Here is a 55,006-nt window from a genome sequence, read left to right as displayed (position 1 = left end):
GTCTCCATCGCGCGGAAGCCGTCGACGCTCTCGCACGTCGAAGCGGCCGGCGTCCCGCTCGCGGCGCTCACCGCCTGGGGCATGGTCGTCGAGCTCGCCAAGGCGCACGAGGGCCAGCGGATCCTCATCCACGCCGGGTCGGGCGGAGTCGGCCACTTCGCGGTGCAGTTCGCCGCCTACTTCGGCGCCTCGGTGATCGCGACCGGCTCGACCCGCAACCTCCAGTGGCTGCACGAGCTCGGCGCCGCGCAGGTGATCGACCACACCGCCGAGCGCTTCGACGAGCTGCTGTCCGGCGTCGACGTGGTCATCGATCTGGTCGGCAACGTCCACGACGACACGGGCTCGCGCTCGCTGAGGGTCCTCCGCCCCGGGGGCCTGATCGTGAACGCGCCCACCGGGAGCTGGCCCGGGTTCTTCGAGGAGGCGGCCGCTGCGGGCGTGCGCGCCTCCACCTACCGCGTCGCTCCCGACGGGGCGACCCTCGGCGTGGTCTCGCGCCTGCTCGAGTCGGGCGACGTCCGCGTCTTCATCGACGGCATCTTCCCCCTGGCCCGCGCCTGCGAGGCGCACGAGCAGCTCGAGACGGGCCACACCCGCGGCAAGATCGTCCTCACCGTCTCCGAGGGCTGACCTCGGCGAGATGCCGCTCCGGTACGCCACGCGGAGCGTGTCGCGTACCCGGGCGGCGTCTCGCGGGGAGGGTCAGGCGAGAGAGCGCTCGAGGACGAAGTCGTCCTCCCAGCGGTCGCCGACGAGGAAGCGCTTGCGGCCGACGACCGCGAAGCCGTGCTTGGAGTAGAACCGCTGAGCACGCGCGTTCTCCTCGTTGACGCCGAGCCAGACGCCCGCGGCACCGTGATCCCGCGCCTCCTCGAGGGTCGCGGCCATCAGCGCGGCCGCCGCTCCGGAGCCGTGCCGGCCGGCCAGGAGGTAGAACTTGCTGAGCTCGACGGTCGGACGCAGCCGGATCGCCGCGACGACGTCGGCGTCGGCGGGCTCCCCGCGCACGAGCATCGCGTAGCCGGTCAGCGCGCCGGAGTCGTCGTCGACCAGGAGCGAGCGGAGCGGATCGGCGAGGTGGTCGCGGAAGCGCTCGACCGAGAGCACGGTGCGCACGAACTCGGCCTTCGCCTCCGCGGTGGTGTGCGGCGGGCAGGCCAGCGGGAAGGTCGCGGCGGCCAGCTCGGCCAGGGCCTCGGCGTCGGCGGCAGACGCCCGGCGGACGGTCACGGGAGGCGCGGCGAAGCGGAGCGGCGGATCACCGGTCCAGTATGCCGGGACGACGAAGGAGGGGGCCCGCCGAAGCGGACCCCCTCCTCACGTCAGTGCGTGCTCGGCTCAGGCCAGGACGTTGACGTCCAGCGGGATGCCGGGGCCGAAGGTCGTCGAGACGGCGGCCTTCTGGATGTAGCGGCCCTTCGAGGAGGACGGCTTGAGGCGGAGGATCTCGTCGAGCGCGGTCTTGAAGTTCTCCTGGAGCTGCTCCTCGGTGAACGCGGCCTTGCCCACGACGAGGTGCACGTTGGCGTGCTTGTCGACGCGGAACTCGATCTTTCCGCCCTTGATCTCGGTCACGGCCTTCGCCACGTCCGGGGTCACGGTGCCGGTCTTCGGGTTGGGCATGAGGCCGCGGGGGCCGAGCACCTTTCCGAGACGGCCGACCTGGCCCATGAGCTCCGGGGTCGAGACGGCGGAGTCGAACGAGGTGTACCCGCCCGCGACCTTCTCGATGAGCTCGGCGCCGCCGACCTCGTCGGCACCGGCGGCCAGCGCGGCCTCGGCGGCCGGACCGGTCGCGAACACGATGACGCGGGCGGTCTTGCCCGTGCCGTGGGGCAGGATGACCGTGCCGCGGACCATCTGGTCGGCCTTGCGGGGGTCGACACCGAGCTTGAGGGCGACCTCGACGGTGCTGTTGAACTTGGCGGAACCGGTCTCGCGGGCGAGCGCGACGGCCTCGTCGGCCGTGTAGAACTTGCCCTCTTCGAGCTTGGCCGCGGCGGCCCGGTAGGCCTTCGACTTCTGTGCCATGTTGTTTCTCCTTGAAACGAGAATGTGGTTCTAGAGCCTGGCGGGCTCTCCCACGGGGGTGATGGAGTTCTGGTGGTGCCGCGATCGCGGCCGTGACTGCTGCTCGCGGGAGGCGGAGAGGTCCTGCGGAGGCGCTTCCGGCCCGGGCGTGCGGCCCGCTGAGGGGCCGCCGTCGGGTTCTCGAGGCTTCCGCGGTGGGTCCGCGCCGGTGGGCGCGTCGCTCCCGCCGTCGAGCAGCGCGTCGCGCTACTCGACCGTGATGCCCATCGAGCGGGCGGTGCCGGCGATGATCTTCGCGGCGGCGTCGATGTCGTTGGCGTTAAGGTCGACCTGCTTCGCCTCGGCGATCTCGCGGACCTGCGCCTGGGTGAGCTTCGCGACCTTCACGGTGTGCGGGGTCGAGGAGCCCTTGGCGACGCCGGCGGCCTTCTTGATGAGCTCCGCCGCGGGCGGGGTCTTCAGCACGAAGGTGAACGAGCGGTCCTCGTAGACGGTGATCTCGACGGGGATGACGTTGCCGCGCTGCGACTCGGTCTGCGCGTTGTACGCCTTGCAGAACTCCATGATGTTGACGCCGTGCTGACCGAGCGCCGGACCGATCGGGGGCGCGGGGTTGGCCGCGCCGGCCTTGATCTGGAGCTTGATCAGGCCGGTGACCTTCTTCTTGGGGGCCATTCTGATTCCTTTTCTCAGGGTTCGAGCGGTCGGGGGCTCCCGGCCGCTCTCCCGCGCATCCGACGGTGCCGGATCGCGGTGGAGGAGGGTCGTCCGGCGCGCACAGAGGCGGGCGCCGACACGAAAACCCGTACGAGCTTACACGAGCGGGGCCACCCCCGACAGGGCGGAGGAGGGGCCGACGCCCGGGGGCGCGTGGGGCGGTGCCGGAGGGGGCGCCGCCCGGAACGGCGAACGCCCCCTCCGACGTGCGGAGGGGGCGTTCACGCGGCGCGGAGGCGATGCGTCAGAGCTTGGTGACCTGGTCGAACGACAGCTCGACCGGGGTCTCGCGCTCGAAGAGCGAGACGAGCACGGTGAGCTTGCCGCTCTCGGGCTTGATCTCGCTGATCGAGCCGGGAAGACCCGCGAACGAGCCCTCCTTGATGGTGATGGTCTCGCCGATCTCGAAGTCGACCTCGGCGGGCAGCACGCGCTGGGCCTGCTTCTGGCCCTTGGCACCGGAGGTCTTCGAGGGGGCGACATCCTTGATCTCGACGAGGCTCTTCAGCATCGTGAAGGCCTCCTCGAAGCGCAGCGGGGTCGGGTTGTGGGCGTTGCCCACGAAGCCGGTGACGCCCGGGGTGTGGCGGACGACCGACCACGAGTCCTCGTTGAGGTCCATGCGCACCAGCACGTAGCCGGGGATGCGCACCCGGGTGACCATCTTGCGCTGGCCGTTCTTGATCTCGACCACGTCCTCCATCGGGACCTGGACCTCGAAGATGTAGTCCTCGGCCTCGAGCGAGACCTTGCGGTTCTCGATGTTCGACTTCACGCGCTTCTCGAAGCCGGCGTAGGAGTGGATGACGTACCACTTGCCCGGCTTGCCGCGCAGCTCGGTGCGGAAGGCCTCGTACGGGTCGATGTCGGCGAGGTCCTCACCGGCGGACTCGGCGTCCTCGGCGGCGACCTCGGCCTCGTCCTCGACGGCCTCGAGGGCCGCTTCGGCCTCCTCGACGGTGTCGATGTGCGCGGCCTCGTCGACCGCGGAGTCGGCCTCGGGGTCGTCGACGGAGCCGATGGCGTCCAGCGCTGCCTCGAGGTCGGAGGCGAGGTCGTCCTCGGACTCGTTCTCGTCGATGATGCTCAGCGCACCCTGCTCGGCGGGCTCGACGGCGTCCTCAGCCTGCGACTGGACGTCGCCCTCCTGCTCCTCCTCGACCTCCGACGACTGCTCGGCAGCCGTCGCCCAGTCGACGTCGTCGCGGTTTCTGTCAGACACTCGTCACAACTCTCTCTCGATCGATCGGTCGCGCCCCTCGGGGCGCGTCCCGCTGTCGCCGGCACCCTCCGCTCGCGCGGCCCGGATGCTCTCGGGTTAGGCGGCGGGTGTGCCGAACACGTACGTCACGGCCAGGGCGAAGACCCAGTCGAGGAAGGACACCAGCGCCATCATGATGACGACGAAGATCAGCACGACCACGACGTAGTTGCCCAGCTCCTTGCGGGTGGGCGTCACGACCTTCTTCAGCTCGGCGATGACCTGCCGGATGAAGAGGGCGATGCGCGCGAACGGGTTGCGCCGCGCGGCTCGCTGCTGATTGGCGATCGCGACGACGTCCTCGCTCGGCTCGTCGACTGCTTTCCCGGCCACCTGCACGCACCTTTCCCGCACCGGAACCTCCGGTGTGGCCGACCGCCCGTCATGGGCGGCCCTGGACCGATGACCGCAGCGTCGCGGGGACCGCGTGCGACGGGCATCGATGTGCAGGGCGGACAGGGCTCGAACCTGCAACCTGCGGTTTTGGAGACCGCTGCTCTACCAATTGAGCCACCGCCCTATGGATGCCGTTGCGAGCATCCGAGGAGGAGACCGACCCGCCGCCCCACCGCCGCGACCCTCGCGGGCGCTGTGGATGAGGGCAGAGATCGACTACCTCGGACGAGTGTACGTGGACCCGCAGGGCGTGTCCAGCCGAGCGGCGGGGGGCCTCGGAGCCCCGTGCGCGCGCAGGATACGCTGGCCGTCGTGTCCTCCACCACGCGCATCTCCGCCCGCATCGCCGCCATCGCCGAGTCCGCCACTCTGAAGGTCGACGCCAAGGCGAAGGCCCTCCAGGCCCAGGGCCGACCGGTCGTGTCCTACGCCGCCGGCGAGCCCGACTTCCTCACTCCCGAGCACATCGTCGAGGCCGCCTCGGCCGCCGTGCTCGACCCGGGGAACTACCGCTACACCCCCGCGGCGGGCCTCCCCGACCTCCGCGCGGCCATCGCGGAGAAGACGGCGCGCGACTCCGGATGGGCCGTCGACCCCTCGCAGGTCGTGGTCACCAACGGCGGCAAGCAGGCCGTCTACCAGGCCTTCCAGACCCTCCTCGACGACGGCGACGAGGTGCTGGTGCCGACCCCGTACTGGACCACCTACCCCGAGGCGATCAAGCTCGCCGGCGGCGTGCAGGTGGACGTGTTCGCGGGCGCCGACCAGGGCTACCTGGTCACGGTCGAGCAGCTGGAGGCCGCGCGCACCGAGCGCACGAAGGTGCTCCTGTTCGTCTCCCCCTCCAACCCCACCGGCGCCGTCTACTCGGCCGAGCAGACCCGCGAGATCGGCGAGTGGGCCGAGGAGCACGGCCTCTGGATCATCGCCGACGAGATCTACCAGAACCTCGTCTACTCCACCGGCGACCAGGACGACGCGAGCCCGCTCGAGCACGCGACCTCGATCGTCGAGGCGGTGCCGGCCCTCCGCGACCGGACGATCCTCGTCAACGGCGTCGCGAAGACCTACGCGATGACCGGCTGGCGCGTCGGATGGATGGTCGGCCCGGCCGACGCGATCAAGGGCGCCTCGAACCTGCAGTCGCACCTCTCGAGCAACGTCTCGAACATCTCGCAGCGCGCCGCGATCGCCGCCCTCACCGGCCCGCAGGAGCCGGCCGAGGAGATGCGCCTGGCCTTCGACCGCCGCCGCCGCACCATCGTCGCCGAGCTGAACGCGATCGACGGGATCGAGTGCCCCACCCCCGGCGGCGCGTTCTACGTCTACCCCGACGTGAACGGGCTGCTGAACCGCGAGTGGAACGGCACCACCCCGACGACCTCCCTCGAGCTCGCCGACCTCATCCTCGAGCAGGCCGAGGTCGCCACCGTCCCCGGGGAGGCCTTCGGACCGAGCGGCTACCTCCGCCTGTCCTACGCCCTCGGCGACGACGCGCTCCTCGAGGGCGTGCGCCGCTTGCAGCGGCTCTTCGGCACCGTCTAGCCCCTCTCCTCCTGCGTCGTCGATAGGCCGCGGCCGGCTCGACGACGAGGTGCGTCGCAGAGAGCGGGATGCGCAGCGCGGACGACGATCCGCCGACACGCGGATCGCCGGTCGCCCCTCGACCGTGCCGCACGGTGACGGCGGGTACTGCGACACGCCTGTCCGACAGGTGAGGGGTGCCTGGCATCTCGGGGCGGGGAGGGCAAGAGGGAGGCGGAAATCGGGGATCACTGTCGCCGGAGGGGTGCGACAGGGCACGCTGTGACGATGAGCGAAGACCACGCCGTCCGAGTCCGCGACCTGCGGAAGGACTACGGGGGCGCTCCGGCGGTCGCGGGAGTCTCCTTCGACATCCACCGGGGCGAGACCTTCGCGCTCCTCGGCCCGAACGGCGCCGGGAAGTCGACGACCATCGAGATCCTCGAGGGCTACCGCGACCGCTCCGGCGGCGAGGTGTCGGTGCTCGGGGTCGACCCGCGCCACGGCGACCTGGCGTGGAAGGCGCGTCTGGGGATCGTCCTGCAGTCCAGCGGCGAGTCCGGCAACGCGACGGTCCGCGAGCAGATCGCGCACTTCGCCAGCCTCTATCCGCGACCGCGCGACGTCGACGAGACCATCGAGGCCGTCGGGCTGACGTCCAAGGCCCGCTCGCGCATCGGGCGCCTCTCGGGCGGCCAGCGCCGCCGCGTCGACGTCGCCCTCGGCATCATCGGCCGCCCCGAGCTGGTGTTCCTCGACGAGCCCACCACGGGCTTCGACCCCGAGGCCCGCCACTCCTTCTGGGACCTGATCGCTCTGCTCAAGAGCGAGGGCACGACCATCCTGCTCACCACCCACTACCTCGACGAGGCCGCCCGCCTCGGCGACCGCGCCGCCGTGATCTCCGGCGGGCGGCTCCTGGCCATCGGCCCGATGAGCGCGATCGGAGGGGACGAGGCGCGCGTCCCGATCGTGCAGTGGCGCGAGGACGGCGTGCTGCACCGGCTGCGCACCACCGAGCCCGCCCGGACCGTCGCCGAGCTGCACTCCCGGATCGGTGAGCCGACGGCCCTCGAGGTCGTCCGCCCCAGCCTCGAGGACATCTACCTCGACCTCATCCGCGAGGACCGCGACGCGGTCGACCTGATCGGAGAGCCCGCGTGACCGCCGTCGCCACCCGCCCCCGCACTCTCTCCACCGGCCCGGGACGCACCGTCCGCCTCGGACTCGCCCGGGCCCGCTACGAGATCCGCTCGTACTTCCGCGCTCCGGACCAGGTGTTCTTCACCTTCCTCTTCCCGGTGCTGCTCCTGACGATCTTCTCGGTCGCGTTCGGCGACACCGCGGTGATGCAGGCGAACCCGCAGGACCCGGGCATCCCGATGGCGGAGTACTACGTGCCGGGCCTGGCCGCGGCCGGGATCCTGCTCTCGGGCGTCCAGAACCTGGGCGTCGACATCGCGGTCGAGCGCGGCGACGGCACGCTCAAGCGCCTCGCGGGAGCACCGCTGCCGGTCTTCAGCTACTTCATCGGCAAGTTCGGCCAGGTGCTCGTGACGAGCCTCGCGCAGACGGCCCTGCTGCTCCTCGTCGCGGCGACGGTGTTCTCGGTCGAGCTGCCCACCGACAGCGGACGCTGGGCGACCTTCGCCTGGGTCTACCTGGCAGGAGTCGCGACGTCGGCCATCCTCGGCATCGCCGTCTCCGCGCTGCCCCGCTCGGGCAAGAGCGCGACCGCCGTGATCGTGCCGCCGCTGCTCGTGCTGCAGTTCATCTCGGGGTCGTACCTGTCGTTCACGACGCTGCCGGACTGGCTGCAGAACACGGCGAGCGTCTTCCCGCTCAAGTGGATCGCGCAGGGCATGCGCGCCGTGTTCCTGCCGAGCGGGTTCGAGGAGGCGGAGGTGAACGGGTCGTGGGACCTCGGCGGCGTCGCGCTGGTGCTCGGTATCTGGCTCGTCGTGGGGCTCGTCGCCTGCCGCTTCGGCTTCCGCTGGATCCGCCGCGACAGCTGAGCCGGAGGAGGCCGCGGCCGGAGGGCGCGCGTCCCCGCGAGCGCGGGGCCTGCGCGCGCAGACCGCGCGGACTCAGACCGCGGTGCCGACCACGACGGGCTCGGGGTGCAGCAGCACGCCGAACTCCGCCAGGACGCGGCCCTGGACGTACCGGGCGAGCTCGGCGACCTGTTCGGCCGTCGCTCCTCCGCGGTTGGTCAGGGCGAGGGTGTGCTTGCTCGACACGGCGGCCCGCGAGCCGGGCAGGGCGAAACCGCGCGAGACGCCGGCGTGCTCGATCAGCCACGCGGCGCTGAGCTTCACCAGGCCGTCGGCGCGGGGAGGCACGGGCAGCCCGACGGGCGCTCCTGCCTCGACCGCGGCGAGCGGGGTGATGACGGGCGCCTCCGCCGTCGGCTCGACCGGCCAGCGCGGCGCCTCGGGCGGCAGGGAGTCGGCGAACGCGCTCGTGACGAGGGGGTTGGTGAAGAAGGAGCCGGCGCTCGCGGTGTCCGGGTCCTCCGGATCGAGGACCATGCCCTTGCCCGCACGCAGCGCCAGCACGGTCTCGCGCACCCGCGCGAGCGGCACGCGGTCGCCGAGCGCGACTCCGAGCGCCGACGCCAGCTGACCGTAGGCGACGGGAGTGCCGTCGCCCTCGGCGCCGACCTCCTCGAGCGCGAACTCGACGGCCAGCACCGCGCCCCGGCGGCCCTGCTTGATCACGGAGGTGCGGTAGGCGAACTGCAGCTCCTCCGCCGTCAGCCGGACGGGCTCGCGGGCGCCCTCGTCGAGGAAGTCGACCGCGACCAGCGTGTCCGAGAGCTCCTGGCCGTAGGCGCCGATGTTCTGCACCGGCGACGCACCGACCGTGCCGGGGATGCCGCTGAGAGCCTCGAGGCCCGCCCAGCCGCGCTCCACGGTCGTCGCGACGAGGCCGTCCCACGACTCGCCCGCCTGGACCCGCAGGAGCACGCGCCCCGGCTCGTCGGAGGGGAGCCGCTCGACGCCGGTGGTGCGCACGCGCACGACCGTGCCCTCGACCCCGTCGTCGCCCACGAGGAGGTTGGAGCCGCCGCCGAGCAGCAGCCACGGCTCGTCGTCCGACCACAGGCCGACGAGCGTCTCGACCAGCTCCGCCTCGGTGGCGGGCTCGACGAGGCGCTCGGCGGGTCCGCCGACGCGGAGGGTGGTCAGGGCGGAGAGCAGCGGCGCGGAGGTCACGCGAGTCGGACCCGTGCCTGGGCCTTGCCGAGGACGGACTGGCCCTCGACCGAGACGGCCAGGTCGACGCGGACCCAGCCCTCCTCGGCGTTCACAGCACCGATCCTGGCGACCACGTCGATGGCGGCGCCGTCGCGCGGGTCCACCACGACGGGGCGGGTGAAGCGCACCTGGTAGTCGACCACGCGTCCGGGGTCGCCGACCCAGTCGACGACGACCTGCACCGCGGTGCCCATCGTGAGCATGCCGTGCGCGAGCACGCCGGGCAGGCCGACCTCGGCGGCGACGTCGTCGCGATAGTGGATGGGGTTGAAGTCGCCCGAGGCGCCCGCGTAGCGCACCAGGGTGCCGCGGTCGATCGGGAAGCGGCTCTCGGCGACGACCTGGCCGACGTTCAGCTCGGCGAGAGCGGGCAGTGCGGTGCTCATTCGTCTCCCCTGACCACGAGGGTCGAGATCGCGGTGACGACGTGCTCGCCGCTCGCGTCGACCATGCGGGACTCGGTGGTGACCATGGAGTGGGCGCCGAGCTTCTTGATGGCGGCGACCGAGAGGGTCGCGGTCAGCTCGTCGCCGGCCACGACCGGACGGGACAGCACGAAGCGCTGGTCTCCGTGCACGACGCGGCTGAAGTCGATCCCGCCGTCGGGCTCGGCGAGCAGCTGCTGGAGCGTGAACTCCTGCACGACGACGGCGAAGGTGGGCGGAGCGACGAGGTCGGGGTGCCCGGCGGCGCGGGCGGCCTCGACGTCGTGGTGCAGGGGGGAGGTCGCGGAGACGGCGCGGGCGAACTCGCGCACCTTCTCGCGCCCCACCTGATAGGGCTCCGTGGGCGCGAAGACGCGCCCGACGAGTTCGGGGTTCACTGGCACCCGGCCATACTAGGCGCTGCCGTCGCGGGGCCCTCGGGGCTCCGGAGGCGCCGCCGGTGGTCACCCGGGTATGACCACCGGGAATTTCCCATCCGTGTATGGCTGACCCGCGGCCGAACTTCTCCGAAGCTGGCGGGCATGTCGACACCCACTCCCGAGCGCGACTGGGCGACCTACGCCCGCGAGCTCGGCACCAATATGCACCGGGCCCGCATCGCCAAGGGCGCCAGCCAGGAGCGGATCGCCCACGCGGCCGGGCTCGCGGGCTACACCTACCAGAAGTTCGAGAAGGGCGAGTCGAAGCCCGGCTCGCCCGCGAACCCCACGCTGCACACCCTCCTCGCGCTCTGCGAGGCGCTCGAGATCGAGCTGACGGACCTCCTGCCGCCCGACCCGCCGCGCACGTCACGAGGCGCCGAGTAGCCGGAGCACCGCGCCGGCCAGCCGCGACCCCGAGCTGAGATCGAGGTCGACCTCGCCGAGCCCGTCGGCCTCCAGGCGGAGCCTGTCCTCCCCCGACTCCCCCGGGCGGCACAGGGAGACGTGCACCGTCGCGCCCGCGGCCCCGTCTCGGCCCGCCCAGAGCACCACCGGGAGCGAGCTCGCCGCGGAGCGGTGCAGCCGCTCCCCCGCCGCGACCAGCTCGTCGTGCTCGCCCGAGCACCAGCGCGGGCACCCCTCGTCGTTCCTGCCGTCCATCCGCTCCTCCACGTTCCGCACCCCTCGGTCGAGGAGACCAGCCCACCAGGCGGTACCGACACCGAGGGCCCGCCGCGCCCCGATCCCGACCGGGGTGTGGACAGGAGACGGTCGTCCGACCGTTGTGGAGGAGCGAGGACCAGGATCCCATACGCAGGTGGTGCCGCCAGGGGTCCGGCACGAAGCACCGGCGCGGTGTCAGCGGTGGACGATCAGCCAGGTCGCGATCGCCGTGGTCGAGCCCGTGTTGACCATGCGGTGCGGCCGCTCGCACGGGAACGTGATGGCGTCGCCCGGCCCGAGGACGACCGACTCGTCCTCGAACTCGACCGTCAGCTCTCCGAGCGTCACCGTCCCCATCTCGAACCCGTCGTGGCGGAGCAGCTGCCGGTGCGCCGTCGAGGTCGAGCCCGTCGGGTAGGTCGACTCGAAGAAGTCGACGGCGTCCAGCGGACGCGGCGCCAGACGGCGGAACAGCACTCCGCCCTCGAGCGCCACGGGCGCCGACTCGCGCGCCCGGACGACCGCGGTCTCGACCGGCGCCGACGCGCCCTGGTCGAACACGGCGGACAGCGGGACCCCCAGCGCGTCCACGAGGGCGATCAGCCGGCCGACCGAGGGCTGCATGGCTCCGCGCTCGATCTGCGAGACGGCGCTCACGGAGATGCCGAGTCGCCCGGCGAGTGCCTTCAGCGACAGGCCCGCCGAGAGCCGCAGCTCCCGCAGCCGGGCGCCGAGTCCGGCCCCGTCCGCGATCGCCCGGGCGGCCGCCTCGTCGGGCGCGGTGTCGTCGGAGGGCATGGCCCGTCCCCTCTCGCGGATCGTCACACAGCCGTAACGGAGCCGAAACGAGCGGCGGCCTCCCGACTCGTAGCGTGGCCCGCGTGAAGTGATCACTTCACTCGGAACGCTCTCCGCGACGCCCCGCCTCCTCGGCCGGACGTCCCGACCACCCTGACACATCCGCTCCGTGCCGCTCTGCGCACGACCGCCCGAGAGGTGGATCCACCCATGTCCGACCGCGTCACCGCACCCCGAGTCACCGCTCCTCCGGTCGATCCGGATCCCGCCGCCGCGGCGAGCGCCGGCTACGACGACCGCCTCTCCAACGAGGACCTCGCCCCGCTCCGGAAGCAGCGCTGGTCGAGCTACAACATCTTCGCGTTCTGGATGTCGGACGTGCACAGCGTCGGCGGGTACGTGACCGCGGGCTCACTCTTCGCGCTGGGCCTGGCCGGCTGGCAGGTGCTCGTCGCCCTGGTGGTGGGCATCGTGATCGTGCAGGTCTTCTGCAACCTCGTCGCCAAGCCCAGCCAGGTCACCGGCGTGCCCTACCCCGTCATCAACCGGGCGATCTTCGGCATCCGCGGCGCGAACATCCCGGCGATCATCCGCGGACTGATCGCGATCGCCTGGTACGGCGTGCAGACCTACCTGGCGGCGCAGTCGCTGAACATCGTCTTCCTCAAGTTCTTCCCGGGCATGGCCGCCCTGAACACGCCCGAGGCGTCGTTCCTCGGCCTCTCGGCTCTGGGCTACCTCTCCTACGCGATCCTCTGGGTCGCGCAGGCCGCGCTGTTCTGGCGGGGCATGGAGTCGATCCGCCGCTTCATCGACTGGGCGGGACCGGCGGTCTACGTGGTGATGCTCGTGCTGGCCGTCTACCTGGTGTCGCAGGCGGGCTGGGAGAACATCTCGCTCACCCTCGGCTCCGGCGAGCCGCTCGACCTCGCCGCCGCGGTGCCGGTGATGATCTCGGCCGTCGCCCTGGTCGTCTCCTACTTCTCGGGCCCGATGCTCAACTTCGGCGACTTCTCCCGGTACGCCCGCAGCTACGGCGCCGTGAAGCGCGGCAACCTGCTCGGCCTCCCGATCAACTTCCTCTTCTTCTCCCTCCTCACCGTGATCACCGCCTCGGCGACCGTCCCGGTCTTCGGCGAGCTGATCACCGACCCGATCGAGACCGTCGAGCGGATCGACACCTGGTTCGCCGTGCTCTTGGGCGGGCTCACGTTCGTCATCGCGACGATCGGCATCAACATCGTCGCCAACTTCATCTCCCCCGCGTTCGACTTCTCCAACGTCAACCCGAAGAAGATCAGCTGGCGGATGGGCGGCATGATCGCCGCCGTCGGCTCGGTGCTGCTCACCCCGTGGAACTGGTACTCGAACGACACCGCCATCCACTACACGCTCGGCATCCTCGGCGCGCTGATCGGACCGCTGTTCGGCGTCCTCATCGCGGGCTACTACCTGATCAGCCGCCAGCGCGTCTGGGTGGACGACCTCTACACGATGAGCGAGAAGGGCCGCTACTGGTTCTCGCGCGGCTTCAACCCCAACGCCGTCTGGGCGACCGTGATCGGCGGAGTCCCCTCCGTCGCCTCGGTGCTCGTGCCGCGCTGGATCGCGGAGGCGGGAGGCGCGGAGTTCACCTGGCTCGGCGACTACAGCTGGTTCCTCGGCTGCGGGCTCGGGTTCGTCGCGATGGCCGTGCTCGAGCGGCGCGCGCCGCGGATCGGGCGCCTCGACGAGGACCTCGAGCACGTCAGCGACGGCTCGACCGTCTGATCCGGCCGGCACGGAGGAGGGATCCGCTCCGGCCGCTCCGCATCCCGCGGACCGGCGGCCGGGCGGGCCCCTCCCCCTCCCGGCACCCGAAGCGAGGAACCACCATGCGCATCACCGTCGTCAACCCGAACACCAGCACTGCGATGACCGCGGCGATCGGCCGGGCCGCCCGCTCCGTCGCCTCGCTCGGCACCGAGATCACGGCCGTCACCCCGCCGATGGGTCCGGCGTCGATCGAGAGCCACTACGACGAGGCGCTCGCCGTGCCCGGCGTCCTGCACGAGATCGCCCGGGCGGAGGCGGCCGGCTGCGACGGCGCGGTCATCGCGTGCTTCGGCGACCCGGGCGTCGACGCCGCGCGCGAGATCGCGAGCGGCCCGGTCGTGGGGATCGCCGAGGCCGCCATGCACATGGCCGCGCTCGTCGGCCGGGGCTTCAGCGTGGTCACCACGCTCTCGCGCACGAGCGGCCGCGCCTGGGACATCGCCCGCCGCGCCGGGTTCGGCGACGCCTGCCGTCAGGTGCGCGCCTGCGACATCCCCGTGCTCGAACTCGACGACCCCCGCTCCGACGCCCGCCGCGCGATCCTGGCGGAGTGCGCCGAAGCGCTGGCCGTCGACGGGTCCGACTCGATCGTGCTGGGCTGCGCGGGCATGGCCGACCTGTGCCGCGACCTCTCACGGGAGCTGGGCGTGCCCGTGATCGACGGCGTCGCCTCGGCGGTGCGCCTGGTGGAGGGGCTCGTCGCGATGGGCGTCAGCACCTCGCGGCGCGACGAGTACGCCGCGCCGCGGACGAAGGCGATGGCGGGGCTGCTCGCTCCGTTCGAGCGGGTCTGAGGTTCCACGTCCCGTGCAGTCGGGCGTTCTGCCGGACCCCCGACCCGGACCCACCTGCGAGGATCGGGGGATGAGCGTCCTCCGCGATCTCGGCCTCGGTGCCCGGCTCTTCCTCCGCGGCTTCCGCACCTGGGTCCGCTCGCCGCGGGCGATGCTCCTCGGCGCGATCCCGCCCCTGATCGTCGGCCTGGTCTTCGTCGGCGTGCTGGTCCTGGTGCTCACGCGGGTGCAGGACGCGGTGACCGCGCTCACCCCGTTCGCCGGCGGCTGGGACGAGGGCACGGCCGCCACCGTCCGCCTGGTGCTCTCGATCGCGGTGGTCGGCGCCGTGCTCGCCCTCGGCGTGGTCCTCTTCGCCGCGGTGACCCTGCTGGTCGGCGACCCCTTCTACGAGCGGATCTGGCGGCGGGTCGAGGACGACCTCGGCGGCGTGCCCGACGAGCGCGAGAGCACCTTCTGGCAGGGGGTCGGCCGCGGCCTCCGCGACTCCGCCGTGCTGGTCGCCACCTCCCTCGGGATCGGCGTGGTCCTGGTGCTGCTGGGCCTGGTGCCGCTGGTCGGCTCGATCGTCGGCCTCGTCGCCGGCGCCCTGGTCGGCGGGAGGGCCCTCGCGCTCGAGCTGACCGGGTTCGCGGGCGACGCCCGGGGGCTCTCCCTCCGCGACCGCCGCCGCCTCCTCGGCGAGCACCGCGCGGTCTCGCTCGGCTTCGGCATCGCCGTCTACCTGGCGTTCCTCGTCCCCGGGGGCGCGGTCGTCGCCACCCCCGCCGCGACGGCCGGCGCGACCCTTCTGCTCCGGACCCTGCGGGGCGAGCCGACCGAGCGGCCGGCCGTCTGACACCGCTTGGCCGCCGCCCGCCTCTCCCCTAGACTCGCCGCGTGCGCACGTCGATCCGAAGCCCCTGGTGGCCCGCCTCCTAGGCGGACCGACGCGCAGACCCCTCGCACGCGACCGCCTCCTCCGGGCGGTCGTTCTGCATGTCAGGGCCCGGGTGGGGCACGACCCGATTCAAGGACCACGATGACCTCGCTCCTCTCCCGCATCCTCGCCTCCGACGGGACGCTGCCGTTCGCGGTGGTCCTCCGCCAGGGCCGCGACGCCGTCGACGTGTTCACGGGCGACGTGCTCGACGTCGAGGGCCTGGCCGACATCCCGCTCGACGGCGACGACGTGCTGACCCTCGTGCCCTACCGGCAGGTGCGCGAGCGCGGCTTCGCGGCGAAGGACGACGGAGCCCCGCTGCGCAACCTCGTGGTGCGCGAGCGCGAGAGCGTCCCCCTGGCGGAGGTGCTGCGGCTCCTGCCCGAGCGGGAGATCCCGGTCGAGGAGCGCGGCTTCGACGTGCCGGACGACGAGTACGCCGACATCGTCCGCCGGGTGATCGAGGACGAGATCGGCCGCGGCGAGGGCGCCAACTTCGTCATCAACCGCGCCTTCGTCGCGCAGACCGACGCGCCGCCCGTCGAGGCGGTCCTGGCCTGGTTCCGCCGCCTGCTCACCGACGAGTCCGGCGCGTACTGGACCTTCGCGATCCACACCCCCGGCGTCGACGGCGCGCAGACGGTCACCGCCGTCGGCGCGACCCCCGAGCGCCACGTCTCGGTGCGGGACGGCGTCGCGATGATGAACCCGATCAGCGGCACCTTCCGCCACCCCGCGGCCGGACCCACCGGGGAGGAGGTGCTCGCGTTCCTCGCCGACGTCAAGGAGAGCGAGGAGCTCTTCATGGTCGTGGACGAGGAGATGAAGATGATGAGCGCGGTCTGCCCGGACGGCGGCCGCATCCTCGGGCCGTTCCTCAAGCAGATGTCGCGGCTCAGCCACACCGAGTACCTGCTCGAGGGCCGCACCGGACTCGACGTGCGCGAGGTCCTGCGGCTGACGATGTTCGCGCCCACGGTCACCGGCTCGCCGATGGAGAACGCGTGCGCCGTGATCGCCGAGTACGAGAAGGAGCCGCGCGGCTACTACTCCGGCGTGCTCGCCCTCTTCGAGCCGGAGGAGCACGGCTACACGGTCGACGCCCCCATCCTCATCCGCACCGCCTACCTCCGCGCGGACGGCCGCCTCACCGTGCCGGCCGGCGCGACGCTCGTGCGCCACTCCACCCCCGAGGGCGAGGTCGCCGAGACGCGGGCGAAGGCGTCGGGCGTCCTCTCCGCCCTCGGCCTGCTGCCGCACCGCGAGGTGCCGCCGGCCATCGACCTGAACGCGCAGCCGGGCGTGCAGGAGGCGCTCGAGGCGCGCAACGAGCGGCTCGCCTCGTTCTGGCTCCGGCCCCAGGCGCCCGAGCACATCGCCGGCCTCGCCGGGCACACCGCGCTGATCGTCGACAACGAGGACCAGTTCACGACGATGCTCGCCCACCAGCTGCGCCACCTCGGGATGGACGCCCGGGTCGAGCGCTGGTCGGAGGTCGCCGACGTGCTGAGCGACGACCTCGTCGTCTTCGGCCCCGGCCCGGGCGACCCCCGCGACGACTCCGACCCGCGGATCGCGCACCTGCGCTCGCTGATGACCACGCGCCTCGAGGCGGAGCGGCCGATGCTCGCCGTCTGCCTCAGCCACCAGATGCTGTCGCTGCTGGCGGGCCTCCCTGTCGAGCCGCTGCCCGCGCCCCGCCAGGGCGTGCGCCTGGCGGTGGACGTGTTCGGCGAGGACGCCGCGATCGGCTTCTACAACACCTTCTCCTCCGTCGCCCCCGGCGTCGCGCGCACGCCCCGGCTGGGGCTCGAGGTCTCGGTCGACCCGGAGACGGGAGTGGTCAACGCCCTCCGCGGCGAGCACGTCGCGTCGGTGCAGGGGCACCTGGAGTCGGTGCTCTCCTCCGACGGCCTGCGCACCCTGGAGCGGCTGGTCCGCACCGCGACCGCTCAGCCCGCGCGCGCATGAGCAGCCTGCGGCTGATCGCGTCGCCCGCCTACCCGGCCGAGCTGCAGGAGGCGGTGGCCGCCGCCGTGCGCGCGGCGGCCGAGGCGGCGCGCGGCTGGTACGGGCGCGGCGACAAGATCGCGGCGGACGAGGCGTCGGTCGCGGCGATGCGCGCCGTGCTGGCCGACGCTCCGTTCGACGGCGTCGTCGTGATCGGCGAGGGCGAGAAGGACGAGGCCCCGATGCTCGCGAACGGCGAGCGCCTCGGCCGCGCCTCCGCTCCCTCCTGCGACGTGGCGGTCGATCCGCTCGACGGCACCCGGCTCACGGCGGAGGGGCTCCCCGGCTCGGTGAGCGTGATCGCGCTGGCCCCGCGAGGCACGCTGTTCGACCCGCGTGACGTCTTCTACATGGACAAGCTGGTCTGCTCTGCAGCGGGCCGGGGCGCCGTCTCGCTCGACCTCCCTCCCGCCGAGAACGCCGCACGGCTGGCGGCGGCGCTCGGGAAGCCCGTCGCGGAGCTGGTCGTCGTCGTGCTCGACAAGCCGCGTCACTCCGGGCTCATCGCGGCTCTGCGCGCGGCCGGGGTCGCGCTCGAGCTGCGCGGCGAGGGCGACGTGTCGGTCGCGATCGAGGCGGCCGATCCCGCGGGCCGCGTCGACCTCGTCCTCGGCATCGGCGGAACCCCGGAGGGAGTGGTCGCCGCCTGCGCCGTCCGCGCCCTCGGCGGGGTCATGGAAGGGCGCCTCGCCCCCCAGACCGCACCGGAGCGCGCCAACGCCCTGGCCGCCGGCCACGACCTCGACCGCCTGCTGACCCTGGAGGACCTGGTCTCCTCGGACGACGTGCTCTTCGCGGGCTGCGCGGTCTGAGACCTCTCCCGCAGGCAGGACCTCGCCCGGGAACGCCGAAGGCCCCGGCTCGACGCGCGAACCGGGGCCTTCTCGCTGTAGCGGGAGCGGGACTTGAACCCGCGACACCACGATTATGAGCCGTGTGCTCTAACCACCTGAGCTACCCCGCCGCGCGTTCTTCGCAGGTCTGGCCTGCGGGGAACGGAGCCCCCTGTGGGAATCGGACCCACTACCTCTTCCTTACCAAGGAAGTGCTCTACCAATGAGCTAAGGGGGCGCACCTGCGGGTCTGACAGCCCCTCTCGGGGCGTGCCCGCGATTTGGCACCGTTAGACGATAGCACCTCCGCGGAGCGTCGATGACCGCGGGGGACGCGCCCCCGCGGCTGCCCGTCTGCGGCTACGCCCGGCTCGCCTCGTCGAGCGCGGCGAGCTCCTCGGCGCTCAGCTCGAGGGAGGCCGAGGCGATCAGCGCCGGCAGCTGCTCCATCACGCGGGCGCTGGCGATCGGCGCGACCACTCCGGGCTGCGAGCGGAGCCAGGCGAGCGCCACCGTCGCCACCTCGGCGCCGTGCGCCTCCGCCGCCGCGTCGAGCGCCGCCAGCACCCGGCGGCCGCGGCCGTCGAGGTAGCGGGAGGCGCCGTCGGCGCGCGGACCCTCGGGCGTCGATCCGTCACGGTACTTGCCGGTCAGGAATCCCGACGCCAGGGCGGAGTAGGGGACGACGGCCAGCCCCGCCTCGCGGGCGAGGGGTAGCAGGTCGGCCTCGATCCCGCGCTCCACGAGGTTGTAGTGCGGCTGCAGCGCGACGGGCGCGTGCAGGCCCTCCTCGCCCGCGATGCGCAGCCACTCCGCGACGCGATCGGCGCTGAAGTTCGACACTCCGATCGCGCGGACCAGGCCCTGGTCCACGAGCTCCGAGAACACGGCGGCGATGTCGGCCATCGGCACGGCCTCGTCGTCGAAGTGGGCGTAGTAGAGGTCGATCCGGTCGGTCGCGAGGCGCTCGAGGGAGGCGCGGGCGGCCGCGCGCACGGTGTCGGGCGCGAGGCCGGTGAACTGCGGGTGGCGGCCCGCCTTCGTCGCGATCACCACGTCGTCCCGGTCCCCCGAGCGCTGCGCGAGCCACTCGCCGATGATCGTCTCGGACTCGCCGCCCGTGTTGCCCGGGACCCAGGCGGAGTAGGCGTCGGCGGTGTCGATGAAGTCGCCGCCCGCGGCCGTGTAGCCGTCGAGGACGTCGAAGGAGGTCTGCCGCCCCGCGGTCCAGCCGAAGACGTTGCCGCCGAGCGAGAGCGGGAAGACGTCGATGCCGGAGTCGCCGAGCGGCGAGCGGGTGACGGAGGAGGATGCTGCGCTGTCGATGCTCATCCCCCGATTCAAGACCCGCTCCCCGCCGTGATCGATCCCCCTCCCGCGCATGCGCGGCAAGGACTCAGGCTCTCAGCGCCGCGGGTAGTCGGCGTAGGCGAAGCGCGTCGAGTCCGGCGCCCAGCCGGAGACGTTGATCGTCCCCTGCCCGCCGTGGAGGCGCTCCAGCACGCGGCCGGGCTCGAGCGTCGCGCGCCCGGGGAGGTCGAGCAGCCGCAGCTCGACGTCGACGTTCTCGGGGTGCCCGGCCGTCCCCTCCGGATAGGCGAGGTAGAGCAGGTGCGCGCCGTCGGGCGACTCGTGCGGGAACCAGTCGACCGTGTCCGACTCGACCAGGCGGGAGAGCGCGGAGCCGTCGAGGCCGATGCGGAACAGCTGCGCCCCTCCTCCGGCCCGCTCGGAGTTGAAGACGAGGGTGCGGCCGTCGGCCGAGACGTCGACGCCGTCGTCCGCCGGCTCGTCGTCGGTCAGGGCGGTGAGCGCGCCTCCTGCGGCCGGCATCGTATAGACGTCGGTCCGCCACCGCCCGGAGGCGTCGCCGCCGCCGATCAGCGCGAGGGTCGCGCCGTCGGGCGAGACGCCGTGCAGGTAGTGCTTGAAGCGCGCGCCCTCGCGCTCGGCGGTCAGGCGGCGGGCGGGGGCGGAGCCGTCGAGCTCGACCGCGTACAGGTGCCCGTCGCGCGCCGAGACGTAGGCGAGCCCGCCGGACGGGGCGAGCACGTGGTCGTTGTTGAGCTCGGCCGGCACCCCGTCGAGCGGGATCGGCTCGAGCACGGGCGTCCCCTGGAGCGGCAGTCGGAAGAGGCCGCCGTCGCCGTTCACGATCAGGGCGGAGCCGTCCGGAGTCCAGTTCGGCGCCTCCACGAGGACGGAGTCGGACTCGAAGACGGTCGTCGACTCCCCCGTCGCGAGGTCGTGGACGCGGAGTCGGCAGAGCTGGTCGGGGAGGAGCGAGCGGGCCATGCTCCCCACGGTAGGGCCCTGGCGGATCACGACGGGGCCGTCAAGCCTTCGCGCACTCAGGTTCCGCGGGAGGGCGCTCCGATATTCTTGACCGACTTATGCGCTGGGTACACCTTGGGAGGAACATGTGATGCTCCTCATCCTCGTGATCTCGTTCGCGATCGCCGTGGTGACCCCCTGGCTGGTGGACCGGTTCGGGCCGAAGACGTTCTACGCGCTGGCGCTGATCCCGGCCGCGAGCTTCGTCGCCACCGCGACCGCCCTGCCGACGATCCTCGACGGCGGCGAGATCCGCGAGTCCGTGCCGTGGATCCCCGCGCTCGACATCGCCCTCTCCTTCCGCCTGGACGCGCTCTCGATCGTCCTCGCCCTCGTGGTCAGCGGAGTCGGCGCCCTGGTCCTCGCCTACTGCGCGACGTACTTCAGCCGCGACGAGCCCTCGCTGGGCCGGTTCGCAGCGCTCCTGTCCGCGTTCGCCGGAGTGATGTACGGGCTGGTCACGGCCGACGACGTGATCATCCTCTTCGTCTTCTGGGAGGCGACGAGCGTCCTCTCCTACCTCCTCATCGGCCACTACAGCGGGCGCAAGGAGAGCCGGGGTGCCGGGCTCCAGGCGCTCCTGGTCACGACTCTCGGCGGGCTGGCGATGCTGGTCGGGATCATCGTCCTGATCGTGCAGGCCGGTACCACCAGCCTCTCCGGGATCGTCGCCGCCGCCCCCTCCGGCCCGATCGTGTCGACGGCCCTGGTGCTGGTGCTGCTCGGCGCGTTCTCGAAGTCGGCCCTGGTGCCGTTCCACTTCTGGCTGCCGGCCGCGATGGCCGCTCCCACGCCGGTCAGCGCCTACCTGCACGCCGCCGCGATGGTGAAGGCCGGCATCTACCTCGTCGCGCGCCTCGCGCCGGGCTTCGCCGACGACTCCGTCTGGCTGCCCGTGGTGGTGAGCGTCGGAGTCTGGACCATGCTCGTCGGCGGCTGGCGCTCGCTCCGGCAGTACGACCTCAAGCTCGTGCTGGCCTACGGCACCGTCAGCCAGCTCGGCTTCCTGACCGTCGCCGTCGGCTTCGGCTCGCGCGACGCCGCGCTGGCCGGACTGACCCTGCTCGTCGCCCACGCTCTCTTCAAGGCGCTGCTCTTCCTCACCGTCGGCATCGTCGACCACCGCGCCGGCACGCGCGACCTCCGCAAGCTCAGCGGCCTGGGACGGCAGGCGCCGGTGCTCGCGAGCGCCGCCCTCGTCGGCGTGCTGTCGATGGCGGGCATCCCGCCGCTGCTGGGCTTCGTCGCCAAGGAGGCCGTGTTCACGAGCCTGATCTCGGCGATCGAGCAGGGCTCGTTCTGGGCCTGGGTCGCGCTGGTCGGCCTCGTCCTCGGCTCGATCCTCACCGTGGCCTACTCCGCGCGCTTCTTCTGGGGCGCCTTCGCCCGGAAGAAGGGGCTCGAGGACACGCACCTGCACGCCGAGCCGTGGACCTTCACCGCCGCCCCGGTGCTGCTGGCCGCCGCCAGCGTGATCGGCGGGATCGCCGCCTCCGTGCTCGACCCGCTCGTCGCCGTCTACGCGGACACCCTCCCCTACGCCGCCCCGGACGCCGACCCGGAGCTCGCCGCCGCCGCGGAGGCCTCCGACCACGGCGGCTACCACCTCGCGCTCTGGCACGGCTTCGAGCCCGCGCTGGCACTCAGCGCCCTCGTGATCGCCGTCGGACTACTGCTCTTCGCCAAGCGCGTCGCCGTCGCGCGCGCGCAGTCGATGCTGCCCAACCGGATCGACTCGGCCGAGGGCTACTGGGCCACCGTCCGCTGGCTCGACCGCGTCGCCAGCACGGTCACCGAGTCCGTCCAGCGCGGCTCGCTCCCCCGCTACCTGACGGTGATCTTCGCGGTCTTCGTCCTCGGCGTCGGCGGTGCGGCCGCCCTCAACCGCACCTGGCCGGGCGATCTCGTCTTCTGGGACAGCCCGGGCCAGCTCGCGGTCGCGGCCGTGATGATCCTCGCGGCGGTGCTGTGCGCGATCGCCCGCAACCGCGTCGCCGCCGTGCTGCTGGCCGGCGCCACCGGCTACGGGATGGTGGCCCTCTTCGCCCTGCAGGGCGCACCGGACCTCGCCCTCACCCAGGCGCTGATCGAGACGGTGACCCTCGTGGTCTTCGTCCTGGTGCTGCGCCGCCTCCCGACCCGCATCGCCGCGAAGCACCAGCCGATGCGCAAGCGCCTGCGCGCCGTCATCGGCATCGCGGTCGGAGCGGTCATGGCCCTCGCCGCCACCATCGCCCTCGGCGCCCGGACCGCGACGCCGATCTCGGCCGAGCTGCCCCGCCTCGCCTACGAGGAGGGCAAGGGCCGCAACATCGTCAACGTCCTGCTCGTCGACATCCGCGCCTGGGACACGATGGGCGAGATCTCGGTCCTCGTCGTGGTCGCCACCGGCGTCGCGAGCCTGATCTTCCTCTCCAGCCGGGCCGGAGGCGCTCCCCGCCTCGAGTCGCAGAGCGCCGACGACCGCCGCGAGCGCGCGATGGACCTGACCACCTCCTCCGCCGACGCCGAGCGCGACGGCGACCGGGGCTCCTGGCTCGTCGCCGGGCGCACGCTCCGGCCGGAGAACCGCTCGATCGTGCTCGAGGTGCTGGTGCGCCTGCTCTTCCACCCCGCGATGATCGTGTCGGTCTACCTGCTCTTCACCGGACACAACACCCCGGGCGGAGGCTTCGCGGGCGGCCTGCTCGCCGGTCTCGCCCTCGTCGCGCGCTACCTCGCCGGCGGCCGCTTCGAGCTCGGCGAGGCCGCGCCGATCGACGCGGGCAAGGTCCTCGGACTCGGCCTCTTCTTCGCCGTCGGCACCGCCGTCTCCTCCCTCGCCTTCGGCCTCGAGGTCCTCGAATCGAGCTGGCTCGACCTCGAGGTGCCGGTGCTGGGCGAGCTCCACCTGGGCACGTCCACCCTCTTCGACATCGGGGTGTACCTGATCGTGATCGGCCTCGCCCTCGACATCCTCCGCAGCCTCGGCGGCGAGGTCGACCGCCACGGCGAGGAGGCCGAGCAGGGCTCCCCCTCGGGCGACGGCGTCACGCACTCGACGGACAGCACCCCCGGCCCCGGCCAGGGCACGGTCGACGGGCTCGAGACCTCGCTCCCCACCGGCTCCACGGTCGTCGGCGGACCGGGCAGGGGGGACGGCGCATGAGCATCACCCTCGTCCTCGTCGTCGTGATGGCAGTGATGTACGCGGCGGGCGTCTACCAGATGCTCGAGCGCAGCCTCACCCGCATCCTGATCGGGTTCCTGCTCGTCGGGAACGCGACCAACATCCTCATCCTGCTGATGGCCGGCCGCTCGGGCATCGCGCCGTTCGTCACCGACGACGGGCGCTCCTACGAGCAGATCGCCGCCGAGATGGCCGACCCGCTGCCGCAGGCGCTGATCCTCACCGCGATCGTGATCACCTTCGGGGTGTCCGCCTTCCTCCTCGCGATGATCTACCGGCGCTGGCGCCTCGCCAACGCCGACCAGGTGGAGGACGACGAGACCGACGCCTCCGTCCGCGAGGACGCGGCGGGCATCTCGGCCCAGACCACCGCCGACGACCGGGCGCTCGACGTCCTGCTCGAGTCCAGCGACGAGGGCACCGCCGCCAAGCACGGGGAGAGCGCCATGACCGACGACAGGAAGGAGGACCGATGAACGCCCTGATCCCGCTCGTCGTCACCCTCCCCCTCCTGGGAGCGGCCGTCGCGCTGATCCTCGGACGCCACCGGCGCGCGCAGATCACCGTGAACATCGTGACGCTCTCGAGCGTTCTGGTGATCTCCTCGGTGATGCTCGTGCTGGTCCTCACCGGCGACGGAGGCGGCAGCGCCGTCTACGTGGGCGGCTGGGAGCCGCCGTGGGGCATCGTGCTGGTCGTCGATCCGCTCGCCGCGCTGATGCTCGTGATCACCTCGATCACCCTGCTGGGCGTCCTGCTGTTCTCGGTCGGCCAGGGCCTCGTCGACGGCAACCGCGAGACGCCGGTCACGATCTTCCACCCGACCTACCTGATCCTCTCGGCGGGCATCCTCAACGCCTTCGTCGCGGGCGACCTCTTCAACCTCTACGTCGGCTTCGAGATCCTGCTGGCCGCGAGCTACGTGCTGATCACCCTGGGCGGCACCGCGCCGCGGATCCGCGCCGGCACGACCTACGTGGTCGTCAGCCTGGTCTCGAGCGTGTTCTTCCTCTCGGCCATCGGTCTGCTCTACGGCGCCACCGGCACGGTCAACATGGCGCAGCTCTCGATCCGCATCGCCGAGCTCCCCGCCGACGTGCAGCTGGTGCTCCACGTGGTGCTGCTGCTCGGTTTCGGCATCAAGGCGGCCGTCTTCCCCCTGTCGTTCTGGCTCCCGGACTCCTACCCCACGGCTCCGGCGCCGGTGACCGCCGTCTTCGCCGGACTCCTCACCAAGGTCGGCGTGTACGCACTGATCCGCACCGAGACCCTGCTCTTCCCCGGAGGGAGGCTGAGCGAGGTGCTGCTGGTGGTGGCGCTGCTGACGCTGATCGTCGGCATCCTCGGCGCCGTCGCGCAGGCAGACATCAAGCGGATGCTGTCCTTCACGCTGGTCTCGCACATCGGCTACATGGTCTTCGGGATCGCCGTGGGCACCCCGGCCGGCTACGCGGCGACGATCTTCTACGTCATCCACCACATCACGGTGCAGACGACGCTCTTCCTCGCGACCGGCCTGATCGAGCGCGTCGGCGGTACCACCTCGATCCTGCGCCTCGGCGGGCTGCTCAAGGCCTCGCCGCTGCTGGCGCTGCTCTACTTCATCCCCGCGATGAACCTCGGCGGGATCCCGCCGTTCACCGGCTTCCTCGGCAAGGTGGGGCTCTTCGTCGCCGGCACGGAGTCGGCCGTCGACCAGCCGTCGTGGCTGATCTGGGCCGTCATCGCCGCCGGAGCCGTCACCTCGCTCCTGACCCTCTACGCCGTCGCGCGCGTCTGGAACATGGTCTTCTGGCGCCGGCAGGAGGAGGTGCCCGGCTACGAGTCGCCCCTGATCGACCAGCTGCAGGAGGACCCCCACGACACGGGCAGCATCCGCACCCGCCACTCGCCGCCCATGATGGTGCTCGCCACCGCGGGGATGGTCGTCGTCGGCGTCGTGCTGACCGTCGGCGCCGGTCCCCTCTACGACGCGAGCGAGCGAGCGGCGAGCGCGGTCGCCGACCCCGCGACCTACATCGCGACCGTCTACCGCGACTCGTCCTTCGGAGAGGAGGGGCCGCGATGAGCCCCCGCCGCCGCGTCGACATCTGGAACCGCGTCGCGATGTTCGTGACCCTCGTCGGGATCTGGGTGCTGCTCTGGGACGACGTCTCGGTGCTGTCGATCGTCACCGGCTTCCTGGTCGCCCTGCTGATCACCCGGGTGTTCTACCTGCCGCCGGTCGAGTTCTCGAACCGCATCAACCCGTGGTTCGTGCTCCTCTTCCTCCTGCGCCTGCTGGCCGACATCGCGGTGGCCTCGGTGCGGGTGTCCTGGCAGATCCTGACCCTGCCCGTCCCGGTGCACAACGCCATCGTCGCCGTGCACCTGCGCAGCCGCTCCGAGGGGATGCTCGTCTGGACGACGGAGGCCGTCTCGCTCGTCCCCGGCTCCCTGGTGATCGACGTGGACCCGCAGCTGAACGTCCTCTACCTGCACGTGCTCGGCGTGACCCACGACGAGGGCGAGCGGATCGACGAGGTGCGCCGGACGGTCCTCCGGACGGAAGCGCGCATCGTCCGGGCCATCGGCTCCCGCGAGGACGTGCAGCGCGTGAATCGGCCGATCGAGGCCGGATCGGGGGTGGTCCGGTGATCGACTGGCTGATCTGGATCCTGGTGCCGGTCTTCGGCGCCGCCTGCCTGCTCGCGCTCGTGCGGATCCTCCGCGGTCCGTCCGTGCTCGACCGGGTCGTCGCGGCCGACGTGCTCGTCGCGACGATCATCTGCGGGATCGGCGCCGAGATGGCGGTCAACCACCACGCGCGGACCCTGCCCGTCGCGCTCGGGCTCGCGCTGTTCGCCGTCTTCGGATCGATCAGCGTCGCCAAGTTCATGGCCAACCGCGAGGAGGACTGACATGGACCTGTTCTTCGACGTGCTCACCGCTGTGCTGCTGCTGGTCGGCGCCCTGCTCTCGCTGCTGGCCGCGATCGGCTTGATGCGGTTCGACGACCTGCTCTCCCGGATGCACGCGGGCACGAAGCCGCAGGTGCTCGGACTGATCTGCGTGATGCTCGCGGTCGCCATCCGGAACCCCGGCTTCGCCGCCGCAGGGACCATCGTGCTGGTGATCGGCTTCCAGCTGCTGACCGTGCCCGTCTCGGCGCACATGGTCGGCCGGGCGGCCTACCGGGCCGAGGCCGTCTCTCCCGGGTACCTCGTCGCCGACGAGCTCGCGGAGGCGGTCACCCGCGCCGACGAGCAGGCCCGCGCGACCGGGCCCGAGACCGCGCACGCGTCCGAGGAGCGGGCGCGCACCTCCTCCGCGCCCCCGCCCGAGGACGAGGACGGCCCGGCCGCGACCGCCTAGGCGACGAGGACGAGCTGCACGGCGGAGGCGCCGGTCATGCTGCGCAGCGCGAATCCGCCGATCGCGAGAGTGACGGCGACCAGGCCGCCGACCAGCAGCACCAGCAGCGGCACCACCCACAGCAGCGCCCGTCGGCGTCGGGCTCGGGCCTCGTCCGGCGTCTCTTCGATCACCCGTCGACTGTACGGGACGGCGGGGGGCGTGCCCCCGGCGCCCACGAGCCGCCCGATAAACTCGACCGCATGACCCTGGACTCCGCTACCTCCGGCGCGCCCGAGAACTCCCCCGGCCCCGACTCCGAGGCCGAGCACCGCCGGGGAGCCGAGTGGTGGCGCACCGCCGTCATCTACCAGATCTACCCGCGCTCCTTCGCGGACGCGGACGGCGACGGCATCGGCGACCTGCCCGGCATCGCCTCGCGCCTCGAGAGCCTCGCCGAGCTCGGCGTCGACGCGATCTGGCTCTCGCCCTTCATGACCTCGCCGCAGAAGGACGCGGGCTACGACGTCGCCGACTATTGCGACGTCGATCCGCTCTTCGGCACCCTCGCCGACTTCGACGCGATGCTCGCCCGCGCTCACGCCCTGGGCATCCGGATCATCGTCGACCTCGTCCCCAACCACTCCTCCAGCACCCACCGCTGGTTCCAGGAGGCGCTCGCCGCTCCCGCGGGCAGCGCCGAGCGGGCGCGCTACCTGTTCCGCGACGGCCGGGGCGAGTCGGGCGAGCTGCCCCCGAACAACTGGGAGTCTGTCTTCGGCGGCCCCGCGTGGACCCGCGTCATGGAGCCCGACGGCTCGGCCGGCCAGTGGTACCTGCACCTCTTCGACACCTCGCAGCCCGACTTCGACTGGACGAACGAGTGGGTGCGCGAGCGCTTCCGGGAGGTCCTCCGCTTCTGGCTCGACCGCGGCGTCGACGGCTTCCGCGTCGACGTCGCGCACGGGATGATCAAGGCCGAGGGGCTGCCCGACTACACGCCGCCCGCCGACAGCGGGTCGATGGGCGGAGTCGCTCCCGCCGACGGCGAGGAGCCCGCCACCGCCCCCTACTGGGCGCAGGACGGCGTCCACGAGATCTACCGCGACTGGCACTCCCTGCTCGCCGAGTACCCGGACGACCGCGTGCTCTGCGCCGAGGCGTGGGTGCAGCCGCTCATCAAGCTCGCCCGCTGGGTCCGCCCCGACGAGATGCACCAGGCCTTCAACTTCGCCTACCTCGAGACCCCGTGGAGCGCACCCGCCCTCCGCGACATCATCGACTCCTCCGTCGAGGCCTTCGCCGCCGTCGGCGCCCCGTCGACCTGGGTGCTGTCGAACCACGACGTCGTGCGCCACGCGAGCCGCCTGGCACTGACGTCCGACAACCCGCAGGGCTACGGCATCGGCCCGCGCACGCAGGGACTCCCCGACCCCGTCCTGGGGCTGCGCCGCGCTCGTGCCGCGACCGCCCTCATGCTCGCGCTCCCCGGCTCCGCCTACGTCTACCAGGGCGAGGAGCTCGGGCTCCCCGAGGCGATCGACCTGCCGGACTCGGCGCGTCAGGACCCGACCTGGTTCCGCACGGGCGGCGAGCGCTACGGCCGCGACGGCTGCCGGGTGCCGATCCCGTGGGAGGCGGACGCACCCGCGTACGGCTTCAGCGGCACCGGCGACTCCTGGCTGCCGCAGCCCGGCGACTGGACGCCGCTCGCGCGCGACCGCCAGCGCGGTGTCGCGGGCTCGACGCTTGAGCTGTACCGGTCCCTGCTCGCGGTGCGCCGCGCCGAGGACCTGGGCTCCGGCGCCGTCGAATGGCTCGAGGGCTACCCGGAGGACGTCGTGGCGTTCCGCAACGGAACGGTCACGGTGATCGCGAACCTCGGCGAGGCTCCGGTCGAGCTGCCCGTCGGCTCCGTGGTGCTGTCCTCGGAGGAGCTGCACGAGCCGGCGCTGCCCGCCGACACCACGGTCTGGCTGCACGCGGAGTAGCGGGCCGCGGGGTCCGCCCGGCGGCTCCCGCGTCCCGCCGCCGGGTCAGCGCCCGGCGTTGGCCTTGAGCCAGAGGTAGGAGTCGACCTTCGTCACGCCGTCGAGGCGGATCTCGAAGTGCAGGTGCGGGCCGGTCGACATGCCGGTCGTGCCCACCAGGCCGAGGAGCTGACCGACCTTCACCGGGTCGCCCTCGGAGACGGCCGCCGAGCCGTGCTGCATGTGCGCGTACACGCTCGAGACGAGCTGCCCGTCGATCTCGTGGTCGACGATCACGTGCACGCCGAGCGAGCCCTCGCCGTCGATGACCGTGCGCACGACGCCGTCGGCGATCGCTTGGATGGGCGAGCCGTCGCCCGGGTTGAAGTCGGTGCCGCCGTGGTTCACCGAGCAGCCCGCGCAGTTGCGGTAGCCGAAGCGGTCGCCCACCGGCACGCCGACGGCGAAGGGCCACTGGATCGACGCGTTCGGGTCGTTCGTGAAGCCTGTGTCGGAGGTGCGGACGATGTCGGCGACGTTGGTCTGCGTCTTGCGCTCCTGCACGCCGAAGCCGTCGCGGGCGACCGTCTCGGCGCTGACCTCGCCGGCGACGAACGACTGCGCGCCGCGGCGGGCGTCGGCGCCGAAGGGGGTCGAGAGGCTCTGCGCCTGCACGTCCTCCGCGGTCAGGAGCGATGTGGCCGGCAGAGAGGTCGCCGCCACGATGGCCGCGACGAAGGAGAGGGCGACGAGTCCGCCGACCCGGGCCCGGCGCACGGGCCGGAGCGGCGTCGCGCGCGGTGCGGGGACGGGGGCCGGGGCGCTGCGGATCGAGGCGACGCGGCGCTCCGCTTCGCGCAGCTGCTCCGCCGTCGGAGCCGCGAGGAGGTCGTCGGAGCCGCTCGCCAGCGAGACGTCGGAGGCGAGGGCCAGAGCGCGCTCGCGCTCGCGGAGCTCGCGACGGGAGAGGGGTGGAGTCGATTCGCCGGGGGTCGATGCAGGGGCAGCGGGGGCGGGCGAATCGGGGCTCACGAAATCGATGTCTTCCGTCGGGGGCAGGGGACGAGCGGGCCTCCAGGGAGAGGCACCGCTCGGCTCCGTGAGCGCAGCCTGTGCGAACATCACGAATTCATAAAGGATAACCACGGCCGGCGGGATCCGGCCAGAGGCCGCCGCGCACAGGCGCGATCGGGGCACGACGCGCGGCGAGCCCCGGCGGGATCCTGCGCCGATCCGCCTCTTGGCGCACGGAATCCGTGTCGGCTCGGCCTGGGAGAGCGGTTACACCTCGTCCGCGCGCAGGCGGCGCAGCAGATCCTCCAGCTCGGCGAAGAGAGGATCCGGTGCCGCGATGAGCAGCCCGGAGCCGAAGGGTGCGCCGTCGAGTCCCGCGACCCGCGCACCCGCCTCCTCGGCGATGAGGGCGCCCGCAGCGAGGTCCCACGGGTTCAGGCCCCGCTCGTAGTACGCGTTCAGCTGCCCGGTGGCCACCGAGCACAGGTCGAGCGCCGCCGAGCCGATGCGGCGGATGTCGCGGACCGAGCCCAGGAGCTCCTGCACCACGGCGCCCTGACGCATCCGGCGGCCCGCGTCGTAGCCGAAGCCGGTGCCCACCAGCGCGAGCGAGAGGGAGGAGGGAGCCGAGACCTGCAGCGCGACTCCGTCCCGCTCGGCTCCCCCGCCTCGGCTGGCCGTGGTCACCTCACCCGTCGCTCCGTTCACGACTGCGCCGGCGAGCGCGGTCCAGGTCGCGGGATCCGGCTCCCCCTCCACCACAGCGATGCTGACCGCGTAGGAGGGGATGCCGTAGAGGTAGTTGACGGTCCCGTCGATCGGATCGACGACCCAGGTCAGCCCGCTCGTGCCGCCCCCCGACCCCGACTCCTCGCCGAGGAAGCCGTCGTCCGGACGCGCCTCGGCCAGGCGCCTGCGGATCAGCTCCTCGACCTCCCGGTCCGCGGCCGTCACCACGTCCTCCGGGGACGACTTCGACGCGGCGATCTCGACACCGTCCTGCCGCCGCTGGCGGGCGAGGTGCGCCGCCTCGACGGCGATCGAGCGGGCGATGGCGAGGAGGGGGGCGTTGTCGCTCATGGCCCCAGCCTAGGGATCGGGCCCATCATAGGGGGATGAGCACCCCTATCGCCCTCACGGGAGCCACCGGAGCCGTGGGCGGTCGCGTCGCGCGCGAGCTCGCCGACGCCGGTCACGCCCTCCGCCTGCTGGTCCGCGACCCGTCCCGCGCGCCCGAGCTCCCCGGGGCCGAGGTGGTGCGCTCCTCCTTCGCCGACGCGGGCGACTCGCTCGAGGGCGTGCGCCTCCTCCTGATGGTCTCCGCCTCCGAGAACGAGGAGCGCCGCGCCGAGCACCTCGCGTTCGTCGGTGCAGCCGCCGCCGCGGGTGTCGAGCACGTCGTCTACACCTCCTTCGCCGGAGCCGCACCCGACGCGGTCTTCACCCTCGCCCGAGACCACGCGGCCACCGAGGACGCGATCCGCCGCTCGGGCATGGGCTGGACGTTCCTCCGCGACAACCTCTACCTCGACTTCCTGCCCGCGATGCTCGGCGACGACGGCGCGATCCGCGGACCCGCGGGATCGGGCCGTGCCGCCGTCGTCGCGCGCGAGGACGTGGCCCGCGCCGCCGCCGCGGTCCTCCGCTCCCCCTCCGAGCACCGCGGAGCCGCCTACGAGCTGACCGGGCCCGAGGCCCTCACCCTCGACGAGGTCGCGGCGACCCTGACGGCGGCGGGCCGCCCCGCCGTGTACGTCGACGAGACCCTCGAGGAGGCGTACGCGTCACGCCGCCGCTGGAACGCACCGGACTGGCAGCTGGACGCCTGGGTCAGCACCTACTCCGCGATCGCCGCCGGACAGCTGGAGCACGTCTCGTCCGACGTCGAGCGGCTGACCGGACGGCCGCCGCTCTCCCTCGCAGCGTTCCTGGAGCAGGAGGCGCGGGGCTGAGGCGACGGCGCGGGCCGGGCCGACAGCGCGGGCCGGGCGACCGCGGAGGCCGGGCCGACGGCGTGCGGGGTGCGACGGGACGAAGACGCCGGGCCCGGCGATCCGCCGGACCGGTGCTCCCCCGGAAAGGCACTCCGCCGGAACGGCGATCCCCCGACATGCGGAACGCCCCGCGCATCTCGTGATGCCGGGGCGTCTGCTGGGTGTTCCTGCTCGGTGGCGAGTGAGGGATTCGAACCCCCGAAGGCTACGCCGTCTGATTTACAGTCAGATCCCTTTGGCCGCTAGGGTAACTCGCCGTGGCGCACCCGACCGCGTGTTCACAACCGGAGGCGCTCAGCAAGGATACCCACGCGACCGGCGGATCGGAAATCGGTGCCGCGAGGCCTCAGTCCGCCTCCGCCGCGTAGCGGGACGCCGCCTCCGCGACCTTCCCCGCGTAGCTCCCGGCCGGGTTGTAGGCCGCGATCGCCGCCCGCCATCCCGACTCCGTCGAGAGGTCGCCGCCGGCGTCGCAGAGGTACCGGGCGGCGGTCACCGCCTGCTGGTCCACGTTCTGCGGATCCCATCCGCTCGACGCCCACGCCATCCACGTCGCGGGGATTATCTGCAGCGGACCCATCGCCCGGTCGACCTCGGCGTCGCCGTCCAGAGCCCCGCCGTCGTTGTCGGGGACCCGGTCGAAGCGCGCTCCGTCCAGGCGCGGACCGAAGATCGGCTCCGTCGGCCGCCCGTCCTCGCCCAGCTCGCCGCCGTCGATCGTGCCGTGCCTGCTCTCGACGTAGCCGATGCCGGCCAGGGTCGCCCAGTCCAACCGGCAGTCGGGGTCGACCGATGCCGTGAGGAGGGCCGTGCCCGCGTAGGCGGTGAGCGCGCGCAGCGGGATGCCGCTCCCCTCGGACGCCGTGCCCAGCCACGCCTCGTCGGCGAGCAGGCGCACCGGCGTCGCCGCGGCCTGCTCGGGATCCTCCAGCACGACGGGGTCGGCAGCTACGGGAGCGGTCGCCGCGGGAGGGACGGTGGACAGGCCCTCCTCGACCGTCAGCGCGGGCGGCCGCTGGCCGCAGCCGGCCAGGAGGAGGCCGGCGAGCGGGACGAGGACGAGAACGGGGAGGCGGCGCACCCCTCAGAGGTACCAGCCGCGCCTGGGGCCGGGCTCCGCCACGCCTGAAAGCTAAACTCGGAGCCATGGCAGATTCAACGTTCGACGTCGTCAGCAAGATCGACAAGATGGAGGCGGACAACGCCCTGAACCAGGCCCACAAGGAGGTCGAGCAGCGCTACGACTTCAAGAACGTCGGCGCCTCGATCGCCTGGAGCGGCGAGAAGATCCTGATCAAGGCCAACACCGAGGAGCGGGCGAACGCCATCCTCGACGTCTTCCAGTCGAAGCTGATCAAGCGCGGCATCAGCCTCAAGAGCCTCGACGCGGGCGAGCCCTTCGCGTCCGGCAAGGAGTACCGGATCGAGGCCACCCTCAAGGAGGGCATCGACCAGGAGCACGCGAAGAAGATCAACAAGATCATCCGCGACGAGGCGCCGAAGTCGGTCAAGTCGCAGATCCAGGGCGACGAGCTCCGCGTCTCCTCGAAGAGCCGCGACGACCTCCAGGCGACCATGGCGCTCCTGCGCGGAGCCGACCTCGAGCTCGACCTCCAGTTCGTCAACTTCCGCTGAGGAATGACGCACACGGGAGCACGCGCGTGACCGCCGGAATCGACGAGCCCGACTGTCGGGGCCGCACCGGACTCGACAGGGACGGGCTCGACCTCGTCGGGAACCCCGACGTGGTCGTGAAGGAGGTCACCCTCCTCTCGAGCGACTGGTACGTCCTCCGCACCACCCGCTTCGACTACCGGCACCGCGACGGCAGCTGGACGAGCGAGCAGCGCGAGACCTACGACCGGGGGAACGGCGCGGCGGTCCTGCTCTACGACGCCGACGCGCGCACCGTTGTCCTGATCCGGCAGTTCCGCTACCCCGCGTACGTGAACGGCGACCTCGACGGGATGCTCCTCGAAGTGCCCGCCGGTCTCCTGGACGAGGACGGGCCCGAGGAGGGCGCCCGCCGCGAGGCGTCCGAGGAGACCGGACTCGAGGTCGGCCGGCTCGAGCACGTGTTCGACGCGTTCATGAGCCCCGGCTCGGTCACCGAGAAGCTGCACTTCTACGCGGGGCGCTACCGCGCGGGGACCCGCAGCGGAGCGTTCGCGGGACTCGCCGACGAGGGCGAGGACATCGAGGTCCTCGAGCTCTCGTTCGACGAGGCGCTGACCCAGATCGGCGTGCAGATCGTCGACGCGAAGACGATCATGCTCCTGCAGTGGGCGGCCCTGTCCGGCCCGTTCTCGCGCTGACCCGCGGACGTCGCGGCTCCGTGCGCCTCAGCGCGCGTACTCGGCGAGGGCGCGTCCGGTCAGCGTGTCCGCCGCCGCGAGCCCGACCGGAGTCCCCTCGAAGACGATCGTCCCTCCGTCGTGCCCGGCTCCGGGCCCCACGTCGATGATCCAGTCCGCGTGCGCCATCAGGGCGCGGTGGTGCTCGATCACCACGACCGAGTTCCCGGAGTCGACCAGCCGGTCGAGCAGTCCGAGCAGCGTGTCGACGTCCGCGAGGTGCAGGCCCGTGGTCGGCTCGTCGAGCAGGTAGACGGATCCGGACGAAGCCATGTTGATCGCGAGCTTGAGGCGCTGACGCTCGCCCCCGGACAGCGTGTTCAGCGGCTGTCCGAGCGTGAGGTAGCCGAGACCGACGTCGACGAGACGGGCGAGCACCGTGTGCGCCGGTCCGCTCGCGAAGAACTCCGCGGCGTCGACGATCGGCATCGAGAGCACCTCGTGGATGTTCCTCCCGCGGAGGCGGTACTCGAGCACCTCAGCGGTGAACCGCTTGCCGTCGCACTCCTCGCAGACCGACGAGACCGTCGCGGCGGGGCCCAGCTCGGTGAAGATCATCCCGGCCCCCTTGCAGACGGGGCAGGCGCCTGCCGAGTTCGCGCTGAAGAGCGCCGGTCTCACACCGTTCGCCTTCGCGAAGGCCGCCCGGATCGCGTCGAGGACCCCGGTGTAGGTCGCCGGATTGCTGCGCCGCGAGCCGCGGATCGGCGACTGGTCGGCCACCACCACGCCAGGCCGCCCCGCGAGCGAGCCGTGCAGGAGCGACGACTTCCCCGACCCTGCGACTCCGGTGACGACGGTCAGCACGCCCAGCGGGACGTCCACGTCGACGCCGCGGAGGTTGTGCGTGGAGGCCCCGCGGATCTCCACCGCCCCGGTCGGACGGCGTACGGCCTCCTTCAGCGGGACGCGGTGACCGAGATGACGGCCCGTCAGGGTGTCGGACGTGCGCAACTGCGCCACCGTCCCCTCGAACCGCAGCTCGCCGCCGTGCGCACCGGCCCTCGGACCGAGGTCGACCACGTGATCGGCGATCTCGATGATCTCCGGCTTGTGCTCGACCACCAGGACGGTGTTGCCCTTGTCCCGCAGGCGGCGCAGCAGCTCGATCATGCGCGAGACGTCGTGCGGATGCAGACCCGCCGTCGGCTCGTCGAAGACGTACGTGACGTCCGTGAGGCTCGACCCCAGATGCCGCACCATCTTGACCCGCTGCGCCTCACCGCCCGAGAGGGTGCCCGACTCCCGATCGAGCGACAGGTAGCCGAGGCCGACCTGGACGAGTGCGTCGAGCGTCCCGAGGAGGGTCTCGACGATAGGAGCGACGGACGGCGCCTGCAGTCCGCGGAGCCACGCGGCGAGGTCGGTCGCCTGCAGCGCGGCGCACTCGGCGATGTTCCGGCCCCCGATGCGCGACTCCAGTGCGGCGCGGGTGAGCCGGCCGCCTCCGCACTCGGGGCAGGCGGCGAAGGTGGCCACCCGCTCGGCGAAGGCGCGGATGTGCGGCTGCGCCGCCTCCTTCGCCAGGTAGAGGCGGGTGACCTTCACCAGGAGGCCCTCGTAGGTCATCGTCATCCCGGCGATGGCCATCTTCGTGGCCGGACGGTAGAGGAACGCGTCCATCTGCTCGGGCGTGAAGTCGGCGATCGGCACATCGGCCGGATAGAGGCCGGACTCGGCGAGGCCCTTCCAGTACCAGCCGCCGACGACGAAGTTGGGGATCGCGTCGAGAGCACCGCCCTCGAGCGACTTCGAGCGGTCGATCAGCGCGTCGAGGTCGATGCTCGACACCCGGCCCGTCCCCTCGCACCGGGGGCACATCCCCTCCGGCAGGTTGAAGGAGAACGCACCGCTCGTGCCCGCGTGCGGGTCGCCGATCCGGCTGAAGAGGATCCGCAGCATCGTGTACGCGTCGGTCGCCGTGCCGACCGTGGACCGGCCGTTCGACCCCATCCGCTCCTGATCGACGACGATCGTGGCCGACAGTCCGTCGAGCGACTCCACGTCCGGGCGAGCCGGCGACCCCATGAACTGCTGCACGAAGGCGGAGTAGGTCTCGTTGATGAGGCGCTGGGACTCGGCCGCGATGGTGCCGAAGACCAGCGACGACTTGCCGGAGCCCGAGACCCCGGTGAACACGGTGATCCTCCGCTTCGGGATGTCGACGTCGATCCCCCGGAGGTTGTTCTGGCGCGCACCGCGCACCCGGATGACGTCGTGGGGCGCGGCCGTGGTCATGCTGTCTCCGTCCAGAGCGGTGCCCGAATCCTAGAGGAGGCGCAGGGCGTCCACGCCGGAACGACGAACGGCCCTCCGGACTGCACCGGAGGGCCGTTCGGAGACCACGCGTCAGAGCGCTGCCGGCTCCGCCCGCGAGATCGCGATCATGTCCTCGCGGGGAACGACCTTCACCCGCGCACGGCCCTCGGGCTCGCCGAGCGCCATCTCGTGCTCGTCCAGCCGGTGCCAGCCGTCGAGATCCGTGTAGGCGATCTCCCGCTCCTCGAGCAGGGCGACCACGGCCGCCTCCTCGGGGTGCTCGGGCGTCCACCAGGACGCCTGGTCGTTGAGCACGTGCGCGACAGTCTCCATGGCGTCGGACTTGGTGTGCCCGATGAGGCCCACCGGTCCGCGCTTGATCCAGCCGGTCGCGTAGACGCCGTGGACCTGCTGGTCCTCGTCGTCCAGGACCTGGCCCTCGCGGTTCGGGATCACGCCGCGCATCTCGTCGAACGGGAGGCCATCGAGCGGCGAGCCGAAGTAGCCGACCGCGCGGTACACGGCCTGCACCGGGACCTCGCGGATCTCACCCGTGCCGCGCACTCCGCCCTCGCCGTCCGGCTCGGTGCGCTCGTACCGGATCGCGCCGACCCGACCGGATCCGTCGTCCACGAACTCGAGCGGCTTCGCCCAGAAGTGCAGGTGGAGACGACGCGAGGCGCTCCCGACCTCACGGGTGCGCCACTGGTTGAGCACCCGGTTGATGACCATGACCTGCTTGTTGGTCGCGATGGCGGCCTCCGAAGCGGGATCGAGGTCGAAGTCCTCGTCGGCGACGATCATGTCGACGTCGCGCAGCTCGCCCAGCTCGCGCAGCTCCAGCGGCGTGAACTTCACCTGAGCGGGACCGCGGCGCCCGAAGACGTGCACGTCGGTGACAGGAGACGCCTTCAGCCCCTCGTAGACGTTCGGCGGGACCTCGGTGGGCAGGAGGTCCTCGGCGTGCTTCGCCAGCATCCGCGAGACGTCGAGCGCGACGTTGCCGTTGCCGATGACAGCGACGGAGGACGCCTCCAGCGGCCAGGTGCGCGACACATCGGGGTGGCCGTCGAACCAGCTGACGAAGTCGGCCGCACCGTAGGAGCCCTCGAGCTCGACACCCGGGACGTCGAGCGGAGCGTCCCGAACGGCGCCGGTCGCGAAGATCACGGCGTGGTAGTGCCGCTTGAGATCCTCGAGCGTGATGTCGGTCCCGAAGTGCACGTTGCCGAAGATGCGGATGTCGCCCCGGTCGAGCACCTCCCGCAGCGCGGTGATGATCCCCTTGATGCGCGGGTGATCGGGCGCGACGCCGTAGCGGACCAGGCCGTAGGGCGCGGGCAGGTGCTCGAACAGATCGATCGAGACGTCGTACTTCTTCTCGGCCTTGATCATGAGGTCGGCGGCGTAGATGCCCGCGGGACCCGCGCCGACGATGGCCAGCCTGAGCTTGGTCATTGCGTTCCTCCTGCCGGGGCGCCGCAGCGCACAACCGGTCTCATTCCTGCGGCGCAGGGCGCGCCGCGACGATCGGGGTCAGCCGTTGCGCTCGACGACGGTGTCGGCGAAGCGCGTCAGCGCCTTGCGGACGGAGCCGTCGGGCAGCGGAGCGAGGGCGGCGACGGCCTCGTCGGCCCACCGGTGGGCCTCGGCGAGGGTCTGCGCGGTGACGTCGTGATCGCGCAGCTGAGCGATGGCGTCCGAGATGTCGGCGCTCTGCTCCTCCGTGTGCGCGATGGCGTCGTTCGAGCGGCTCACATAGCTCTCGATGCGGGCGAGGAGAGCCGCGGCGTCCCTGTCCGAGGAGGCGCGCTCGCGCAGGCGCAGGATCGGCAGCGTCGACACGCCGGCGCGGATGTCCGTGCCGGGGTTCTTGCCGGTCTCCTCCGGCTGGGGAGAGAGGTCGATGACGTCGTCGACGATCTGGAAGGCGACGCCGATCTTCTCGCCGAAGACGCGCATGGCCTCCTCGTACTCCTCCGGAGCCTCCGAGAACGCGACTCCCGTGCGGCCCGCCGCGGCGATCAGGGACCCGGTCTTGTCGGCCAGGACGGACAGGTAGTGCTCGACCGGGTCCTCGCCGTCGGTCGGGCCGACCGTCTCGTGCAGCTGCCCGAGGACGAGCCGCTCGAACGTGTCGGCCTGGAGCCGGATCGCCTTGTCTCCGAGCTCGACCATCAGCTGGTTCGCGCGGGCGAAGAGCAGATCGCCCGTCAGGATGGCCACGTTGTTGCCCCACACGGTCTGCGCCGACGGGACGCCGCGGCGCTTCTCCGCCTCGTCCATGACGTCGTCGTGGTAGAGCGATGCGAGATGCGTGATCTCGATCGCCTGCGCACCGAGCAGGACCTGCGGCGTGTTGCCGCGGCCCAGCGACGCGGCCAGGAGGGTGAGCATCGGGCGCACACGCTTGCCGCCCGCCTCGAGGAGGTACCGGGTGGAGACATCGGCCACAGCGTCCGCGAAGGACAGCTGCCGGACGAGACCCTCCTCGACCTGCTCCAGACCCGCGTCGATCGCGCGGGCGAGAGCCCGGTCCGACGAGGAGGAGAAGATGCGCTCGGAGAGGCCGAGCTGCGCCGTCAGAGACGGGCTGCGACGGGCGACGGGCGCAGTGGCGTTCACAGGGAAACCCTAACGTCTCGGCCTGTGCGGACCCCGGTCGTCATCGGGTCGCCGCGATCGGCTTGACGCCGCGGTGCAGCGCCACGATGCCAGCGGTCAGATCGCGGTAGGCCACGCGCTCGAAGCCCGCCGCGCGGAGCCAGGCGGCGACGACGCTCTGCTCCGGCCAGGCCCGGATGGAATCGCCGAGATAGTCGTACGCAGGATTGTTCGACGACGCGAGGCGCACGACGGCGGGCATGACCGTCGACAGGTAGAAGTCGTACGCGGCGGCCAGCGGAGCGATCGGCGGAGTCGAGAACTCGCAGATCACGACCCGGCCGCCGGGCTTCAGCACACGCAGGAACTCGGCGAGCGCCGTCCTCGGCTCGGCCACGTTGCGCAGACCGAACGAGATGGTCACGGCGTCGAACGACTCGTCCTCGAACGGGAGGTCCATCGCGTCGGCCTGGACGAACTCGATCCGGTCGTTGCCCGCCTGACGGCGACGGCCGACGGCGATCATCCCCGGGGAGAAGTCGGCTGCGACGACCTGGGCGCCCGACCGCGCCAGCGACGCGCTCGACGTTCCGGTGCCGGCCGCGATGTCGAGGATGCGCTCACCGGGAGCAGGGTTGACGGCGCGAGTGGTCGCGATCCGCCAGAGCCGGTCGTTCCCCACCGAGAGGAGTCCGTTCACCAGGTCGTAAGCGGGAGCCACGGTGTCGAACATCGAGGCGACCTCGTCGGGCCGTTTGGTGAGGTCTGCCTTCGTCACGATCCGCAAGTCTACGGCGAGACGCGGGACGGCAGCTGTGCATCCGCCGTCCCGCGCCGGTCGGCGCGCTCCCCCCTGGGGAAGCGCCGGGACCGCCCCGCTCCGCCTCGCGCGGCGGCCCCGGACCGGATCACGGTAGCAACGGAGCCCTCCGCCCCGAGCCCCGCGGCATGGGACGTCCCATCCTCTGGCGCGGGCGTACCCTGCTGAGGTGACGCTCATCGGCGCTGGAACCCCCCTGCTGCGTGCGGAGACGACTCCACTCGACTCTCCGCCGTCGCTCCTCTCCCACTCCGACCCGAGGCGGCCCCTCCTCTGGCAGCGCGACGGCGCCGGGCTCAGCGGACACGGCGAGGCCCTGCGCCTCGAGTTCTCGGGCCCGGAACGGCTGCGGGAGGCGGCGGCAACCTGGCGTCGGCTCTGCGACGCGGCGACGGTGGAGGACCGGGTCGGACTGCCCGGGACGGGGCTGGTCGCGTTCGGGACCTTCGCTTTCTCGAGCCGATCCGAGGCGACGAGCGTGCTGATCGTGCCGCGCACCGTGATCGGGACGCGCGACGGCCGGTCATGGCTGACGCGGATCACGATCGGCGAGGCGGAGAGACCGTATACGCCGAGCGAGGAGCCGCTGGGGGCGGAGTACCACGTGCCGCTCTCGCCGGGTGCGCTGCCGCCGGACGGGTACCGCGCGGCGGTCGCTGCCGCGGTGGAGACGATCCGGGCGGGTGAGCTGTCCAAGGTCGTGATCGCGCGCGATCTGCAGGGGCGGCTCCCGCCGGGGGCGGACCTGCGTCGGATGCTGGGTGCGCTCACCGAGCGGTACCCGGACTGCTGGGGCTTCGCCGTGGACGGATTCCTCGGCGCCAGTCCGGAGACGCTGGTCGCGGTCGATCGGGGCGAGATCTCGGCGAGGGTGTTGGCCGGCACGGCCGCACGAGGCGAGGATCCCCTCGCCGACGCGGACGTGGAGGCCGCTCTGCTCGAGAGTCCGAAGGACCGCTCGGAGCACGCTTTCGCTCTCGCCAGTCTGGTCCGGGAACTCGAGCCCCACACACGGGAGCTGACGGCGGGCGCCGCCCCGTTCACGCTCCGCCTGCCGAATCTCTGGCACCTCGCGACGGACGTGCGAGGAATTCTGGGCGACTCCTCCAGCGCGCTCGATCTCGTCGATGCTCTTCACCCGACCGCGGCAGTGGCCGGCACTCCGACCGCCGACGCCCTTGCGCTCATCGAGCACCTGGAGCCCTTCGACCGCGGTCGGTACGCAGGACCCGTCGGCTGGATCGACGGCAACGGCGACGGCGAGTGGGCTGTCGGACTCCGCAGCGCCGAGGTCACGGCCGAGGGCGCGGTCACGGCCTGGGCGGGCGCCGGCATCGTGGCCGACAGCGTTCCCGAGTCCGAGCTCGCCGAGACCCGCATGAAGTTCCGCCCGATCACCGACGCGCTGGCCTGACGCACGTCGGGAGTCGTTGAAGCCGTCGGCTACCCCGCCGGGTCGCTCTCGAGCCGGGGAACCCCCGGCCGTCGTCCTGCGCCCACCGGCGGTCGCCCGGGCAGCGCCGGCGGTCTGGTCGTCACCCGGCGGCCGGTCGGTGTGGTCCAGTCCGCTGTGCCGTCCGGATGGAGCAGATACGTCCAGCGGTCGCCGTGGCGCACGTGGTGGTGGGCGACGCACAGGGAGGCGAGGTTGTCGGGAGTCGTCTCTCCCCCGTTCCGCCATTCGACGCTGTGGTCGGTCTCCGTCGAGGACGCCGGCCGGGTGCAGCCCGGGAAGCGGCAGGTCTGGTCGCGGAGGCGGACCAGCAGCCTCATCCTCGGCGGCGGGAGGCGGTGGCGGCGCCCGACGGAGACGACCGCGCCGGTCTCCTCGTCGGTCACCACGGGAGTGAAGGCGGCGTCGTCGTCGATGAGCGCTCGCACCGCCTCGGCGGGGATCGGCCCGTAGCCGTCGAGCTCGGCGGCCGCCTCGTCGTCACCCGCGGCGGTGCTCGCTGCCACGGTGACTCTCACCTCGGCGCGCAGCCCGGTCGAGGGCGCCGCGGCGCCCTCCGGAGTGGTCCCCGCCACGTCCCCGCGGCAGAGCAGGTCGGCCCACGCATCGGCGCGGAGCTGCGCCAGCGTCCGCAGATCGCGGTCCCCTCCGGCGCCGTCCCGCAGGTCCCTCGCGATGCGGTCGAGTCGGGCGAGCGCTCCGACGGCCTCGGGCGCGGGGACGTGCGCGCAGACCGTCGCCATGCCGTCGATCCCGGCTGTCATCCACACCCGGCGGTCCTCGCGGGCGCGAGCGTGCCGCTCGGCGAGGGGCTCGTCGTGCAGCTCCTCCCGCACCCGCGCGAGGGCGTGGCGCAGCTGCCCCGGGGTCAGCGTCTCCGCGAGGTCGACGGCCCGGTCGTCGTAGGCCGCGCGCGCCGCTGCGGGGAGGGTCGCCGCGACGGAGCAGATGAGCTGGCCGGCTTCCCAGCGCATCCTGGCGTCGGCGAGCGCGGAGCGGGTCCGCGGCAGCTCCTCCATCAGGAGCGAGGCGTGCAGCAGCTCCCTGGCGGCGGTGCGCTCGGAGACCCCGAGGGCGACGGCGAACTCCGCTCGGATCGACCGTTCGACGAGGTCCGTCGCATCCTTGCTGTCCGTCGAGGAGCCTCGGGCGAACGCGTCGGGACAGGTCAGCGCCGCGCGGTGTCCCGCGTGCAGCGCCTCCGCCGCGGTCAGGAGCACCGGGGAGGCGCTCCTCGCGAGCGCCGCCGCCCGGTCGCCGAGGGCGAGGACCTCTCCTCGCACCGTCTCCGCATCAGCCATGCCTCCAGCGAAGCAGCAGCAGACGAGCTGCGGAGCTCGAACGAGGCTTCCCCGGGAGAACAGCGTCCGACGACGACCTGTGGAGGACCGACCGACCGGACCCGTGCGGACTCAGCGCTCGAGCCGGATCTCCACGATGCCCGGCCCGTCGCCCGGCGAGGTCAGCGCCTGCTCCAGCTCGCCGCGCGTCGCCGCACGACGGTGGCCCCACCCGTAGGCGCGCGCGAGAGCCTCCAGATCGGCGTTCTGCGGGGTGAACTGTACGCGGTCGAACGCATCGGGATGCGAGCTCGACGCGACCTCGAGTCCGTCGAAGATCGTGCCGCCCCCGTCGTTCACGACGACGAGCTGAACGCGCGGGCGTCGCTCTCCGGGCGGGAGGAGGAGGCCGCCGGCCTCGTGGAGCAGAGTGAGATCACCGAGGACCGCGCGGGTGACTCCGCCCGCTCCCTGCTCGACGGCCTGCGAGGCCACCGCGATCCCGAGAGCCGTCGAGATCGTGCCGTCGATGCCGGCGAGGCCGCGGTTCGCCAGGACGGGTATCCGCTTGCCCGGCAGGGTCCCGTCGGCGACGCGGATCAGCCGCGACGCTCCGAACAGCAGCCGGTCGTGCGGCCAGGTGACCTTCCAGACCGCGGCGACGACGAAGTCGCGGGTGAGCGGTGCCCTGATCGCGGCGAGGGCGTTGCGCGCGTAGCCGCGGCGGTCCTCGACCGACATCGACCCGGCGTCGGGGACCTCGTCCAGCTCGTCGGGGTCGACCGTCAGGGCGCGGCTCGCGGACACCCAGGATCCGGCCCAGGCGCGCTCGCCGCGCTCGGGACGCGGCGACCCCTCGGGGCGGACCACGTCGACGCCTCCGACGCGGCGGGCGCGCCGGCCGGGGTTGTAGAACTGCTCGCGCACGGCGTCCACGACGATCACCTCGACGTCCTCGCGCCGCAGCAGCTCGGGGACCTCGCGGGAGAGCGTCGGGTGTCCGAGCACGATCGCCCGGCGGATGCGTCCGCCGAAGTCGGGCTCGCCGAGCAGGCCCCGCCAGGCGACGACGAGTTGCGGTCCGAAGCGGGCGCCGGAGGAGACCTCGGCGAGCAGCGGCCAGTCGCCGGCGCGAGCGATCTCCTCGGCCGCGGCGCCCGCCTTGTCCCCGGCGATGACGACCGTGAGCGGCTCACCAGGGCCGGCGGTCACGACGGCACCCGGGATCCCGGATCCGACGGCGGGCGACGAGACCGGTTCGATCCGCTCGATGTCGGGCAGAGCGGAGGAGAGCGGATCGCGGAAGGAGAGGTTCAGATGGACCGGCCCGCGGCGCGCCGCGGTGACGGCACGATCGGCGAGCGCCCGCGCGTCCTCGGGCAGGGAGGCGTCGTCCGGAGCAGCGACGTCCTCGAACAGCCGCACGGCACGCCCGTACAGCTCGCGCTGCTCGGCCGTCTGGTTCGAGCGGATGCCGCGCAGCTCGTCGGGCCGGTCGGCGGTCAGGACGATCATCGGCACGTCCGAGGCGTCCGCCTCGAGCACGGCCGGGTGCAGGTTCGCGGTCGCCGTGCCGGAGGTCGTGATCACGAGCGCCGGCATCCGGGATTCGAGGGCGAGGCCCAGCGCCAGGAACCCCGCGGAGCGCTCGTCGATCCGCACGTGCAGCCGGATGTCGCCGCGGGTCTCGAGCTCGGCCGCCACCAGGGCGAGCGCCTGCGAGCGGGAGCCCGGAGCGACGACGACGTCGCGGACGCCGAGCGCGACGAAGCGGGTGAGGAGGTCGACCGCGAATCGGGTGGAGGGGGCGACCGGCCGGTGCTCAGGCATCCCGGCGGCCGGGGCCGTCGGCCTCGCCCTGCTCGTCCATCTCGGCGAGGTCGCGCTCGAGCTGGGCGATGCGCTCGGCCTGCAGGCGCTCCTCCTCGGGGTCGCGCTCGGTGCGGAGGGTGCCGAGGAAGTCGGGGTCGTCGTCCGGAGCGGTGTAGCGGCGGCCGGCGGCGCGCTGCTTGCGAGGGCGGCCGATCCAGAACCACAGTCCCGCACCGATGACCGGGAGGATCAGCACCACCAGGAGCCAGGACCACTTCGGGATCGCCCGCACGGCGTGACGGTTGCTCATCGCGACGTCGATCACGGTGTAGACCGTGAAGACGGCGAGGGCCACGAGCAGGCCGATGACGAGGCGGATCATGGACACGAGTCTACGTCCGGCACCCCCGTCGGGGAGGGTCCGCACGGACGCTGGACAGGAGGCTCCCACGGTGCTCACGGAAGCGCGTGCAGGGGCCGACGTACACTGTCCCGGTGAAACTGAGCCGCGCGGTCGTCGTCTACTCGCTCCTGCGCCTGGCGATGTTCGCCGGCGTCTTCGTGCTGGTGTACCTGCCGGCGCGCACCTTCGTCGACTCGGAGCTGACGGCCGCGGTCACCGCGGGCTTCGTCGCCGCGATCGCGAGCCTGTCCCTCTCCTACATCCTGCTGAGGAAGCCCCGCGAGCGCATCGCGGAGGCGATCTACGAGCGCCGCAAGGACGTCCCGCGCGCCCCGACCGACGACGACGTCGAGGACGCCGCGGTCGACGCGACCCGCGACGACCGCTGAGCCGGGCGCTCCCGCCGGCGAGGGCTCCCCTCGGACGCGCGCCCGCTCGCACCAGGCCCGGCGCGCATCAGCCGGTCTCCTCCGAACCCGGCCCACCCGAGCCCGCCTCGTGCGAGCCGCCGCTCTAGAACGCCAGCGCCGCCCCGAGGATGACCGCGTAGGCGAGCCCGCCCAGGCTGGTCAGCTGCAGCGCCAGGATGAGTTCCTTCGCCGTCTTCGCCGTCAAGGTGATCAGGATGGCCGGCAGGATCATCAGAAGCACGAAGAGCGTCAGCCACGCCAGCGGGTAGAACAGCGCGAGGATCACCGCGATGCCGAACGGGATCAGCACGAAGCCCGTGTAGATCGCCCGGGACACGGCCGGTCCCGCGAGGACCGCGAGGGTCCGCTTGCCCGAGAGGCGGTCGGTCGGGATGTCGCGGATGTTGTTGACCATGAGCACGGCGCAGGCGAACAGGCCCGCCGCCACGGCGCCGAGCCACGACTCCTGGTTGGTGCGGCCGATCTGCACGAACGTGGTGCCGACGGTGGCGACCAGGCCGAAGAACACGAAGACGAAGAGCTCGCCGAGCCCGAGGTAGCCGTAGGGGCGGCGTCCGCCGGTGTAGAACCAGCCGGCCGCGATCGCCGCCGCGCCGACGATCAGGAACCACCACTGCCCCGAGAGGGCGGTGAGCACGAGGCCGGCGACGGCCGCGATCCCGAAGAAGACCAGGGCGACGGTGAGCACCTGGCGGGGCTTCGCCGCTCCGGAGCCGGTCAGCCGCGAGGGTCCGACGCGGTTGGCGTCGGTGCCGCGCACGCCGTCGGAGTAGTCGTTGGCGTAGTTGACGGCGATCTGCAGGGCGAGCGAGACGGCCAGGCAGAGCAGGGCGCGCACCCAGTGCCAGCCCTCGTCGACGACCTGGGTCGCTCCGGTGCCGATGAGCACGGGGGCGACGGCCAGCGGGAGGGTGCGGAGGCGGGCGCCGGCGATCCACTCGCGGGGACCGGCGGGCTTCACGACGATCGTTCGCGGGCTGCCCCCGGGGCGGCCGCTGGAGGACTTCTTCTTGCGACTCGTACTCGACACGGAGGGAATCCTACCCACCGGCCCGTCGACGCTCGGAGCCGGTCAGCCCTGCTCGGCGAGCACCTCGAGGGCGCGGCGGTCGGGCTTCCCGGAGGCGAGGAGGGGGATGCGGCCGACGGGCAGCACGACCGCAGGAGCGGCGGCGCGCCCGAGGCGGTCGGCGATCAGGGTGCGCAGGTCGGTGAGCGCGGGAGCCTCCTCCGCCGTGACGACGACCGGGACCTCGCCCCACTGCTCGTCCGCCCGCCGCACGACGACCGCGTCGGGGACGGGCCCCTCGCGGAGCACGGCCTCGACGGCGTCGAGCGACACCTTCTCCCCGCCCGACACGATCACGCGGTCGAGCCGACCGGTCACCCGGAGGCGCCCGTCGACGATCGACCCCGCGTCGCCCGTGCGGTACCAGCGCTCCCCGTCGAGCTCGAGGAAGGCGGAGGCGCTGCGCTCGTGGTCGATCGCGCCGTCGGCGTCGAGGTAGCCCTCCGCGAGGGTCGGGCCGCCGAGCAGCACCTGCCCGTTCTCGACGCGCATCCGCACGTCGTGGAGCGGGACGCCGTCGTAGACGCAGCCGCCGGACGTCTCGCTCGATCCGTAGGTCAGGCGGATGCGCGCACCGAGGGCGGCGGCGCGGTCCCGCAACGGCTGCGGCGTCGCCTGGCCGCCGATCAGGAGCGCGTCGAACGAGCGGAGCGCCTCGGCCGCGGCCGGATCGCGCTCGGCGAGGTCCAGCAGCCGCGCGAGCTGCACGGGGACCAGCGAGGAGTACCGCCGCTCCCCCGCCGGCATCGTCCGAGCGAGAGCGAGGAAGGCCGCCGCGTCGAAGCCGCCGGCCGGGAGGACGACCGGGTCGGCCTCCGCGGTCAGCGAGCGGACGAGCACCTGCAGTCCCGCGACGTAGTGCGTCGGCAGGCAGAGCAGCCAGCGTCCCGGCCCGCCGAGCTCGGCGAGGGTCGTGGAGGCGCTGGTGAGCAGGGCCGCTGTCGAGAGCGCGACCCGCTTGGGCGGCCCCGACGACCCCGAGGTCTCGACGACGGCGGCGACGCGCTGCGGCACGACGGCATCCTCGGAGGCGGTCGCAGCGCCGGGGGCGGAGACGCGGATCGCCGGGCCGCTGCCGTCCAGGGCCGCGCGAAGAGCGAGGAGGACGGCCTCGACCGTCGCGTCGACACCGGCGAGCGGGCGGGTCACCTGCGTGCCCTCCGGCTCAGAACTGCCACGGGAACGGCGACCAGTCGGGCTCGCGCTTCTCGAGGAAGGAGTCTCGTCCCTCGACGGCCTCGTCGGTGCCGTAGGCGAGGCGCGTGGTCTCGCCCGCGAAGAGCTGCTGGCCCACGAGGCCGTCGTCCACGGCGTTGAACGCGTACTTCAGCATCCGGATGGCCGTGGGCGACTTGGTGAGGATCGTCTCGGCCCACTCCACCGCGGTCGTCTCGAGCTCGGCGTGCGGGACGACCGCGTTCACGGCGCCCATCTCGTAGGCGCGCTGCGCGGAGTACTCCCGCGCGAGGAAGAACACCTCGCGCGCGGCCTTCTGCCCGATCTGGCGGGCGAAGTACGCCGAGCCGTAGCCCGCGTCGAAGGAGCCGACGTCGGCGTCCGTCTGCTTGAATCGCCCGTGCTCGGCGGAGGCGAGGGTGAGGTCGCAGACCACGTGCAGCGAGTGCCCGCCTCCCGCGGCCCAGCCGGGGACGGCCGCGATGACGACCTTCGGCATGAAGCGGATGAGGCGCTGCACCTCGAGGATGTGCAGGCGGCCGTTCCGCGCGGAGTCGATGCCCTCGGCGGTCTCGCCGTCGGAGTACCGGTAGCCGTCGCGGCCGCGGATCCGCTGGTCTCCTCCCGAGCAGAACGCCCAGCCTCCGTCGCGCGGGCTCGGGCCGTTGCCGGTGAGGATGACGACGCCGATGCGCGGGTTCGTCCGGGCGTCCTCGAGGGCGCGGAACAGCTCGTCGACCGTGCGCGGCCGGAACGCGTTGCGGACCTCGGGCCGGTCGAACGCGACCCGCGCGATGCGGCCGGAGCGGTCGTGGTGGTAGGTGATGTCCTCGAGTGCGTCGAAGCCGTCGACGGCCGCCCAGCGGTGCGCGTCGAACAGTTCGGAGACCTGCGTGCTCATGTCACGACCCTACTGATCCGGACTGCACGGCGACTCGACACCGCTCGGGCAGACGGAAGGGGACCCCGCTGACGCGGAGTCCCCTTGCCGGTGCTCGCCCCTACTTGGCGGCGGAGGTGGTGCGGTTCTCGGCCGACACCATCCAGGCGTACTGCTCGAGGCTCTGGATGATCGCGTGGAGGAGGTCCGCGCTGGTCGGGTCCTCCTCGTCCACCTGGTCGTGGACCTCGCGCATGGTGGCGGCGGTGTTCTCGAGGCGGATCGTGACCAGGTCGACGGTCTCGGCCGTGTCGATCTCGCCGTGCGGGTACTCGGGGAGGGTGGTGGTCGCGGCGACGGTGTCGCTGCGGCCGTCCGGGATCCCGTGGAGGGCGCGCATGCGCTCGGCGATGTCGTCGCTGAACTCGCGCGCGGCCTCGATGATCTCGTCGAGCTGCAGGTGGAGGTCGCGGAAGTTCTTGCCGACGACGTTCCAGTGGGCCTGCTTGCCCTGGACGTGGAGCTCGATCAGGTCGACGAGGACGATCTGGAGGCTGTCGAGCAGCTCCTTGGAGGCCTTGAAGCCCTTCTCGGCGTTCTGGCGGCGGCTGGTCTTGGCACCGGAGCCCGCGGGGGCTTCGACGTGGCGTTCGAGGGTGGTGGTCATGGACCGTTCCTTTCTCTTGCAGTGCCGGGTGCGGTGTCCCGCCCCGAGTCTGGCTTCTTCGGCTGGACGGCGCCCGCACGCGCGGGGTGCGCGCGCTGGGCGGAGCCCGTGGTTGCAGGGATCAGATCGTGGCGACGGATCCGGAGTCGACGCGGTAGTTCGAGCCGTTCACGAACGAGGCGCGGTCGGAGCAGAGGAAGGCGATCACGGCTGCGACCTCCTCGGCCTCGCCCCGGCGCTTCAGCTCCATGTACGGCCGCTCCTCGTCGAGGAAGGACGAGATCGCCTCGTCGACCGAGGTGCCCCTCTGCTCGGCGCGCTTGGACATCATCGCGTCGGTCATCGGAGTGCGGATGAACGCGGGCGAGACCGTGTTCACGAGCAGGCCCTCCTGCGCGTAGGAGCGCGAGAGGCCCTTGGCGAAGGCGAGAACGCCCGCCTTCGCGGCGCAGTAGGGCAGTTCGTCGTCGTAGGGCTGCACGGCGTCCTCGGAGGCGGTGAGCACGAGCCGGCCCCAGCCTCCGGTGCGGAGGTCGGGGAGGAACTCGCGCACGAGCCGCACAGGCCCGAGCAGATCGACCTCGAGGGTGCTGGTCCAGCCCTCGTCGTCGATCTCGTGGAAGAGGCCCTGCGCCCCTGTGACTCCGGCGCACTGCACGAGGATGTCGATCGCGCCGACCGCTCCGGCCACCCGGCGGTGCAGCTCGGCGAGCTGCTCCGTGCTGGTGACGTCGGCGGCGAAGGCGTGCAGGCGGCCCTCCGGAGCGTCGAGCCCGGCCGCGGCCCGGTCCAGCTCCGCCTGGTCCTTGTCGGTGATCACGACGGCCGCGCCCTCGGCGAGGAGGAGCTGCGCCGTGGCCAGGCCGATGCCGGAGTCGCCTCCGGTGACGAGGGCGATGCGGCCGCTGATGCCGAGATCCATGCTGAGGTGCTCCTTGTGGGTGCGGTGCGAGGGGGTGGTACCGGTCTACGCCCCTCGGAGCCGGCCCTCAACGGGTTGCGCGGACGCCGTCGGCGGGGTTACGCGCGGCCGACCTTCTCCGGCGCCAGCTCCTCGATGGTGATGGCCGCGTTGATCAACGCGAGGTGGCTGAGCCCCTGCGGCAGGTTGCCCCAGAAGGCCAGGTCGTCGACCGCGATCATCTCGGACATGATCCCGACGTCGTTCGGGACCGTGGCGACGAGCTCGTCCATCAGGGCGACCGACTCGTCGTGCCGACCGACGCAGGCCAGGGCGGAGGCGAGCCAGAACGAGCAGGCCACGAACGGGTGCTCCTCGCCCTCCATGCCGGAGTAGCGGAACAGCAGCGCGCCGCGGCCGAGCTCGTTCACCAGGGCGTCGATGGTGGAGATCATCCGCTCGCCGCGCTCGTAGCCGCTGGGCGCGTGCAGGAGCACCGAGGCGTCCAGCTCCTCGCTGCCCGGGTACATCACGTAGGAGCCGAGCTCCTCGGACCAGCAGTGCTCCTCGATCCACTCCCGGATGCGGTCGCGCTCGAAGCGCCAGCGGTCGGGGCTGCCCGCGACCTGGCCGAGCTCCGCCAGGTGCACAGCCGCGTCGAGCGCCTGCCAGCAGCCCATCTTCGAGGAGGTGTAGTGCTGCTCCTCCTCCAGCTCCCACATTCCTGCATCGCGGTTCCGCCACAGGTCGCAGGTGGTGTCGGCGACGCGGGCGAGGAGCCGGCCGGTCTGGATGTCGAGGACGTTGCCCTCGTCGACGTAGATGCGGCAGATGTCGAAGAGGTCGCCGAAGACGCCCAGCTGAAGCTGGCTCTGCGCTGCGTTGCCGGCGACGACCGGGCCGATGCCGGCGTAGCCCGGGACGTCGAACTCCTCCAGGACGGTCGGCATGGAGCCGTCGAGTCCGTAGAAGATGTGCAGGTCCGGCCCGTGCTCCTTGATCGTGCGGAGGAGCCAGGACAGCGCGGCGTGCGTCTCCTCGCGCAGGCCGAAGCGCACCAGCGCGTGCATCGTGTACGCGGCGTCGCGCACCCAGGCGAAGCGGTAGTCCCAGTTCTTGCCACCGTTGGGCGACTCCGGGAGCGACGTGGTCGCGGCCGCGGCGATGGCTCCCGTGGGCGAGTAGATCAGCAGCTTGAGCGCGAGGGCGCTGCGCTGGACGGCCTCGGACCACGGGCCGTCGTAGGAGAACTCCTCCGACCAGTCCTGCCAGCTGCGGATGGTGCGGTCGATGCCGCGGTCGACGTTCTTCGCGACCGGGAAGTGCAGCGGCTCGTCGTGCGTGGCCGACACGACCAGGACGTGCCGCACGGCGTCCTTGCCCGCGGTGACGACGAAGGAGCCCGTCAGCTCGTCGCCGGCGCCGGAGGGCGCGTCGTCGCCGTCGGGCCCGTGCTCCTGGCCGGTGACGCCGATGGTGATGTCGCCGGCGCGGATGAGCGAGCGGCCGTCGGCGTTCTGGATCCACGGGGAGAACCGGCCGAGTCCCGTTCCGGGACGCACGGCCCACCGCATCCGCACCTCGCCGTCGACACCGTCCACGCGGCGCGCGAGCTCGGCCCACGGGAGGCGGCCCGCGATCCCGGTGACGAGCGCGTCCGTCACGCGGACGGTGCCCGACTCGGTGGTGAAGGTGGTCTCGAGGACGTTCGTGTCGCGGATGTAGGCGCGCGAGACCTCGGCGGGCTCCTCGGGGGCGAGCTCGACGCAGCCGCCGGACTCGGCGTCGATCAGGGCGGCGAAGGCGGGGGTGGAGCCGAGGTCCGGGACGGGCATCCAGTCGACGCTGCCGTCCTTCGCGATCAGGGCGACCGTGCGACCGTCTCCGATCGCGGCGTAGTCGCGCAGGGGCCTGGTCGAGCGGGGTGCAGCCATCCCCTCACCGTAGGGCGCGGGCGGTGCGCCGATTCGGGCTTGCGGGCGGACGGGCTTGCTTGTAGCGCCCGGTCAGGTCGTCGCGACTCCGCCGTACTCCTCGAGGCGGTCGGTGAACTCGCCGCGGTCCTCGTCCTGGAGGACCCCGTTCGCGTACCCGGCGAGGAACGCGCCCTGCGGGTCCGGCGAGAGGCCGACTCCGTCGAGCATGTCGGCGACCAGGCCGGTCGGATCGGCGTCGAGGTCCACGAGGCCCAGCTCGATCGCGGGCACGAGGTCGGCGGAGGAGCGCGCGGTGACGATCCAGAGCGCGGCCGAGGCCTCCTCGTCCGAGAGGTCGCCGTCGAGCTCGTAGCCCGCCTCCGACCACTCCTCGGGGGTGTCGGCTACCTCGACGTCGTCGAAGCCGAGGGGCGCGAGCGCTGCGGTGAAGCGGTCGACCGCCGCCTGCCTGTCGGCGTCGGTCGAGACGTCGGCGGCGGCGTACTCGGTCGCCGAGATGTAGTCGTAAAGAAGGGAGGGCCCGCCGTAGGCGTTCTGCGACTGCTCGTAGTACTCGTCGTCGGCCGAGGTCCACTCCTCGGGGACGGCGCCCTCGACGGCCGCGACGGCCTGCTCGGCACTCGCGCGCACGTCCTCCGCGGACGGCTGGCCGAGTATCGTCGCGGCGTCGCCGTCCTGGTAGCCGGGGTAGTCGTAGAGCGGATCGGACGGGTCCCCGCTGCCGAACGGGTCGTCCGTCGGGTCGCCGAACGGCTCGGCCGGAGCGCTCGTCGACGCGCTGCCGGCGGCGGAGTCGAGCGCGCCGCCCACTCCGACGGCGACGAGCGTGCCGAGCACGCCGGTGTAGACGACGCCCACGAGGAGGCTCGTGCCCAGCGCGATCCAGGCGCCCCTGCCGAGCGGGCGGCGGGAGGGGACGGAGCCCTGCGGGCCCGGGGCGGGCGCGGGCGGCGGGCTCATCGGCATGTGGCTCATCGCGCTCCTCCGGACTCCAACGGCAGCCTCGTCAGTCTGGCACCTCGGCGGGCGCTCGGAGGAGGGACCCCGGGGGCTTGCGCGCGCGTCGCCGACCTCCTGTGCGCGGGTGGCCGCCGTGCCGCCCCGGCCGGTGGACAATGGCCGGATGGACGACGTCGTGCCCGCCTCCCCGCTCCCCTCCCTCGGCGAGATCGACGCGGGACTCCGCGTCGTCGCTCTGCCGCTCCGCACCCGCTTCCGCGGCGTCGACCACCGCGAGATCGCGCTCGTGCGCGGCCCCGAGGGCTGGACCGAGTTCTCGCCCTTCCTCGAGTACGGCGCGGAGGAGTCGGCGGCGTGGCTCCGGGCGGCGATCGACTACGGCTGGAGCGAGCAGCCGGCGCCTCTGCGCGACCGCATCCCGGTGAATGCGACCATCCCGGCCGTCGCACCGCACGAGGTCGCCGCCGTGCTCGCGAGCTACCACGGCTGCCGCACGGCGAAGGTGAAGGTCGCCGAGCGCGGCCAGACGCTGGCCGACGACGTGGCCCGGGTCGTCGAGGTCCGCCGCCTGCTCGGTCCGGAGGGCCGGATCCGCGTGGACGCGAACGGCGGCTGGAACCTCGACGAGGCCGAGCACGCCGTCCACGCCCTCGCGGAGTCCGACCTCGAGTACGTCGAGCAGCCGTGCGCGAGCGTCGACGAGCTGGCGGAGCTGCGCTACCGGGTGAAGTACATGGGCATCCCGATCGCCGCCGACGAGAGCGTCCGCAAGGCCGCCGATCCACTCGCCGTCGCCCGGGCCGGAGCCGCGGACCTGCTGGTCGTGAAGGCCCAGCCGCTCGGGGGGACGCGCCGGGCGCTGGCCCTCGTCGCCGAGGCGGGGCTGCCGGCGGTGGTCTCGAGCGCGATCGACAGCTCGGTCGGACTCGCCATGGGCGCCGCCCTGGCCGCGGCGCTCCCCGAGCTGCCCTTCGACTGCGGACTCGGCACCGCGTCCCTCCTCGCCGCGGACGTCACGGAGCGGCCGCTGCGGCCGGTGGACGGCGGGATCCCCGTCGGCCGCGTGGAGGTCTCGGAGGAGCTCCTCTCCCGTCACGCCGTGTCACCGGAGCGGCTCGCCTGGTGGCGGGCGCGGCTCCGCGACTCCTACGCGCTGCTCTGATCGTCGGCGGCGGGCGCCGCGTCCGAGGAGCGGCAGAATGGGAGCGTCGGCCGCCGGTGCCCGACGCATCCCCCACCCTCGAGCATCGGAGCACCGTGAGCGCATCGACCGTCCCCGTCTTCCTCGACTGCGACACCGGCATCGACGACTCGCTCGCCCTGGCGTACCTCCTCCGCTCGCCCCGGGCCCGCCTCGTCGGGATCAGCACGGTCAGCGGCAACACCGACGCCCGCCGGGCCGCCGTCAACAGCCTCGGCCTGCTCGCGCTGGCAGGCCGCGACGACGTGCCGGTCGCCGTGGGGGCGCACCACTTCCTCGAGGAGGACTACGCCGGCGGATCTCCGCACGTGCACGGCGACGACGGCATCGGCGGGGTCGCGCTGCCCGAGGGCGGCGAGCCGGTCGACGAGGATCCGGCCGACCTCCTCCTCCGTCTCGCCCGCGAGCACGAGGGCGAGCTGCGGCTGGTCGCGATCGGCCCGCTGACGAATCTCGCGCTCGCCCTCCGTGCGCACCCGGAGATCGCGTCCCTCGTCCACTCGGTGACAGTGATGGGCGGAGCCGCGCTGGTCCCCGGCAACGTGACCGCCGTGGCGGAGGCCAACATCTGGCACGACCCGGCGGCCGCCGCCGAGGTCGTCGCGGCCGACTGGGATCTGACGCTCGTGCCCCTGGACGTGACCATGCGGCACCTGCTGACGGAGGAGGACCGCGCCGTCCTGCTCGCGTCGCCCGATCCCCTCGCGCAGGCCATCGGGCAGGCGCTCGACTTCTACTTCGACTTCTACGTCGGCCACTTCGGCGAGCGCACCGCTGCCATGCACGACCCCATGGCCGCCGCGATCGCCGTCGACGCCGTCGCCCTCACCTCCGCCCCGCGCGTCCACGTCACTGTCGACGCCACCCACGGCCCCGGCCGCGGCCAGACCGTCGCCGACCTCCGCGGCATCTACCGCGGCGTCCACCCCTTCGACGCCCGCACCCGCGTCGTCCTCGCCCTCGACGCCCCTTTCGCCCCCCACCTCATCGACGCCGATCCGACCGGCCTGGTCGCCGACATGCTCGACGGAGCCGGCCTCTCGCCGGACCCGCAGGGCGCGTTCCTCGCCGGGTACGTGAACGGGGCCCC

54 protein-coding genes and 4 tRNA genes (1 of these 58 cut by a window edge) are annotated in these 55,006 nt (G+C 72.5%); 24 read left to right on the top strand and 34 right to left on the bottom strand.

What is annotated here, in order from left to right; translation table 11 throughout:
* A protein-coding gene (locus C5C44_RS11150) for an NADP-dependent oxidoreductase (RefSeq protein ID WP_374952914.1) crosses the window boundary here: on the top strand, positions 1 to 633 show its 3' portion. It extends 396 nt beyond the left edge of the window; only the last 633 of its 1,029 coding nucleotides appear in the window; the start codon falls outside the window, past its left edge; its stop codon occupies positions 631 to 633.
* 72 nt (positions 634 to 705) lie between these two features.
* Here the strand turns inward: C5C44_RS11150 and C5C44_RS11145 are convergent, their stop codons facing one another.
* From C5C44_RS11145 to C5C44_RS11120, 6 genes are all read right to left on the bottom strand, one after another.
* Positions 706 to 1,233 (bottom strand): GNAT family N-acetyltransferase, encoded by a 528-nt coding sequence (locus tag C5C44_RS11145; RefSeq protein ID WP_104335866.1) that lies wholly within the window; start codon positions 1,231 to 1,233, stop codon positions 706 to 708.
* Positions 1,234 to 1,341: 108 nt separating this feature from the next.
* On the bottom strand, positions 1,342 to 2,034 hold the full coding sequence (gene rplA / locus C5C44_RS11140; protein ID WP_104223633.1) for a 50S ribosomal protein L1: 693 nt from the start codon (positions 2,032 to 2,034) through the stop codon (positions 1,342 to 1,344).
* Positions 2,035 to 2,280: 246 nt separating this feature from the next.
* On the bottom strand, positions 2,281 to 2,709 hold the full coding sequence (gene rplK, locus C5C44_RS11135) for a 50S ribosomal protein L11 (protein WP_104223632.1): 429 nt from the start codon (positions 2,707 to 2,709) through the stop codon (positions 2,281 to 2,283).
* A gap of 286 nt (positions 2,710 to 2,995) precedes the next feature.
* Complete coding sequence (gene nusG / locus C5C44_RS11130; protein ID WP_104223631.1) at positions 2,996 to 3,973, bottom strand: transcription termination/antitermination protein NusG; 978 nt, start codon at positions 3,971 to 3,973, stop codon at positions 2,996 to 2,998.
* A gap of 96 nt (positions 3,974 to 4,069) precedes the next feature.
* A complete protein-coding gene (secE, locus tag C5C44_RS11125) occupies positions 4,070 to 4,345 on the bottom strand; it encodes a preprotein translocase subunit SecE (RefSeq protein WP_068208793.1) in 276 nt (91 codons plus the stop codon).
* 114 nt (positions 4,346 to 4,459) lie between these two features.
* Positions 4,460 to 4,532 (bottom strand) — tRNA-Trp (locus C5C44_RS11120).
* 179 nt (positions 4,533 to 4,711) lie between these two features.
* On the opposite strand from C5C44_RS11120, the gene C5C44_RS11115 reads away from it, so the two are divergent.
* The 3 genes from C5C44_RS11115 (at position 4,712) to C5C44_RS11105 (ending at position 7,947) form a co-directional block, all read left to right on the top strand.
* Complete coding sequence (locus C5C44_RS11115; RefSeq protein ID WP_374953262.1) at positions 4,712 to 5,953, top strand: pyridoxal phosphate-dependent aminotransferase; 1,242 nt, start codon at positions 4,712 to 4,714, stop codon at positions 5,951 to 5,953.
* A gap of 267 nt (positions 5,954 to 6,220) precedes the next feature.
* Positions 6,221 to 7,096 (top strand): ABC transporter ATP-binding protein, encoded by an 876-nt coding sequence (locus C5C44_RS11110; protein ID WP_104254889.1) that lies wholly within the window; start codon positions 6,221 to 6,223, stop codon positions 7,094 to 7,096.
* Entirely contained in the window at positions 7,093 to 7,947 is an 855-nt protein-coding gene (locus C5C44_RS11105) for an ABC transporter permease (RefSeq protein WP_104223629.1), read from the top strand. Before C5C44_RS11110 ends, C5C44_RS11105 begins: the two co-directional genes overlap by 4 nt.
* Positions 7,948 to 8,019: 72 nt before the next feature.
* On the opposite strand, the gene C5C44_RS11100 is transcribed toward C5C44_RS11105, so the two are convergent.
* From C5C44_RS11100 to C5C44_RS11090, 3 genes are read right to left on the bottom strand one after another with little or no spacing between them, the layout of a single operon-like run.
* On the bottom strand, positions 8,020 to 9,150 hold the full coding sequence (locus tag C5C44_RS11100; RefSeq protein WP_104223628.1) for a UDP-N-acetylmuramate dehydrogenase: 1,131 nt from the start codon (positions 9,148 to 9,150) through the stop codon (positions 8,020 to 8,022).
* Complete coding sequence (locus tag C5C44_RS11095) at positions 9,147 to 9,578, bottom strand: MaoC/PaaZ C-terminal domain-containing protein (RefSeq protein WP_104335865.1); 432 nt, start codon at positions 9,576 to 9,578, stop codon at positions 9,147 to 9,149. The genes C5C44_RS11100 and C5C44_RS11095 overlap by 4 nt, the downstream gene beginning before the upstream one ends.
* The gene (locus C5C44_RS11090; RefSeq protein ID WP_104227045.1) at positions 9,575 to 10,021 is read right to left on the bottom strand and encodes a MaoC family dehydratase N-terminal domain-containing protein; all 447 of its coding nucleotides are present in this window, start codon (positions 10,019 to 10,021) and stop codon (positions 9,575 to 9,577) included. The genes C5C44_RS11095 and C5C44_RS11090 overlap by 4 nt, the downstream gene beginning before the upstream one ends.
* A gap of 138 nt (positions 10,022 to 10,159) precedes the next feature.
* Here C5C44_RS11090 and C5C44_RS11085 point away from each other — a divergent pair, with 138 nt between their 5' ends.
* Positions 10,160 to 10,444 carry a helix-turn-helix domain-containing protein gene (locus C5C44_RS11085; protein WP_104223625.1) on the top strand — a complete coding sequence of 95 codons (285 nt, stop codon included), beginning with the start codon at positions 10,160 to 10,162 and terminating at the stop codon, positions 10,442 to 10,444.
* Here the strand turns inward: C5C44_RS11085 and C5C44_RS11080 are convergent.
* Both C5C44_RS11080 and C5C44_RS11075 read right to left on the bottom strand, forming a co-directional pair.
* Positions 10,427 to 10,720: a DUF6907 domain-containing protein gene (locus tag C5C44_RS11080; RefSeq protein ID WP_104335864.1), complete on the bottom strand. Its 294-nt coding sequence runs from the start codon at positions 10,718 to 10,720 to the stop codon at positions 10,427 to 10,429. The two genes, C5C44_RS11085 and C5C44_RS11080, sit on opposite strands and share 18 nt — an antisense overlap.
* Positions 10,721 to 10,918: 198 nt before the next feature.
* Positions 10,919 to 11,521, bottom strand: coding sequence for a helix-turn-helix domain-containing protein (locus tag C5C44_RS11075; RefSeq protein ID WP_104335863.1), 603 nt, complete (start codon positions 11,519 to 11,521; stop codon positions 10,919 to 10,921).
* A gap of 210 nt (positions 11,522 to 11,731) precedes the next feature.
* On the opposite strand from C5C44_RS11075, the gene C5C44_RS11070 reads away from it, so the two are divergent.
* From C5C44_RS11070 to C5C44_RS11050, 5 genes are all read left to right on the top strand, one after another.
* Complete coding sequence (locus C5C44_RS11070; protein WP_104227042.1) at positions 11,732 to 13,291, top strand: NCS1 family nucleobase:cation symporter-1; 1,560 nt, start codon at positions 11,732 to 11,734, stop codon at positions 13,289 to 13,291.
* A 104-nt stretch (positions 13,292 to 13,395) separates the two neighbouring features.
* A complete protein-coding gene (locus C5C44_RS11065) occupies positions 13,396 to 14,130 on the top strand; it encodes an aspartate/glutamate racemase family protein (protein WP_104234239.1) in 735 nt (244 codons plus the stop codon).
* 70 nt (positions 14,131 to 14,200) lie between these two features.
* Positions 14,201 to 14,968, top strand: a complete 768-nt coding sequence (locus tag C5C44_RS11060) for an EI24 domain-containing protein (RefSeq protein ID WP_104335862.1) — start codon at positions 14,201 to 14,203, stop codon at positions 14,966 to 14,968.
* A 183-nt stretch (positions 14,969 to 15,151) separates the two neighbouring features.
* A complete protein-coding gene (locus C5C44_RS11055) occupies positions 15,152 to 17,023 on the top strand; it encodes an anthranilate synthase family protein (protein ID WP_104254835.1) in 1,872 nt (623 codons plus the stop codon).
* Positions 17,020 to 17,874 (top strand): fructose-bisphosphatase class II family protein, encoded by an 855-nt coding sequence (locus C5C44_RS11050; RefSeq protein ID WP_104335861.1) that lies wholly within the window; start codon positions 17,020 to 17,022, stop codon positions 17,872 to 17,874. Before C5C44_RS11055 ends, C5C44_RS11050 begins: the two co-directional genes overlap by 4 nt.
* A gap of 78 nt (positions 17,875 to 17,952) precedes the next feature.
* Here the strand turns inward: C5C44_RS11050 and C5C44_RS11045 are convergent.
* The 4 genes from C5C44_RS11045 to C5C44_RS11030 form a co-directional block, all read right to left on the bottom strand.
* A tRNA-Met gene (locus C5C44_RS11045) sits at positions 17,953 to 18,026 on the bottom strand.
* Between the two features lie 35 nt (positions 18,027 to 18,061).
* A tRNA-Thr gene (locus C5C44_RS11040) sits at positions 18,062 to 18,133 on the bottom strand.
* A 122-nt stretch (positions 18,134 to 18,255) separates the two neighbouring features.
* Positions 18,256 to 19,227, bottom strand: a complete 972-nt coding sequence (locus C5C44_RS11035) for an aldo/keto reductase (protein ID WP_104324534.1) — start codon at positions 19,225 to 19,227, stop codon at positions 18,256 to 18,258.
* Positions 19,228 to 19,299: 72 nt separating this feature from the next.
* Complete coding sequence (locus tag C5C44_RS11030; protein WP_104247779.1) at positions 19,300 to 20,190, bottom strand: PD40 domain-containing protein; 891 nt, start codon at positions 20,188 to 20,190, stop codon at positions 19,300 to 19,302.
* Between the two features lie 130 nt (positions 20,191 to 20,320).
* On the opposite strand from C5C44_RS11030, the gene C5C44_RS11025 reads away from it, so the two are divergent.
* The 6 genes from C5C44_RS11025 to mnhG are packed head-to-tail and all read left to right on the top strand — an operon-like array spanning position 20,321 to position 26,752.
* A complete protein-coding gene (locus C5C44_RS11025; protein ID WP_104335860.1) occupies positions 20,321 to 23,377 on the top strand; it encodes a Na+/H+ antiporter subunit A in 3,057 nt (1,018 codons plus the stop codon).
* On the top strand, positions 23,374 to 23,874 hold the full coding sequence (locus C5C44_RS11020; RefSeq protein ID WP_104223614.1) for a Na(+)/H(+) antiporter subunit C: 501 nt from the start codon (positions 23,374 to 23,376) through the stop codon (positions 23,872 to 23,874). Before C5C44_RS11025 ends, C5C44_RS11020 begins: the two co-directional genes overlap by 4 nt.
* Complete coding sequence (locus tag C5C44_RS11015; protein ID WP_104223613.1) at positions 23,871 to 25,466, top strand: Na+/H+ antiporter subunit D; 1,596 nt, start codon at positions 23,871 to 23,873, stop codon at positions 25,464 to 25,466. Before C5C44_RS11020 ends, C5C44_RS11015 begins: the two co-directional genes overlap by 4 nt.
* Positions 25,463 to 26,035: a Na+/H+ antiporter subunit E gene (locus tag C5C44_RS11010; protein ID WP_104234245.1), complete on the top strand. Its 573-nt coding sequence runs from the start codon at positions 25,463 to 25,465 to the stop codon at positions 26,033 to 26,035. Before C5C44_RS11015 ends, C5C44_RS11010 begins: the two co-directional genes overlap by 4 nt.
* Positions 26,032 to 26,298, top strand: coding sequence for a monovalent cation/H+ antiporter complex subunit F (locus C5C44_RS11005; protein WP_308470711.1), 267 nt, complete (start codon positions 26,032 to 26,034; stop codon positions 26,296 to 26,298). Before C5C44_RS11010 ends, C5C44_RS11005 begins: the two co-directional genes overlap by 4 nt.
* A gap of 1 nt (position 26,299) precedes the next feature.
* Entirely contained in the window at positions 26,300 to 26,752 is a 453-nt protein-coding gene (gene mnhG, locus C5C44_RS11000) for a monovalent cation/H(+) antiporter subunit G (protein ID WP_244229587.1), read from the top strand.
* Here the strand turns inward: mnhG and C5C44_RS17040 are convergent.
* A complete protein-coding gene (locus C5C44_RS17040; RefSeq protein ID WP_181067860.1) occupies positions 26,749 to 26,925 on the bottom strand; it encodes a hypothetical protein in 177 nt (58 codons plus the stop codon). The genes mnhG and C5C44_RS17040 overlap by 4 nt on opposite strands.
* Positions 26,926 to 26,994: 69 nt before the next feature.
* On the opposite strand from C5C44_RS17040, the gene C5C44_RS10995 reads away from it, so the two are divergent.
* The gene (locus C5C44_RS10995) at positions 26,995 to 28,722 is read left to right on the top strand and encodes a glycoside hydrolase family 13 protein (protein ID WP_104335859.1); all 1,728 of its coding nucleotides are present in this window, start codon (positions 26,995 to 26,997) and stop codon (positions 28,720 to 28,722) included.
* A gap of 45 nt (positions 28,723 to 28,767) precedes the next feature.
* On the opposite strand, the gene C5C44_RS10990 is transcribed toward C5C44_RS10995, so the two are convergent.
* Both C5C44_RS10990 and C5C44_RS10985 read right to left on the bottom strand, forming a co-directional pair.
* The gene (locus tag C5C44_RS10990) at positions 28,768 to 29,733 is read right to left on the bottom strand and encodes a M23 family metallopeptidase (RefSeq protein ID WP_181067974.1); all 966 of its coding nucleotides are present in this window, start codon (positions 29,731 to 29,733) and stop codon (positions 28,768 to 28,770) included.
* Between the two features lie 249 nt (positions 29,734 to 29,982).
* Complete coding sequence (locus C5C44_RS10985) at positions 29,983 to 30,795, bottom strand: inositol monophosphatase family protein (RefSeq protein ID WP_104223609.1); 813 nt, start codon at positions 30,793 to 30,795, stop codon at positions 29,983 to 29,985.
* Positions 30,796 to 30,830: 35 nt separating this feature from the next.
* On the opposite strand from C5C44_RS10985, the gene C5C44_RS10980 reads away from it, so the two are divergent.
* A complete protein-coding gene (locus C5C44_RS10980) occupies positions 30,831 to 31,667 on the top strand; it encodes an NAD(P)H-binding protein (protein WP_104260457.1) in 837 nt (278 codons plus the stop codon).
* Between the two features lie 217 nt (positions 31,668 to 31,884).
* Here C5C44_RS10980 and C5C44_RS10975 read toward each other — a convergent pair.
* Positions 31,885 to 31,966 (bottom strand) — tRNA-Tyr (locus tag C5C44_RS10975).
* An 89-nt stretch (positions 31,967 to 32,055) separates the two neighbouring features.
* Positions 32,056 to 32,790: a hypothetical protein gene (locus C5C44_RS10970; RefSeq protein WP_104335857.1), complete on the bottom strand. Its 735-nt coding sequence runs from the start codon at positions 32,788 to 32,790 to the stop codon at positions 32,056 to 32,058.
* Positions 32,791 to 32,855: 65 nt separating this feature from the next.
* Between C5C44_RS10970 and C5C44_RS10965 the strand changes: the two genes are divergently transcribed.
* Both C5C44_RS10965 and C5C44_RS10960 read left to right on the top strand, forming a co-directional pair.
* Positions 32,856 to 33,344 (top strand): YajQ family cyclic di-GMP-binding protein, encoded by a 489-nt coding sequence (locus C5C44_RS10965; protein WP_104266742.1) that lies wholly within the window; start codon positions 32,856 to 32,858, stop codon positions 33,342 to 33,344.
* 26 nt (positions 33,345 to 33,370) lie between these two features.
* Entirely contained in the window at positions 33,371 to 34,024 is a 654-nt protein-coding gene (locus C5C44_RS10960; RefSeq protein ID WP_104335856.1) for an NUDIX domain-containing protein, read from the top strand.
* Between the two features lie 27 nt (positions 34,025 to 34,051).
* Here the strand turns inward: C5C44_RS10960 and C5C44_RS10955 are convergent, their stop codons facing one another.
* The 4 genes from C5C44_RS10955 to ubiE all read right to left on the bottom strand — a co-directional run bounded on the left by C5C44_RS10955 (position 34,052) and on the right by ubiE (position 39,704).
* Positions 34,052 to 36,301, bottom strand: coding sequence for an excinuclease ABC subunit UvrA (locus C5C44_RS10955; protein WP_104249784.1), 2,250 nt, complete (start codon positions 36,299 to 36,301; stop codon positions 34,052 to 34,054).
* Between the two features lie 111 nt (positions 36,302 to 36,412).
* On the bottom strand, positions 36,413 to 37,780 hold the full coding sequence (locus C5C44_RS10950; protein WP_104249783.1) for an FAD-dependent oxidoreductase: 1,368 nt from the start codon (positions 37,778 to 37,780) through the stop codon (positions 36,413 to 36,415).
* A 78-nt stretch (positions 37,781 to 37,858) separates the two neighbouring features.
* The gene (locus C5C44_RS10945) at positions 37,859 to 38,947 is read right to left on the bottom strand and encodes a polyprenyl synthetase family protein (RefSeq protein ID WP_104223602.1); all 1,089 of its coding nucleotides are present in this window, start codon (positions 38,945 to 38,947) and stop codon (positions 37,859 to 37,861) included.
* Between the two features lie 40 nt (positions 38,948 to 38,987).
* On the bottom strand, positions 38,988 to 39,704 hold the full coding sequence (gene ubiE / locus C5C44_RS10940; protein ID WP_104226060.1) for a bifunctional demethylmenaquinone methyltransferase/2-methoxy-6-polyprenyl-1,4-benzoquinol methylase UbiE: 717 nt from the start codon (positions 39,702 to 39,704) through the stop codon (positions 38,988 to 38,990).
* A 211-nt stretch (positions 39,705 to 39,915) separates the two neighbouring features.
* Here ubiE and C5C44_RS10935 point away from each other — a divergent pair, with 211 nt between their 5' ends.
* On the top strand, positions 39,916 to 41,160 hold the full coding sequence (locus C5C44_RS10935) for an isochorismate synthase MenF (protein WP_374953972.1): 1,245 nt from the start codon (positions 39,916 to 39,918) through the stop codon (positions 41,158 to 41,160).
* Positions 41,161 to 41,189: 29 nt separating this feature from the next.
* On the opposite strand, the gene C5C44_RS10930 is transcribed toward C5C44_RS10935, so the two are convergent.
* The 3 genes from C5C44_RS10930 to C5C44_RS10920 form a co-directional block, all read right to left on the bottom strand.
* Positions 41,190 to 42,500: an HNH endonuclease signature motif containing protein gene (locus tag C5C44_RS10930; RefSeq protein WP_104335855.1), complete on the bottom strand. Its 1,311-nt coding sequence runs from the start codon at positions 42,498 to 42,500 to the stop codon at positions 41,190 to 41,192.
* 111 nt (positions 42,501 to 42,611) lie between these two features.
* Positions 42,612 to 44,309, bottom strand: a complete 1,698-nt coding sequence (gene menD / locus C5C44_RS10925; protein WP_104335854.1) for a 2-succinyl-5-enolpyruvyl-6-hydroxy-3-cyclohexene-1-carboxylic-acid synthase — start codon at positions 44,307 to 44,309, stop codon at positions 42,612 to 42,614.
* On the bottom strand, positions 44,302 to 44,673 hold the full coding sequence (locus tag C5C44_RS10920; protein ID WP_104262987.1) for a PLD nuclease N-terminal domain-containing protein: 372 nt from the start codon (positions 44,671 to 44,673) through the stop codon (positions 44,302 to 44,304). Before C5C44_RS10920 ends, menD begins: the two co-directional genes overlap by 8 nt.
* A 113-nt stretch (positions 44,674 to 44,786) precedes the next feature.
* On the opposite strand from C5C44_RS10920, the gene C5C44_RS10915 reads away from it, so the two are divergent.
* On the top strand, positions 44,787 to 45,083 hold the full coding sequence (locus C5C44_RS10915) for a DUF4229 domain-containing protein (RefSeq protein ID WP_104239140.1): 297 nt from the start codon (positions 44,787 to 44,789) through the stop codon (positions 45,081 to 45,083).
* Between the two features lie 124 nt (positions 45,084 to 45,207).
* On the opposite strand, the gene C5C44_RS10910 is transcribed toward C5C44_RS10915, so the two are convergent.
* The 7 genes from C5C44_RS10910 to C5C44_RS10880 all read right to left on the bottom strand — a co-directional run bounded on the left by C5C44_RS10910 (position 45,208) and on the right by C5C44_RS10880 (position 52,730).
* Positions 45,208 to 46,155: a 1,4-dihydroxy-2-naphthoate polyprenyltransferase gene (locus C5C44_RS10910; RefSeq protein ID WP_374953057.1), complete on the bottom strand. Its 948-nt coding sequence runs from the start codon at positions 46,153 to 46,155 to the stop codon at positions 45,208 to 45,210.
* 42 nt (positions 46,156 to 46,197) lie between these two features.
* Positions 46,198 to 47,343, bottom strand: a complete 1,146-nt coding sequence (locus tag C5C44_RS10905; RefSeq protein WP_104323625.1) for an AMP-binding protein — start codon at positions 47,341 to 47,343, stop codon at positions 46,198 to 46,200.
* A 16-nt stretch (positions 47,344 to 47,359) separates the two neighbouring features.
* Positions 47,360 to 48,271 carry a 1,4-dihydroxy-2-naphthoyl-CoA synthase gene (locus C5C44_RS10900; RefSeq protein WP_068255374.1) on the bottom strand — a complete coding sequence of 304 codons (912 nt, stop codon included), beginning with the start codon at positions 48,269 to 48,271 and terminating at the stop codon, positions 47,360 to 47,362.
* A 100-nt stretch (positions 48,272 to 48,371) separates the two neighbouring features.
* Positions 48,372 to 48,917, bottom strand: a complete 546-nt coding sequence (locus tag C5C44_RS10895; RefSeq protein ID WP_104223596.1) for a Dps family protein — start codon at positions 48,915 to 48,917, stop codon at positions 48,372 to 48,374.
* Positions 48,918 to 49,038: 121 nt separating this feature from the next.
* Positions 49,039 to 49,839 carry an SDR family NAD(P)-dependent oxidoreductase gene (locus C5C44_RS10890; protein ID WP_104335853.1) on the bottom strand — a complete coding sequence of 267 codons (801 nt, stop codon included), beginning with the start codon at positions 49,837 to 49,839 and terminating at the stop codon, positions 49,039 to 49,041.
* A 98-nt stretch (positions 49,840 to 49,937) separates the two neighbouring features.
* Positions 49,938 to 51,752 (bottom strand): glycoside hydrolase family 15 protein, encoded by a 1,815-nt coding sequence (locus C5C44_RS10885; RefSeq protein WP_104335852.1) that lies wholly within the window; start codon positions 51,750 to 51,752, stop codon positions 49,938 to 49,940.
* Positions 51,753 to 51,824: 72 nt separating this feature from the next.
* A complete protein-coding gene (locus tag C5C44_RS10880; RefSeq protein WP_104335851.1) occupies positions 51,825 to 52,730 on the bottom strand; it encodes a hypothetical protein in 906 nt (301 codons plus the stop codon).
* Between the two features lie 148 nt (positions 52,731 to 52,878).
* On the opposite strand from C5C44_RS10880, the gene C5C44_RS10875 reads away from it, so the two are divergent.
* Entirely contained in the window at positions 52,879 to 53,877 is a 999-nt protein-coding gene (locus C5C44_RS10875; protein ID WP_104247928.1) for an o-succinylbenzoate synthase, read from the top strand.
* 95 nt (positions 53,878 to 53,972) lie between these two features.
* Positions 53,973 to 55,006 (top strand): nucleoside hydrolase (locus C5C44_RS10870; protein WP_104335874.1); only part of this gene is annotated, 1,034 nt, incomplete at its 3' end.

Source organism: Rathayibacter sp. AY1F6 (assembly GCF_002932035.1).
Taxonomy (GTDB): domain Bacteria; phylum Actinomycetota; class Actinomycetes; order Actinomycetales; family Microbacteriaceae; genus Rathayibacter.
Note: the sequence above shows the minus strand (reverse complement) of the source record. Positions and strands in the feature narration are given on the sequence as shown.

Coding starts and splice junctions, on each gene's coding strand:
- rplA (WP_104223633.1), bottom strand. CDS start 2,034: ATGGCACAGAAGTCGAAGGCCTACCGGGCCGCCGCGGCCAAGCTCGAA.
- rplK (WP_104223632.1), bottom strand. CDS start 2,709: ATGGCCCCCAAGAAGAAGGTCACCGGCCTGATCAAGCTCCAGATCAAG.
- C5C44_RS11110 (WP_104254889.1), top strand. CDS start 6,221: ATGAGCGAAGACCACGCCGTCCGAGTCCGCGACCTGCGGAAGGACTAC.
- C5C44_RS11095 (WP_104335865.1), bottom strand. CDS start 9,578: ATGAGCACCGCACTGCCCGCTCTCGCCGAGCTGAACGTCGGCCAGGTC.
- C5C44_RS11085 (WP_104223625.1), top strand. CDS start 10,160: ATGTCGACACCCACTCCCGAGCGCGACTGGGCGACCTACGCCCGCGAG.
- C5C44_RS11080 (WP_104335864.1), bottom strand. CDS start 10,720: ATGGACGGCAGGAACGACGAGGGGTGCCCGCGCTGGTGCTCGGGCGAG.
- C5C44_RS11075 (WP_104335863.1), bottom strand. CDS start 11,521: ATGCCCTCCGACGACACCGCGCCCGACGAGGCGGCCGCCCGGGCGATC.
- C5C44_RS11070 (WP_104227042.1), top strand. CDS start 11,732: ATGTCCGACCGCGTCACCGCACCCCGAGTCACCGCTCCTCCGGTCGAT.
- C5C44_RS11065 (WP_104234239.1), top strand. CDS start 13,396: ATGCGCATCACCGTCGTCAACCCGAACACCAGCACTGCGATGACCGCG.
- C5C44_RS11060 (WP_104335862.1), top strand. CDS start 14,201: ATGAGCGTCCTCCGCGATCTCGGCCTCGGTGCCCGGCTCTTCCTCCGC.
- C5C44_RS11055 (WP_104254835.1), top strand. CDS start 15,152: ATGACCTCGCTCCTCTCCCGCATCCTCGCCTCCGACGGGACGCTGCCG.
- C5C44_RS11050 (WP_104335861.1), top strand. CDS start 17,020: ATGAGCAGCCTGCGGCTGATCGCGTCGCCCGCCTACCCGGCCGAGCTG.
- C5C44_RS11035 (WP_104324534.1), bottom strand. CDS start 19,227: ATGAGCATCGACAGCGCAGCATCCTCCTCCGTCACCCGCTCGCCGCTC.
- C5C44_RS11030 (WP_104247779.1), bottom strand. CDS start 20,190: ATGGCCCGCTCGCTCCTCCCCGACCAGCTCTGCCGACTCCGCGTCCAC.
- C5C44_RS11025 (WP_104335860.1), top strand. CDS start 20,321: ATGCTCCTCATCCTCGTGATCTCGTTCGCGATCGCCGTGGTGACCCCC.
- C5C44_RS11020 (WP_104223614.1), top strand. CDS start 23,374: ATGAGCATCACCCTCGTCCTCGTCGTCGTGATGGCAGTGATGTACGCG.
- C5C44_RS11015 (WP_104223613.1), top strand. CDS start 23,871: ATGAACGCCCTGATCCCGCTCGTCGTCACCCTCCCCCTCCTGGGAGCG.
- C5C44_RS11010 (WP_104234245.1), top strand. CDS start 25,463: ATGAGCCCCCGCCGCCGCGTCGACATCTGGAACCGCGTCGCGATGTTC.
- mnhG (WP_244229587.1), top strand. CDS start 26,300: ATGGACCTGTTCTTCGACGTGCTCACCGCTGTGCTGCTGCTGGTCGGC.
- C5C44_RS10995 (WP_104335859.1), top strand. CDS start 26,995: ATGACCCTGGACTCCGCTACCTCCGGCGCGCCCGAGAACTCCCCCGGC.
- C5C44_RS10985 (WP_104223609.1), bottom strand. CDS start 30,795: ATGAGCGACAACGCCCCCCTCCTCGCCATCGCCCGCTCGATCGCCGTC.
- C5C44_RS10980 (WP_104260457.1), top strand. CDS start 30,831: ATGAGCACCCCTATCGCCCTCACGGGAGCCACCGGAGCCGTGGGCGGT.
- C5C44_RS10965 (WP_104266742.1), top strand. CDS start 32,856: ATGGCAGATTCAACGTTCGACGTCGTCAGCAAGATCGACAAGATGGAG.
- C5C44_RS10955 (WP_104249784.1), bottom strand. CDS start 36,301: ATGACCACGGCCGCGCCCCACGACGTCATCCGGGTGCGCGGTGCGCGC.
- C5C44_RS10950 (WP_104249783.1), bottom strand. CDS start 37,780: ATGACCAAGCTCAGGCTGGCCATCGTCGGCGCGGGTCCCGCGGGCATC.
- C5C44_RS10930 (WP_104335855.1), bottom strand. CDS start 42,500: ATGGCTGATGCGGAGACGGTGCGAGGAGAGGTCCTCGCCCTCGGCGAC.
- menD (WP_104335854.1), bottom strand. CDS start 44,309: ATGCCTGAGCACCGGCCGGTCGCCCCCTCCACCCGATTCGCGGTCGAC.
- C5C44_RS10920 (WP_104262987.1), bottom strand. CDS start 44,673: ATGATCCGCCTCGTCATCGGCCTGCTCGTGGCCCTCGCCGTCTTCACG.
- C5C44_RS10900 (WP_068255374.1), bottom strand. CDS start 48,271: ATGAGCACGCAGGTCTCCGAACTGTTCGACGCGCACCGCTGGGCGGCC.
- C5C44_RS10895 (WP_104223596.1), bottom strand. CDS start 48,917: ATGACCACCACCCTCGAACGCCACGTCGAAGCCCCCGCGGGCTCCGGT.
- C5C44_RS10890 (WP_104335853.1), bottom strand. CDS start 49,839: ATGGATCTCGGCATCAGCGGCCGCATCGCCCTCGTCACCGGAGGCGAC.
- C5C44_RS10885 (WP_104335852.1), bottom strand. CDS start 51,752: ATGGCTGCACCCCGCTCGACCAGGCCCCTGCGCGACTACGCCGCGATC.
- C5C44_RS10880 (WP_104335851.1), bottom strand. CDS start 52,730: ATGAGCCACATGCCGATGAGCCCGCCGCCCGCGCCCGCCCCGGGCCCG.
- C5C44_RS10875 (WP_104247928.1), top strand. CDS start 52,879: ATGGACGACGTCGTGCCCGCCTCCCCGCTCCCCTCCCTCGGCGAGATC.